Below are 57671 nucleotides of genomic sequence, written 5' to 3'. Positions count from 1 at the left end.
ATAAGGGCGAAAGTGATTTTTCTACACTTGCCCTGTTGTATTCCGAGGACCGCGGTTCTGCCATCAAAGGTGGTGAAACCGGTTTTATGGGTAAAGGCCAGATGGTGCCCGAATACGCTAATGTCGCTTTCAACTTGCAGGACACTAAGAAGATATCTAAGATCGTAGAGTCCGAGTATGGTTTCCATATCATCCAGTTGATCGAGAAACGTGGCGACCGTATCAATACCCGTCATATCCTGTTGAAGCCCAAAGTATCGGATAAGGAGTTGAATGAAGCCAATGCACGTCTTGATTCCATAGCCAACGATATTCGTAGCGATAAGTTTACATTCGATCAGGCAGCCGCTGCTTTGTCTCAGGATAAAGACACACGCAACAATCACGGTCTGATGCAGAATCCGATGAATCAGACTGCTAAATTCGAGATGCAGGATTTGCCGCAGGAGATAGCTAAAGTGGTAGATAAGATGAATATCGGTGAGATCTCCAAAGCCTTCACTATGGTCAACCCCAAAGATGGTAAGGAAGTTTGTGCTATTGTTAAGCTGAAGGCACGCATCAATGGACACAAAGCCACTATCACCGATGACTACCAGAACCTGAAAGAAATTGTGCTCGACAAACGTCGTGAAGAGGCGTTGCAAAAATGGATTGTTGAAAAACAAAAACATACGTATGTGCGTATTAATCCGGCATGGCAGCGTTGTGACTTTAAATATCCGGGCTGGATTAAAAAAGACTGATCCTGATTTGATATGTTTAGATTAAACAAAGAACATAAATTCCACGGCAGGCATAGATTTCTCTTAGCGGGTATTCTATGCCTGCTTGCCGTATGTTTTCTGGTGGCCCAGGACAAGAAACCGCAGCATGACAAGAAGCCACAACAGGAGAAGAAGGCTGAACCGGAAAAGCCAACGGGAAATAAAAAGACCCGTGTCGATTTGCTCCATGCCGATCGGGGGCAAGCCGATAAACTGGCGCGTCCTGATGTTCAGGTGCTGATTGGTTCGGTTAAGTTGCGTCACGACAGCATGTATATGTATTGTGACAGTGCCCTGATTTACGAAAAAACGAATTCATTCGAAGCATTCAGCAATGTGCGTATGGAGCAGGGAGATACTCTTTTCATCTATGGTGACTATTTGTTTTATGACGGCATGACTCAGATAGCGCAACTGCGCGAGAATGTGAAAATGATCAACCGGAATACTACCTTGTTGACAGACAGCCTGAATTATGACCGTTTGTACAATTTGGGTTACTATTTTGATGGGGGTACGTTGATGGATGAAGAAAATGTGTTGACTTCCGACTGGGGTGAGTACAGTCCTGCCACTAAACTTTCTGTTTTCAACCATGATGTCAAGCTCGTGAATCCCCGTTTCGTGCTTACTTCCGACACCCTGAAGTATAGTACGAATACTAAGATTGCTACCATTCTGGGACCCTCCAATATTGTCAGCGATCAGAACCATATCTATTCCGAGTGGGGCATTTACAATACCGTTTCCGGACAAGCCGAACTGCTCGACCGTTCGGTTTTGACCAATGAAGGTAAGAAGTTGACCGGTGACAGCCTTTTCTATGACCGTAAAGCGGGTTATGGTGAGGCGTTCGATAATGTCCAGATGAACGACACTGTCAATAAGAACATGCTTACCGGTGATTATTGTTATTATGACGAGTTGAAGCAGAATGCTCTTGCCACCAAGCGAGCTGTTGCCGTGGATTATTCACGGGGTGACAGCCTCTTTATGCATGCCGATACGTTACTGATGAATAGCTATAATCTCGACACCGACTCCCTTTTCCGTGAGATGCGCGCTTTTCATAAGGTACGTATGTACAGCGCTGATCTGCAAGGCGTTTGTGATTCTTTGGTCTTTAATACGAAAGACTCTTGCCTCACTATGTATCGCGATCCTATTATTTGGAACGAAGGGCAACAACTGCTGGGAGAAGAGGTTAAGGTATATATGAACGACAGTACGATTGATTGGGCTCATATCATCAATCAGGCGCTCACGGTGGAACAGAAAGACTCCATTCATTTTAATCAGATCTCAGGAAAAGAGATCAAGGCATACTTTGCCGAGGGTGAGGCACGCAAAATAGATGTGATAGGGAATGTCCTTGTAGTATATTATCCTCAGGAGCAAGATAGCACTATGATTGGTATGAATACCTCCGAAACCAGTCTGTTGAATATGTATCTCAAAGACCGGAAAATGCAGAAAATGGTCATGAGTCCCAAATCGAATGGAACACTTTATCCAATGGATCAGATTCCACCCGACAAAATGAAATTGCCCACTTTCAGTTGGTTTGATTATGTCCGTCCCTTGAATAAGGAAGACATTTTCAACTGGAGAGGGAAAAAGGCAGGTGAGGCTTTACGTAAAACAGAGCGCAAGGTCATCAGTGGTCCTAAACGTGAAATAATTAATATGAAATAGCTATGGGAATATTCAATGTACGAAAGCCGCGTGGATTCAATCATCAATATATCTATGTGGACGAGCGGAAAGAAAAATTGACGAAAATGGAAGAAGATGCCAAGCGTGATTTGGGAATGTTACCCGAAAAAGAATTTTCTCCGGAAGATATTCGCGGAAAGTTCATCGAAGGCACCACACATCTGAAGCGTCGTAAGGAGAGTGGGCGTAAGCCTGCTCATTTGGGTGTCATTCTGGCTATCATTGCCTTGCTTATTTTTCTATGGCATTATTTGCAGACCGGTAGCTGGTCTTTTTAAGTCCTATAAATTAATCAGTCAAAGCTAAATCTATTATGAGCGATATCATTCATTTATTACCCGATTCGGTTGCCAACCAGATAGCTGCCGGAGAGGTGATACAACGTCCGGCATCTGTCATCAAAGAGTTAGTCGAGAATGCCATCGATGCTGAGGCACAAAATATTCATGTATTGGTTACCGATGCAGGTAAGACCTGTATACAGGTGATTGATGATGGTAAGGGAATGTCCGAAACCGATGCACGCCTCTCTTTCGAGCGGCATGCCACCTCAAAGATCCGCGAGGCATCCGATCTGTTTGCCCTTCGCACGATGGGCTTTCGTGGTGAAGCGCTGGCTTCCATTGCCGCCGTTGCTCAGGTAGAGCTGAAGACTCGTCCCGAATCCGAAGAGTTAGGGACCAGGATTATCATTGCGGGCTCCAAAGTGGAGAGTCAGGAAGCAGTGTCTTGTCCCAAAGGAAGCAACTTTTCCATTAAGAACCTTTTTTTCAATATTCCTGCCCGGCGTAAGTTCCTGAAGGCCAACTCTACCGAGTTGAGTAATATTCTGGCCGAATTTGAACGTATTGCCCTGGTACATCCTGAGGTTGCTTTCTCACTGTATAGCAATGACTCCGAACTGTTCAATCTTCCCGCCTGCCATTTGCGGCAACGTATTCTTTCTATTTTTGGTAAGAAGCTCAATCAGCAATTGCTCAGTGTGGAAGTGAACACTACGATGGTGAAGGTTTCAGGTTATGTGGCCAAGCCCGAAACAGCCCGTAAGAAAGGTGCCCATCAGTATTTCTTTGTGAATGGCCGTTACATGCGTCATCCTTACTTCCATAAAGCGGTGATGGATGCTTACGAACAGTTGATTCCCGCAGGCGAACAGATTTCTTATTTCATCTATTTTGAAGTCGATCCTGCCAACATCGATGTCAATATCCATCCTACCAAAACAGAGATCAAATTTGAGAACGAACAGGCTATCTGGCAGATTCTTTCTGCCTCGGTAAAAGAGTCATTGGGCAAGTTCAATGCCGTCCCTTCTATCGATTTCGATACGGAAGACATGCCCGATATCCCTGCATTTGAACAGAACTTGCCTCCTGAGCCTCCTAAGGTGCATTTCAACTCCGATTTCAATCCATTCAAACCTTCGGTGCCCTCTTCCGGCGGTGGCAATTACTCCCGTCCGAAAGTGGACTGGGAAGATTTGTACGGTGGTCTTGAGAAAGCCAGTAAGATGAATCAGCCTTTCGCCGAACCCGATCCCGAACCGGAAGAATTTGCGGTAATTGAAGAGGAAAGTATTGTTACAGCCGCTCCTGCAACTCTTTATGCCGATGAGTCGGCCATAATGGAGAAGGGAACCCAGCACTTGCAGTTTAAGGGACGTTTCATTCTTACTTCTGTAAAGTCCGGATTGATGCTGATCGATCAGCACCGGGCCCATGTTCGGGTGCTCTTTGACCGTTATCGTGCCCAGATTCAGCAGAAGCAGGGATTCTCACAAGGCGTTCTCTTCCCCGAAATTCTGCAACTTCCGGCTTCTGAGGCAGCCGTATTGCAAGACATTATGGACGATTTATCTGCGGTAGGTTTCGATCTCAGCGATCTTGGTGGAGGCAGTTATGCCATTAACGGAGTACCTTCAGGCATCGACGGACTGAATCCGGTCGATTTGGTGCGCAGCATGTTGCATACCGCTATGGAGAAAGGCAACGATGTCAAAGAAGAAATTCAGGATATCCTTGCGTTGACCCTTGCCCGCGCGGCTGCCATTGTCTATGGGCAGGTGCTGAGTAATGAAGAGATGGTCAGTTTGGTCGATAATCTGTTTGCCTGTCCTTCGCCTAACTATACGCCGGATGGTCGTGTGGTATTGACTACCATAAAAGAAGAAGAGATCGATAAACTTTTCCGGTGATCATCATTCTTCTGTACTTATCAGAGTAAGTATTACGTCAGTTCCATTCTATCTCACACGATCGACAGATTTTATCTGTTTATTGCATCTCCTTTCTAATAGGTTAATAACCAGTAGAATACTCTATTAGTATCCTCCCTGTACGAGCAAATAAAGTTAACTCGTGCAGGAAGGATATTAACTACACGTACATATAAGAAATTAATAACCTCGTACCCCATTCATCACCTGAAAATCTTGTTAATAGTGCTGATAAACATATCCCTAAAAGAATGACATTCTACGAATAATTCGTATATTGCGATATGCTTCTTGAACAGTATGCATTTTGCTTTAAACTAAAATCTATTTTATATGAAGATAAGATATAGTTTTATTTTCTATTTTTTTCTTCTACTTTCCTGTTCTTCTCCTAAAAGACAAGAAATTGTTTTTAATGAAGAAATAACTTCCTCTGAAGAAGTAGACTATCCGCTTACTATTGATCTGGAGGCCTGTATGCGTAACCAGTCATTAAGCATAAAATTGAGTTCCTTTGTGGAAGATGTTTTCTATATTCCTATAAAAAATCAAAGCGAAGATATCTATATACGCTATTTAAGTGGCTTGGAGTACGATGAACAAAGTTGCTTATTTATTCTGAATGATCCCTTTTATGCGTTTACAGTAGATACGTTAGGCCATTTTGTGAATCAGATCGGACGAATAGGGCAGGGTCCCGGAGAGTACAAACAGATTGCCAATATTAGTGTAAACAGCGAGGATAAGCTGATTTATATTAAGACAGTTTATAAACACAATGTAATTACGTATGATTACAATGGACATGTGATTCGTGAATCTTCTCCTATGGGTATCGATTTGTTTACCGAGACTATTTTTTATTATGATCATGCTCTTTGGGGGATAGGGATACCATATACATCCCGTGCATTGCGAGTGAGAAAGGAAAAGCGTTTATTCTATGGATATGTACTTTTAGACAGCCTTTGTCGACGTACTTCCTTGCAAACAGCTAACCCGATAGAACCGTATGGAGATTTGGAAGGACTTGAATCCGGTATTTCACAACCCGGTATAAGTATCTATAAGGATGTAGTTTTATTAACTCACAGTGGAGGTGCCCCCTCGGATACAGTTTATACTATCCGGAATAAGCAATTCGTTCCACGTTATTTCTTGAATTATGGCTCTCATCGTCCTGATATAAGTAAAATTTGGTCGCAAGGTGGTGGAAGTAGTTTTGATCATTCATATGTTTCTATGAACCAGGCTTTTGAGACAGAACGTTTCTTTTTTATTGAAATTCGTTTCCAGGGAAAGTGTTACATTATTTGCTATGACAAGTACATAGGTAAGGGGTTTTCAATACCAATGACTATCTGTTTGAATGAAAGAGGGACTCCGTTAGCCCAAGGTTTTGAGAATGATATTGATGGGGGACTTCCTTTTTATCCCCAATCTGTGAGTAGTAGCGGAACTTATTGGCTTGCATACATGAATCCTTCCGATATGAAAGAGATTCTGACAGAAGAATATTTTGCTGCCCACCCTGATATTCAGAACAAAAAAAAGCAAGATAAGCTGAGAGCAATTGTAGCAAATGCTGATGAAGAAGATAATCCCATATTAGTATTACTTAAATTGAGAAAATAATATTGGTGATGAAAAAAACATTTTAAAGGTAGAATCATAGTTTTAGTCAATGAATGGACGCGAAGTTTTTCTGAATATGCAACTATGCCCTACAGATGAATCCACGAACGATAACTGTGGGTAATTCCACTTCAGGGGCAGATGGGAATATTTCACTTTTTACATTTCCCGGAGAAGTCAGGACAATCTATTCTGGAATAGGAATCTATTATCTTGATTTTACTTCTACCCAACGAGTAGGGGTGCGTGTAGATTATACCGTGGAACCTAAAATTAATGATATAAAGAAAAAAATAGATACCGCATATGAGGAGGCAATTATCATTGCGAAACAAGAAAAGTAGATTTCGTTGTATTGATGACTGGTACATTTATAACGTGAACATATTTATTACTTTTGAGTGATTCTTATGAAAGTGAGAAATAGTTTAGTATTGTGTTTGTATTTTCTATAAATATAGGTGATAGATAGAATCTCTTATATATGGAAATAAGATATTCTTGATAATGCTGATTGAAAAGATTCCTGAATGTAAGCATTATAATTGATTACTAATACTTCTGAAGAACCATTTGCTTTTTGGTAATTTTGTTAATAGTGCTAATAAACATATCCCTGAAAGAATGATATTCTACGAATAATTCGTATCTTGCAGTATGCTTTATGAAAAGTAGTTTTTTATTTTCAGCCAAAATCTATTTTTATATGAAGACAAGATACCTTTTATATCCGCTTCTCTTTCTTTTATCGGTTGTGATGTCTGCTTCCTGCTTTTCATCTGTACCCAAAGAGGGGGATATAATAGAAGATCCCGCCTTTCGTTCTGTTGATTTGCGTATAATAGAGAAGACAAAAGGGACAGTGATGTCTTTGGGTGATTTAATGGAGACATACGAAATTATTAAGTTGGAGAATAAGGATGAGGCACTTATTAAAACCTATTCATTTGGTATCTTTGTGACGGACAATTATATTTTGTTAAAGCCTGATGCTATATCCCCTGTTAAATTATTTACGCGTAAAGGTCAATACGTGGCGGATATTGGTGGTATAGGACAGGGTCCTGGAGAGTACAAAACGATACATTCCTGTATGATAGATGAAAAGCAAAAACGTATTTACTTAGGTTCAGGAAGAGCAAATAAAATACTTACCTATGACCTGAAGGGGAATTATCTGTCAGATGAAGCTATCCATTTTAAGGAAATAGTACATAAGCCTTGTATTTGGATGGACCATGATAAAAAGCATGTAACTGTAGTGGGTTTGCCATTTTCTGAGAATGAGAACTCCAATTTTGCAATTAGTAACAATGTGTGCTGGGTGCAAAATAGGGAGGGTGATATCGTGCATCGGATTCCTGTAAATCATTACGGTTTAATTGGAGATTACAGTAATGGCTTAGTGGCATGTCGGAATGTGGATGCGATTTCTTTTTCTATTTTTGAAGACCCCATGTTGCGTACTCGTCCTGATACTTTGTATCACTATGATGCAGTAAAGAATATAATAACTCCATGCTTTACAATAGATCATGTTGTTTCTGAAAATCAAAGTGCTTGCACTGTTTTATATGAAACTTCAAGGAGTTATTGGGCGCAAGTCACTTTATATCCTAATAATCTTTCCTCAAGTGTTTATTCTGTTCGTTTACCAGCCTTTAATGTTTGCGTTTCGAAAAAAGATGGCAATGTACGGCGCATTGATCGCTTTACTGATCCTCTTTTAGGTTTATCTTATCCTTATTTGGTAATGCAGAACGGTTATGTCTGTATCTCTTACGAACCTCTTGGACTGATGGATGCTTTAGATAAAGTTCTTGCCCAAACAGATTGGGAGCCTGACGTACGTAAACGGGCCACCGATTTACGAAATAGTCTGCACGAAAATGATAATGACATTCTTATCATTGGAAAACTGAAACAATAACTATTAGTGACCTATAAATTATCATCATCTGAAGTTTGATTCTATCGTATAGTCTTTCACGATGTTATCTTTTTGAATGAAAATACTGAGCGGAAATAAATATTTCGTATATTGCAAAATACTTTCTTATTATAAAAATACTGAATGTAGTATCTTATAATAATCGGTTAGTTAAAACTAAATCTATTGGTATGATGATTAAAATCGTGTTCATATTGGGCTTTTTCATTCTATTCGGGTGTTCCTCAAAAACCTCAGGAGATTTGCGTTCTCTCAAAGAAGGTTCAGATAGTGTAGCAAAAGAAATCCCAACGGTCTTTTATATTGATAAAAATCAGTCTTACGAAAAGAAGAGTATTGATGTGCATACTCTTGCTGAAGTTGTAGATTACATTCCTTTAGAGACACCGGACGATGGTCTGATACCCAAATCAGATACTCGTGTAGAGTCCATCCTTGCAACTGCCACTGAGGTTTTCATAGTTTCATTAAACAAGATATTTCGTTTTGGACGAAATGGAAAATTTCTAAATACTATCGGACGGATTGGTGAGGGACCGCAAGAGTATGTGACATTGATAGATATGGTTCTGAATCGTACAAAGAAAGAAGTTATAATTTATGATGGTGGTAAACAGTCGTTGATGATTTATGCTTATGATGGTAGCTTTTTGCGTAGTATACCTTTGAATCCTAATTGGGCTGTGCGGATCGGATTATTGGACGAGAAGACAATTTGTGCAGTTAATGTGCCGAATAAGAATGTTCCTGGCTTCTTCTTGATTTCTTTGGAGAATGGGAAAATGATAGAAGCCCTTTCCAAGCCCTATCCGGCACGTAGTGGAATCAGTAGTCTGATATTAGGAATTATGTCCACTCCCAGATCGGATGGAAGTTCTGTTTTTTTTAACTCTATGTTGACTGATACACTTTTTGCTATTAATACTCATTCACGTGACCCCCGTTATATTCAGTTGCCGCCTAACAATGTTGTAGGTTCTGGCAAGTGCGGAGACTGTTCGAGTCCACATTTAATATTCGAAACAGATGCCTATGCTAATGTTGTAATTTTCGAGAATACTCCCCCCGCCAAGTCTTATTTTATTGATAAGAAAAAGCAAAAGATATATAGAGGAGTTATGTGTGACGGACAGTCAGGCGGAAAGCTTATACAATTGATAAATACCGGTGGAAAGAATGAAATTGCCACTTTATATCAACCTTTTTGGTTGAAAGAGCAATTAGGGGCCGGACTACTTTCCGGAAGATTAAAAGAAATAGCACAAAATGTCCACGAGGATGATAATCCGATTATTGCCATTTACAAATTGAAAGACTGAAAAATTTTGAATGAGATGCTTTTTAACATATCCTTAATAGAATAACATTCTACGAATAATTCGTATCTTGCAGTATGCTTTATGAAAAGTAGTTTTTTTACTTTCAGCCAAAATCTATTTTTATATGAAGACAAGATACCTTTTATATCCGCTTTTCTTTCTTTTATTGGTTGCAATGTCTGCTTCCTCATGTTCTTTGTTTGTACCCCAAGAGAGGGATATAAAAGAAGGTTCCGCCTTTTACGCTGTCGATTTACTGGAGATAGAGAAAATAAAGGGTGAGGAAATGTTGTTTTCTGATTTGATAGAATCATTGGAAATTATTAAGTTGGATGGCAGAGAAGAGGCATTGGTTGCCACTTATCCTTTTGGTATCGATGTTTCAAGCAATTATATCTTAATAGAGCCGGATGGCGTTTCTGCTTTAAAATTATTTACTCGTAAGGGACGATATGTGGCTGATATAGGTGGAGTTGGTCAAGGCCCCGGAGAGTACAAATATGCTGTGAATAGATTTCTTGATGAAAAGCAGGGACGTATAGCTATTGCCGAGAATCAAAAAATGTTATTTTTTGATCTTAAAGGCCGATTTTTATCGAAAGAGAGTATTTCATTGCCGGAAACGATAACGAAGAGTTCCATTTGGATAGATTTGGAAAATGAAAAAGCTGTAGTGGTCGTTCTTCCCTTTGCTGATATAGGAAATTCAAAAGCACCGATCAGTAAGAATCTATGTTGGGTACAAGATTTTAAGGGGAATATCTTGCAAAAAATATTTGCTGTAAATTATGCGATTGTGCCGGATTATAGCAATGAAGTATTGGCTCCCCGGAATGTTGATGGCTATTCTTTTTCCCTTTGTCAGGTTGTCGGGCGTACACGCCCTGATACTCTATATCACTATGATATTGCTAATAATGTATTGAAACCTTGTTTTACTTTGGATAATGTAATGCAGGAGGATAAATATATTGTAACGTCATTGTATGAGACTCCGGAATATTATTGGAGTAGAGTAACTATTGGACCGGCTAAAGTGCCATCAGATGGTTCTCCCGTTCGTATGACTGTATTTAATATTCGTGTTTCTAAAAAAGATGGTAGTGTGAAGCGCATTGATCGTTTTACAAATGACTTTTTGGGACTTTCTTATCCTTTCTTGACTATGCGCAACGGTTATGTCTGTATCTCTTACGAACCTCTTGAACTGATGGATGCTTTAGATAAAGTTCTTGCCCAAACTGATTTAAAGCCTGAAATACGTAAGCGAGCCACTGGTTTGAGAAATAGTTTGCACGAAAATGATAATGACATTCTTATGATTGGGAAACTTAAATCCAACTATTAGTAACCTATAAATTATCGTCCTATGAAGTTAGATTATATCGCATTGTTTTTGGTATTGTTTTTTCTTGCTGCTTGTGGCAGCAAGCCTTCTTCTCCGGATATGGTGGATGATAACGCTTTATCGGCTGAGGAAACCTTTAAAGACATTGATCTTGCTAACAATCTGAAAGATTGTGGCAAGCCTTTACTGCTGAGTGACATCGTAAAAGATGTGGAGTATGTGAAGCTGGAAACGCAGGATAATATATTAGTTGGTAGTATAAATCAGCTAAAGCGGACAGAGAAGTTTGTCTTTATTTATTCAAGAAATCAGAACCATGTCATGATGTTTGATACTTCGGGAAAGTTTATCCGTAAAATCGGTCGTGTAGGTCAGGGTCCTGGAGAGATAGCTAATATTGACTTTTTCACAGTCAGTGACAATTTGGTATTTATTTATCCGTTCAGCCGTAATGGCAGCCTGACAGTCTATGATATGCGGGATAACAGCTTCGTCAAGGAAATTCCTTTAAAATGGCCTGTTTTTTTTAGTAGGGCCATCGATGTGATGGGAGATTGTTTGGTTTATTATCCCGGTACTGTTTATTCGCCTGATAATAGCAAGACATTCATAAGCGCTTGTGTTGCGAATGGAGAAGGAGAGACATTGATGGAGCAAATCCCTTACTTATCTTCTGGTGGTAAGAAAATATTACAATTATCTTCTGATCCTTCTTGGCTCTATCGTGGAAGAAGTAACGTTTATTCGTTTATTAATGATACGATCTACGGCATTACTTGTGATTCTATTTTTCCCCGTTACCATCTTTCTCTTGGAAAATATAAATTGCCTTCCGGAAGATATGATCCTACTCATGATTATGGTTGGGGAGATTTTGTTCTGATGCAAAGTGTTTATGAAACTAAAGAGTTTCTTTTTTTTAAATTTTGGTTTGATAAAAAGTTGTGGTTCAGCCGATATGATAAAAAAACGGAGAGGATCGACTCTTGGGAGCAAACTCCTTTTAAAGCTCATCATTGGGTGATACTCGATGCACTGGGTATAACGAATGATATTGACGGCTCTCAATCGTTCAAAGACTTCTATAATGTAGGCGAAAACTGTTTTCACTTCGCAATCACTCCGGATAATTTGGATCAGATAAAGCGCAACGTCGCTGAAGCTAAGGTCAAGTTTCCTGAGAAACAGGCCGAACTGCTGGAGCTTCTTGATGAAATGGGAGAGGATGACAATCCGATTATTGCTTTCTATAAATTGAAAGACTAAAGTTACTTACGGGAAAAAACTCTTATAAGAATACTGAATGTACTGTTTATGTTTTGAAGGATTAGATTACGATGTTAATTAGTGATTTTTCATAAACGATATGAATTAATGATATGTATAAGTCTTTGAGTTGTATATTAGGTCTGTTTTGTATCTTTATTGCTTGCCAGAGCAGGAAGAACAATGATCAATCATCTGTTGCCAGTGATACGCAGTTCCACGTAGAGGCCTTTCGTGAAATCAATTTAGCTGATCATCTTTCCGACTGTGGTGAAGAGCTGTTGATGAGTCTGTTTATAGAGGATGTGGAATATATTAAACCTGAAACAACCGATCAGTCGTTGATAGGCTATATTTCTAAGATACAATTAACTCCTCACTTCCTTTTTGTAAAGAGTGATGGAGAGAATTCTTTAATAAAAATGTTTAGTAGAGATGGAACTTATATTCGTTCACTCGGAAAGTTGGGACAAGGGCCGGGAGAAACAAATACAATACTTGGTTTTTCAGCTACGGATAGTCTTGTATATGTAAAAGCTGCTTATCGTAGTGGTTTTTTTGTATATCGGGTACATGATAATCAATTTATTCAAAAGATAGTTCCGTCCAAAGATTTTGAAGCATTGATGAGTGCATCTGCTGATTTTGATCTTTTGAATAATAACATTGTTTGTTATCCTGGTTTTATACCGGAAGGTCAACTCTTTCCTCAATATGTTTCTACTGTTTGTATTGTAGGAGCTGACGGTACTGTTGTGACAAATCAAAGCCCTTATCTCGGATCCAGTTTTTATGCGAATTGTCCTCAGTTTGTGATGATTGATAGACCACGGCATTGGTTTTATGATAATTCCTATAATGCTTATTCTGTAATTAACGATACAATCTATGGAGTAAGTCTGGACTCCATCTTTCCCCGTTATCATTTAAATCTGGGACGGTATAAGTTACCTGTTTCCGAGTATCAAATAAGTCGGCAAAGCAGGCGAGAAAACTATATCTTAATGATGGTTATCGCAGAGACCAAAGATTTTTTGTTGCTTACTTATGTTTATGGAAAAAGGTGGTGGTATAGTTTCTTCAATAAGCAAACGGGAGATGTGAAGAGTTGGAGCCAATCTTCTGATAAGATAGGTGGTTGGTTTGCATTAGATACTCCCGGGATAACAAATGACATAGACGGTGGTGTTAATATAGGCGGATTCCGCTATATTGATGATCGACATGTTTATTCGATTATTGATGTAGTTCAGGCAGATAAACTGAAGGCAACGATAAAAGATGCCAAAGTTAAATTCCCGGAGAAGAAAGCCGAATTAATGCGTCTTCTTGATGAAATGGGAGAAGATGACAATCCGATTATTGCCATTTACAAGTTAAAAAATTGAAGGGGAGCTATGATGGGATGGGCTGGCAAAAGACTACTTAATTATGAGATAGCAGTAAATAGGCATGTATTGTGGATAGATACATCAGATTAAGCACCTTTCTTAGTTGCTAAATTGGCGAGTATCTCTTTTATGTCCTGTTTGCGAATTTATTAGAATATAGAGTTTTTTAAAATTCTATTATATTAGAAATCAGTTAGTTTGCTCTATTTGTTTTGGGCGATTAGAAGGGCTGTTTTAACACACTGTTAAAGCAAGTCTTTTGATGATAAGGAACAGCTCTTTTAAATGCAAAAGACTTGTTCTTTGCATCCAAGAATAGAATGCTCTAAAAAATAGCATTAACAATGTTAATTGGGATGACAGTCTGGGACTATATGAAATCTGTTTATTTGATTATTACTGATGGCTGTTTTCTATTCTTTTCTGGAAAGCGTTTAAATATGCCTTATTGTGCTATTTTAATTTTTGGCTTTGCTTTTAATGATATGTATGATATTAATGACTTTTATTTGGTCGATAATTGTAATATATCTTTGAGAACGAAAATATATACATTAGATTTTTGAATAACTATACTATTTTGTGTTAAAACATAGAATTAAATATTATCTTTACGAGTATTGAAAGGGTCTATTATGATATGAAACGATATAGAAGCGGAATCTGAAAAGCTAAAAGAGTAAGAGTAATTTTGTATTGTTTACTTATGAAAAACATAAAAAAAAGATATGTATTTATTCTGATATTGGTAGGTTTACTTGCTATTCCTATTTATAAATATGTTCGATGGTTAAATTTTTATTATAGGTTTAGCTCGGAAATAAATTTATATACTGATTTTATATTTAAAGAAAAAAAAAGAATAGATAGCTTTGTGCCAACAGTCTTTGATGCTAATGCCCGCTTGTTTTATTTGTGTAAAGTTTGGGGATTTATAAAGTATTACCGTGAAGATGCCCGTCTTTCTGTTAGTCAAATGGATAGCCTGTTACTTGCTAATAGTCCCAGGGTGAAAAGGGCGGATTCTAAGGATAAATATTGTGCAATATTGGATAGTCTGATTGAATACCCAGCGATTTCTCAATCGAAAAATAAAAATCCATATCCTGATTTAAATGATTATGTCTTAATAAATAACGAATGGATGGATGATACTATATGTCTCGATTATAGAATTAAGAAAAAACTTGAAGCCATGTTTTATTCTCACTCCGGACGTAGAAATCGCTTTGTTTTTAATAAATCTATCGGTAACATTGCCCTAATTGATGAATTGGAATATGCCTCTTTCCCTAAAAGAGATATGCGTTTGGTTGGACTCTTTCAATATTGGAATTTGATAAACTATTTTTATGTTTATAAAAATAGTATTGAGGGTGACTGGGACCGAATCTTATATGAGTCTATACCACTTTTCGAAAAAGCGGATTTGCCCAAGAAATATCATTTGGAAATATATCGATTAACCAATCGGCTACGTGACACCCATGCTTCTTATCCGGCAACAATTGATGGACTTGTATTTGGCCCATATCGACCTAATTTCAGAATGAGTTTGATTAATGATACATTTGTAATCAATCAAATCCGGATTCCGGCTTACGATAAAGGTGCTTTTGAAATCGGTGATATTGTTTTGAAAGTTGACGGACGGGATATTCATCAGTTAGCTGATAGCCTAAAGGAATTTGTTTGTGGAGGAAACTATTGGTCTGACCAAATGTTTATTTGTAATGCTATTTTGTCTCAATATGATTCTGCTACTGTATTCACGTTGCTTAGAGATGGGGAGACTTTAAGAACTAAATCAGACAACTATTCTGCATACGATTTATTTCAAAAAGAAAGACTAATTGATAGGAATAATGAAAAGCTTCCATTGTATCATTGGGTAAATGATAGTATTGCATATTTGAATTTACGTTCCGCTTCTGTTGATAATATTTATGATAATTATGATGCCATTAAAACTGCATCTGCCATTATTCTAGATTTGAGATCTTATCCTTATACCGATATAATTTCGCCATTAACTAAAATGTTTGTTCCTCCCAACTCATTTTTTGCTTATTCAACATATTCGGATACTCGTTTTCCAGGTATGTTGAGGTATCACCGATCTTCTTCCAGCAAAATAGGTAGTGAGAACTATTATAAAGGTCGAATTATAATTTTAGTCAATGAATGGACACGAAGTTTCTCTGAATATTTAACGATGGCTTTACAAGTTAATCCGCGTTCAATAACGGTTGGCAATTCAACTTCGGGGTCTGATGGCAATGTTTCACTTTTTACATTTCCTGGAAAGGTGCTAACTGCTTATTCTGGGATAGGGATTTATTATCCGGATTTTTCTCCAACTCAACGAGTTGGAGTACGTATTGATTGTATTGCAGAACCTAGTATTCAAAGTATTAAAGATAGAATTGATGTTGCGTATGAAAGGGCTGTTATTATCGCAAAAGGTGGAACTTACTAGACTTTTGCAATTAAAACTTGATTTGAATAAAGATTTTGATATATTTTTTGAATTTCACCAACAGGAATTATTCGACTTATTGTTGATTTTTAAAAATATAATTGTATTTTTGAGGATGGGTTCATGGTGCTGATACAGTTAAACCATTTGTTAGATTGCCTGCTTCTAATTTACGGGGGTCTGACATGTGATACTATTTAATTCTTATAAATTAGTATAAATGAAATCAAGTTATCTGTTTGTTGGGATATTTTGGGGCTCATGTACAAATCTGCCGCAAGTCGGAGTGAAGGTGGAGAAGGAGGAAAAAGCTGTTCATGCAGATTCTATCTGAGAAATACTTTATACATTTTTTAATAGATTTATAATGAAAAACCTATATTTGATTTTAGTGCTTAGTGCGTTGGTGGCCTGTACCGGTAGTTCTCAAAAAGAGAAGCCGGCATGTGTAAATACTCCTGTCGAGCCGTTCACCGGATTGCCTGTTTTTGATTTGCAGGGGCAATACCCCAAGAAAGAAATCATTCTTCAGGATCTCGCCGATGTAAGATATGCCGTGCTGGAAATCGGCGACAGCTCATTGGTCGGTACCCGTCCCATCCTTATGACGGACAGCTTTCTTGTTACCGTAAACAAGAAAAGTGATGTTATCTTCTTTGACAAGTCAGGAAAATACCTTCATTCTTTTAACCGTACAGGCATGAGCGGGGAAGAATATGGGGATATTGTCAGCGGTTATTGCATCGATGAAAAAGCCCGGGAGATATTCATCTATGACGGGTTACAAAGCAGGATTCAGGTGTATGGTTATGGCGGCGCATACAGGCGCACGCTTAAACTGCCGAAAAACCGCATGTTTGTTTTTTCGATATTTGAGTATGATGAAAATTTCCTGTTTGGCGAAGATTATCGCTTTGTCGACTCTCAGGATGAGAGGTATCCTGTCAATAAAACGCCTTATTACAAGATTTCCAAGAAAGACGGGAAATTAACGTCGGTTTCCATCACGGTCAAGGAGAGAATAAGGGATGGACTTTATACGGTAGGGGACGGTGAGTCTGGCGGCTATGTAGGTTTATTCATGTCTCCCGTAGCCCGTTTGGGTTCGGATATTCTGATTGCCGATTATTCTTTGGATACGGCGTATGTATATCGTGATGACCATTTGATTCCATTGACTGTCCGGCGGAACCATACAAGCGAAAACAATATTCCGATTTTAGCGACGGTTGATGTGATGACCGGCCGTTATCTGCTTTGGTACACGATAGTAAAGGATATAGATGTGAAAAATAATCATGTGTCTGATCCGGTAACTTATTTGTATGACAGGTTCACTAATGAATATTGCCGGGTCGATCTGGTAAACAGGGATGTAGTGTCCGCTACCAATATTCCGGCATTCCAAATGCGATTGTCCGCCAATTATCATGTAGTGCCTGAAAACTATGCCATACAATATTATCCGGCTGAGGAGCTCATCGAACTTAACGGGCAAGGAAAGTTGAAAGGAGAGTTGAAAGAGATTGCTTCAAAATTGAATGACGAAGATAATCCGGTGTTGCTTATCGCTAAGTTTAAGGAATAATATTTATAGTATAGCCTTTGGTAGAACCACTGAAAAACTAATGCTTTTTCTAAATTAAAGAATATGAAATCAATTATAGGCAATGGATTGATAAAGTGTATTGCTTTTCTTCTTTTGCAAGCTACTGCCTTAGGCAGTTGTACGGAAATATCCAAAAAGAATGAAGAGTGTGCGAGAGCTCATTTCACAATTGATCCTTTAGATAGAAAGATAGTGCTTCCCGTGTTATTTAATGATAGCATTATTGCAAATTTGGTATTTGATAGTGGGGCTTCTTTGGGAGCTTTTATTGTTGACTCTACTTTTTGTTCAGTTCACCCTTCTATCTTATCGAATTTGTCTCCTGACACTATTGCTCCATATGGGTGTGCATGGTCTGTATCACGTATGCCCGCATCTATGTATACAATTGTTCCGACTATAAAAGTAGGGAATGCCAATTTGATATATGATAAAATGTTAGTTTATAATTTGAGAGATTATATGGGAGGTACTCAATTGGATGGTGTGTTTAATATTCCACAAAATGATACTGTTAATATATGGGAGTTTAACTTTGAACATCATTATATGGCTATCCATTCATTTCAAGATTTTATTATGCCTGAGAATTGTATTCTGATTCCTTTTGTGAGAGGGAATGATAAAAGCTCACTTTTTTATGTTAATCTGCCTTTAAATATTAGATGTGCTGATGGAGACACACTGATGCTTACTCATACTTATCTTGTAGATACAGGTATGCCACAAGACATAGCTCTGATGGCCCAAGCTTCTGAATTGCCTTTTTTTTCTAAGAAAAAGAATGCCGTTTGGACGCAGGCACCATCTGGATATTATAGTCATCATAATGTAAATGCTACTTTGTTTGGTGGCATACAACTCGATTCCTTGCGGATTTATATATTTGATCAACCTAATCAAGTACCTTGTGATTATCTTATTGGTCTGAATTTTCTTAAAAGATTTAATGTCTTTTTCGACATGAAATCACAAAGATTAGGTTTGCAGCCAATAAAGAACTACGAACGAGTGGTCAACCCTCGGAAGAAACGATTCCACATGTCATCCCGTATAAATAGCCATGGAAAAATTATTATTACTAAAATTGCCGATTATGAGGGGAATTATGTTAAAGAATCTGGTTTGTTAGAAGGTGATGAAATTATTGCTATAAATGAAATTCCTATTAAAATGATCTCTTTGGAAGAGGATGCGGAGCTAAGCCGGCAAGACACATTGATATACGATATTGTCCGTAAAGGTAAATCTTATAAAATACCGGTGGTGATTGATAGAAATGAGCTTCAAGGTGATTGAATGAAATGATAATATTAACGTGAGCTCGATACAATCTCAGAATAATCTTAACTGCCCGTCATTGACAAAGTCTACATCAATGGCGGGTTTCTTATTAAAGAAACAATATGCTGTAATAACCGACAAGGTATTTGCGATAAAATTATTAAATGATCCACCGGATAGATATATACTTTTCCGGAAAAAGAATAGGTCTGTTCTATTCTTTATTTTACTTATTGTTGATATTTAAAAATATAATTGTACTTTTGAGGAATGGGTTCATAGAACTTATTTTATTCTTTATTTTGGATTATATTTGAAGACAGATGAAATCATCTTATATCTGCTGCGTATTGTTATTTGTTTTGTTTTTGGTAAGTTGCACCGATGGGCGTTCTGAGGGGCAAGTAGCCCGTTTGTTACGTCAGGCCGAAATGTGTATGGAGGAATGTCCCGATAGTGCTTTAGTGTATCTTCATCAAATACCGGATCCGGAAAAGTTGACGGGAGAAAACCAAGCTGATTATTGCCTACTGTTGACCCAGGCAATGGATAAGAATGATTTACCGTTGAGCTCGGATTCGTTGATACAAATAGCTGTTGGCTATTATTCAAATAAAGGTGATGCGGAGTGTAAAGCTAAAGCTTTATTTTATAAGGGTAGGGTGTTTCAGCAACAAGGGAACTTAGAGGGTGCTACACTCCTGTATAAAAAAGCGGAATCTATGATTCCGGATTTGACTGATTATTATTTAGTAGGATTGATTTACAGCTATCTGGGACATTTGAATAGGGATGAAGAGCATTATAAGAAGGCATTATTATATTATGAAAAGGCTTTGCCTTGCTATCGAACCATACAAAATCCAACTTTGACGGCTTCCGGATTACAGGATATGGCTAAGATATCTGTCTATTTAGGAGAGACGCATCGGGCAGACTCTCTTTTTAGTGAGGTTTTGTCTTATGTGCCGGATATTGATGCTGCCTGGCAAGCTAATATTTATCATAATGTGGGTGTCTTTTATATGCTCACCAATCAATTTGGTAAAGCGGAACAAGTAGTGAACGCTTCTTTGAAATTACCAAGTACTCCGGAGGACAAACTCCGTTCATATGCCGTATTGGCTACAATCTATACAAGACAAAATCGTGGAGATTTAGTTGATTCTTTATGGCATAAAGCCCTGAATTCAGAGAATATTTATACCCGAAAGGCAGTATATGCCTCCTTGCTGAACGAAGCTGTCAGTAAACAGAATCTTCAAGATATAGAACACTATGTGCCTCTTTATATCCAGTCTGCGGATTCTGTTTATCGACTTTCACAAGCAAAGCGCATCGTAGAGGTTCAGGCTAAATACGATCAGGAGATATTAATTAAGAAAAATAAAATTAGCCGATTGTTATTATATTGCTTTATTCTCTGCTTACTTTTACTTGCGATATCTTTGGCTTACGTTTTTCATATATACAAACGTTATAAAAGGGCGAAGGAGCGCGAACTTATTACTCAGAGAGCAGAGTTGGATGAAGGGAAGCAGGTTATAAAAGAGATGAATGATCAGATTGAACGAATCCGTAAAGAGGCATCTACAATGAAAGAGGATTATAATAAAAGTCTGATTGATTTGACTGATGAAAAAAAGAGCATTGAGCAGCAATTCGCTCTAATTAAACAAAGAGCTGATGATGTGAGTCAAACTAATAACAAAATGGAACAAGACTTACTTGTTTTACAAAAACAGTTGCGGAAGGTTGATGACGCTCGTTCAGAACTATTGGCAGAATTGGACGTTTACCGTTACTTTGATGCTGAGGGAGTGATTTCGGAGGATTGTTATAAAGCTGTGGTTACTATCTATAAACTTTACAATGCTCCATTAGTTGCTTTCCTGCGTGATCCCCATTTGAAGCTTACCCCTTATGAATCGCTTCTTTGTGTACTCTCTTATGAACATCTTTCCACCCAACAAATGGAACAAAAATTAGGGAAAAGCAAGAATACCCTAAATAAAGCAATTTTCCGAATAAGAGAGAAATTGGACGCAAAAATGGATTTAAAAAAGAATATAAATTCTTTGGGAGATTTTTTGCGGACGAAGTTCTGACTTAAAATATTAATACCTTTTTTTATGTTAATTATACGTCTTCGTGGAAAGATGTATTTCTGCTTTATGGCATATTATATAGGCGATTTATATGTCTTATCGTGGTCTGGTAACCTCCAAAATAAGTCCTGAACTGTTTGTTTTTATGAAAACAAAAACTTATGTTTGCGATATTAACCAATCTCTAGTGATTATGAAAAGTATGCTATTTACATTATTACTTGTAGTCTTGTCGCTTCAAATGATGGCAAAGACAAACGGAAGCACGAGTCCAGTTGATTTAAAAGGTTTGTTTAATGATAAGCTCCAGAAATCGATCGTTGAAGATATTCCCATTAGAGCTGAAATTTCAGGCTCTGAATTCTTGGTTCTTAGTTTTGAAGCTCCTATAATGGATATGACCATTACACTCTATAAAGATGGAGTGATGGTGATACAGAAGTCATTGTCGGTATCTTCTGGAGATACAGAGACTTTTGATCTGACGCTTTGGGGCATGGGTGAGTATTCCTTAAAGTTTACTACTCCGCGTGGAACTGATGTTTATGGAGATTTCCGGTTGGAATAATAGAGTAGTTCATTATGTACAACTCTTTGGTTAGGGAGTTAGTTCAGGCAGGACGTAGAACGTCCTGCCTCGGACTCACCAACGGAAAAATGGGTATTGTCATTGCCCTTTTCCACTATGGCCGCCTTTACGGTGAGCAATCCTGTGAAGAGATAGCCGGAGAGCTGCTCGATGAAGTTTGTGAACATCTGGATTATTCGATGCCGATTTCTTTCGGTGACGGATTGTGTGGCATTGGTTGGGGAATTGAATATCTGGTGCAGCACCGTTATGTAGAAGGAGATACTGATGAGACCCTGAAGGAAATAGACTTATGCGTGGCCAGGTGTATCCATGTTTATGGCATCTCGGGGCTTTCTTTACAGAACGGGATAGTCGGACTTGGTCGCTATATGCTTATTCGGATTCTTCCTACGTTTGTATCGGGAGATACTTCTTCAAGTGCATTGTTGAAAGAGTATCTCATTTATTTGATTGATTGGTTGGAAGAGGAATTGAAACATTTTGATGAATCGGTTGAAGATTTACTTGACTTTTTATTTGAATTGTATCCTACAGGGTTCTATCGTACAAAAGTATCTGCTTTGATAGACTGCTGTATGAGTAAATAAAAAAGTTTATGGAGTATGTCGCCTATGTTACCATTGGGATTCCTGTCCGGATAGATAGTCCGGAACGGAAACGAAATCTTGACATTTTGCTTCGGCATGTCACTTCATCCGGGGTGAACGTGCACGTACTCGAAGCGGGAGAAAGAAGGGGCTACTTCCCGGTAAGAGAGGATAACGGGGTGACTTATTCGTATGTGTATGATGAAAGTGCGGTCTATCATAAAACGGTTTATGTCAATTCTTTGCTAAAACAGGCCACCACTCCCGTTGTAGCAATTTGGGACGCTGATATAATATTCCCTTTGTCTCAATTGGAGCTTTCGGCACAAGCTATTATGGAACAGGACTATGCATTGAGCATTCCATATAATGGAGTTGTGAAAATGCTGTCGGATAAGCAAAGTAAAGCATTTGAGCAGTCGGGGCAAGGATGTGAGTATTTGGCAATGCAAGGATATACCCATCTGATGAAACGTCCTTCATGCGGTGGGGTATTTGTGGTGAACCGTGAAACTTATTTACGTTGTGGAGGCGATAATGAACGTTTCATCAGTTGGGGACCCGAAGACGCTGAGCGTATCCGGCGTATGGAAATATTGGGGTATCCTGTACATTGGGTAAAGGATGGACCTTTGTATCATCTATGGCATCCGAGAGGTGAAAACTCGGGATACGCTACTGAAGAACTGGCCTTTAAGAACCGGATGGAGTTTGTGAAAGTATGTAGCATGGAGCGGAGTGAATTGAGTGAATATATAAAATCTTGGAAAGAGAATGAACGAAACGGATGAAATATTATTGAAAAGAATAGCCAATCATCAGATGCTGCATGGCAGTTTCTGTGGAGATCTGGGAATATTGAACGGCAAAATGGGAGTCGTAATCTTTTTTTTTCATTATGCCCGCCATACAGGGAATACGTTGTATGAAGACTTTGCCGGAGAAATGCTGGATGAGGTGCTTGAAGATCTCCATGACGAAGTACCTATCCGTTTTTCTAATGGTCTATCCGGTATAGGTTGGGGCATAGAGTATCTGGCGCAACATCAATTTGTTGAACTGTCGGCAGACGAGGCACTGCAAGAGATTGATAACAAAGTGATGGAGCGTGATCTTTTAAGAATGAAAGATGTTTCGTGGGAAACCGGAGCGCAAGGGATAGCTGTTTATGTGGATATGCGGTTGTGCCACTCAGCCAATGAACTGTCATCTTTTGATGGTGCTTATTTGCAGGTCTTGCGTAAAGTCTGTCCCGAAGTACAATCGTGGAAATCGATTTGGGAAAAGGTTTTGCAAACCGATTTTAAAGAAGAGGAGTTATCGTGGAAACACGGTTTGCGGATATTAACGAGGACTATGGATAGAGGCTGAAATGAGACATATCTATTTAATAAATAAGGGAGAAAATCGTTCCTCGCAATACGGGATTGGTACCTATATTCGGGAGATAGTGAGATGTGTCAGTGATTGCGAGGGACTGCGTTTGACATGGGTGTGGCTGGAAACCAAGGTGAATGAATTTACAGTCGAACAGGCAGAATCCGGGAGGGTGAGAATCTTGAAGTTTCCGGTTGCCGGCACAGGACGCTTTCAGGAGGAAAAACGGTTAAGCCGGAACATAGCCTATATGCTGACGTTGCATACGGATGCCCGTGAATGCAATATCTTTCACTTTAATCATCAGAATAATATGTATCTGGTTGATGAAATAAGAAGATTATTGCCTGCGTGCAAGATGGTGACCACTATCCATTATTTGGACTGGTGTTTTGGGTTGAAAGGGAATACGGAACGATTTCATTCTATTCTAAACAGGAAAGGGGAAAGTTCGTCGTTTGAGAAGAATGTATATACTATTTTTAAGTTCGAGCAAAAGTTCTTTGAAAAAATGGATGTTGTGTTCTGCCTTTCTCGGTATATCAGAAAGGTGCTGGTTGAGGATTATAGGTTGCCTGTGGATAAGTTGATACTGGTCTACAACGGTATCCGCGATGAATATAGACAATTGAATGAGCGGGAGTGGCTTGACAAAAGGCTGTTCTATGGCTTTACCCGGTCACAAAAGATTCTGCTTTTCGTGGGACGTTTAGATGAAGGAAAAGGAGTTGAGTTTTTGATTGAAGCTTTTCGTCGTATCCTGAATAGAATGCCTGAAGCGCATTTGTTAATAGCTGGGGATGGAGATTATGATACTTGCTTGAAAGCAAGCGCTGATATCTGGTCACGAATAACCTATACGGGAAAAGTCGGCAAAGAGACATTGTATGATTTTTATCGGATTGCGGATATAGGGGTGATGCCTTCGTTTTTGGAACAATGCAGCTACGTTGCTATTGAAATGATGATGCACGGACTACCGATTGTCGGGACAGATTCAACGGGGCTTTCGGAGATGCTATTGCCGGAGTGTCGTGTTGGGTTTATAAAAGATTGGGGAGAGGAGTATGTGATAGATACGGAAGCTTTGTCCAACAAGATATTGGAACTGCTGAATGACCAAGTCAAAAGGCAGCTGGTCGGTAAAATATACAGGGATAGGTTTCATGAAAAATACATATATGCTACTATGATGGATCGGATAAAAAAATGTTATGAAAACTTATGAATATATTTATAGCTATAATATATTTGTAGAGAGGATAACTTTAAAAGGTTTTTCTTTCTATTGGTCTTAGATAAATTGAAAAAAGAGTGATCTTAAAAGAAGTGCACGTCTTTAAGAACATTCCATCCGGATTTTTTTCTCTTTATCCTTCTTGATACATATCTAAAAATAGTTTTAGCTCTTTAGGGAGTTTATAATTAAAAACAGAAGATTTTATGAAAAAATTATCTAAAATCAAGCTGAATCATTTGAATGATGACGGGCTTAAAGAACGGGAAATGAACACCCTTCGGGGTGGGCGTCTTTGCGGTTGTGGCTGCAATTATGCTGATAGTGGTGGCTCTACTGAAGTATATAATGGTGGAGCGAATTATAAGCTTGGTGATAATGGCGGACATTCACCCGGTGGTAGTAAGGCTTGCTATGTAGAGATGGGTGGAATTCAGACCAGTACTAGTCAAGTTGAATATTGGTAATAATCTTAACACTTAAATGAATGAGGAGGGTGTTGCTGAAGATACTGTGGGTTATGATAAAAACAGAATCAGTTAGTTATTCCATTAATAATATCTATTTCTGTGTATCTTATATGATCCATATTAAAGGAAATTTTGGCAACATCTTCTTCATGAATTTTTATTTAGGATAATGCGTATGAACAAAAATATCGTTTTATTATTCTGTGCACTGTTTTTTTTAAGTGCGTGCACGAATAAGCCTTCGTCTTCTGTTCCTATAGAAGATGATACTTTATCGACTGAGGAAACCTTTAAAGATATTGATCTTGCTAACAACTTGAAAGATTGCGGCAAGCCTTTATTGCTGAGTGACATCGTAAAAGATGTGGAGTATGTGAAGCTGGAAACGCAGGATAATATATTAGTCGGTAGTATAAATCAGCTAAAGCGGACGAAGAAGTTTGTCTTTATTTATTCATGGCATCAGAACCATGTCATGATGTTTGATACTTCGGGAAAGTTTATCCGTAAAATCGGTCGTGTAGGTCAGGGTCCTGGAGAAATAGCTAATATTCACTGTTTCACAGTCAGTGATAGTTTAGTGTTTATTTATCCATTCGGCCACAATGGCAGCCTAATTGGTTATGATATGCGTGATAATCGTTTCGTCAGGAGAATTTCCCTGAAACGGCCTGCTTTTCATAGTAATATGATCGATGTGATGGGGGATTGCTTGGTTTATTATCCCGGCACTGTTCCTAATGGGAATGAACGAATCTTTATAACCGCTTGTGTTGTGAATGGAAAAGGGGAGACATTGATGGAGCAAATTCCTTACTTGCCTGCTGGAGGTGATAAGTCGGAGATGAATCTTTCCTCTGATGCTTCGTGGATCTATCAAGGGAGGAGTAATGTCTATTCTCAAATCAACGATACGATCTACGGCATTACCTGTGACTCCATTTATCCTCGTTATCATTTATCTCTTGGTAAATATGGTTTGCCTTTGGGAAGATATGACGTTAAAGATCTCGGTCTGAAAGATTTTATAATGATGCAGAGTGTTTGTGAAAATAAAGAGTGTCTGCTCTTTAAATTTTCCTATAATAAAAAGATGTGGTTCAGTCGGTACGATAAAAAGACAGAAAAGATAGATTCCTGGGAACAGACTCCTTTAAAAGGTATCGGTTGGATGGCGATCGAAAGTCCGGGTATAACGAATGATATTGACGGTTCTCAATCGTTCGATGGAATCAGGTATGCAGGTGAAAATAGTTTTTACTTCGCAATAACGCTGGATAATTTGGATCAGGTAAGGCGCAACGTCGCTGAAGCTAAGGTCAAGTTCCCTGAGAAGCAGGCCGAACTACTGAAGCTTCTTGATGAAATGGGAGAGGATGATAATCCGATTATTGCTTTCTATAAATTGAAAGACTAAATACGATAAAATGATGGAAGATACATTCAGTTGCACAACCTCCGGGCGCAATATTTATACGATTAATAGAGAAAAGAAGCATCTGTTCTTAACGCATCCATCGCTGATTCCACATCTGCACCCAAAGTATACAGGGCAAGTGGATACTGCTGATTACTATGCGCGGAAAGCGTCTTATTTAAAGGAGCATGGTTATTTAGATGGGCTTGGACACCAATACGATGGTGTGATCACTGCGGATATGGTCAAAGAAGAATTGGCGAATCTGAAGCAATTGGTTTTTGAGGTGACGGATGCCTGCAACTTGCGCTGTAAGTATTGCGGTTATGGAGAGTTGTATAGTGACTTTGACGAACGGCGTAAGAAAATGATGGGCTTTGAGTCTGCCAAACGCATCATTGATTTTCTTCAGGAGATATGGGCGGAATCCAGGCAGCGGTTTACCAATAAAGTGTTGTTTATTAGTTTTTATGGGGGGGAGCCTTTGATGAATATGCCGTTCATACGCCAGGTGGTTGATTATATTGAATCTTTGGATATAAAAAATAGAAAGATTCAATATTCAATGACTACCAATGCGATGCTGCTGGATCGATGTATGGATTACCTGGCAGAGAAGAAGTTTAATCTATTGATCAGCTTGGATGGAAATGAATGGAATAACAGCTATCGGGTGACACCGGGAGGAGAGAATTCTTTCCGGAAGAACGTTGCGCATGTAGACTTGCTGAGAGAGAAATATCCTGAGTATTTCGATACTTACGTGAACTTCAATGCCGTGTTGCACAACAGAAATACGGTGGATGAAATCTTCCATTTTATAAAGGATCGCTATGGTAAAAAGCCACATGTAGCTCCATTGAATACGACAGGTATTCGGGAGGATAAGAAGGAAGAGTTTGAAAAGATGTACCGGAATAAAGTGGCGGATCTGGAGCAAAGTGAAGATTATGAGGTGTTGGTAGATGAGATGTTTATGGATGTACCGGCTTACAGCGAAGCTTGTATATTTATCCATCAATACAATGGAAATGTGTATCAGTCCTACAATGATTTATTCGGTAAACAGATCTCCCATAATTTTATTCCGACAGGTGGCTGTATACCTTTTGCCCGTAAGATGTTTGTGACTGTCAATGGTAAAATATTGGCGTGTGAGCGTATCGGTCAGCAATATGGCTTAGGGACTATAGAGGCTGATCATTCCATCCGTTTGTCGTGTGAGGAAATAGCGAGACTGTACAATCAATATTATGATAAGTTGCGTGCGCAGTGTCGCGTTTGTTACCGTTCGCAATCGTGCACACGGTGTATATTTACGATTGACCGTCTGTATGCGTTGGAAAAGGTACGTTGTCCGAGCTTTGAGGGTAAGGAAGCTTTTGCGGCTTACGTGAGCCGTAATCTTTCGTTTCTGGAAGAGCATCCCAAAGCGTATGAAAGAATAATGGAAGTAGTATTGGCTTAAGAATAACAATTATGATACATTCTACAAAGGAATATTGGTTTGCATTTGAACCTTATATTCACATCGCGTTAAAACAAGACGAAGCATTGCTATATAACACACTCGATCGTGAGTGTATCAGGGTGACTGACGGTGAATTGCTTGATTTACTGACGGCAATCGTTGATAAACAGAATTGCGGAGTTATCAAGATAACGAAGGAGGATTTGGAGCGTCCGGTTACATTCAATTTTCTTAAAACAGTGAGAGATAAATTTTTCGGTGACCTTTATGATTGCGAGTTGTCCGACAGAAAACCTATACAATTGTATCCGGTACTGAACTTGCAGGAAGAAGTGACTCGCTTGCAGCGCTTTGACTCGGGGTTCGTAGGTACGAACATGTTCACGTATTTATATCAGGTTAAGGTGGATTTTAATCATTTGGATGAACATGAATCCTGCAGGCTGGCTGATAAAGTATGGAGTGAAGTTGTGTGTAGTGAAGTAAAACGACTTCTGTTTGTGGTTCATACGACTGGACAACAGCAGGCTTTGCAAGCGTGGAGCCTTGAAAAGGAAAGGGTGCAGGATGTCATGGAGTGGATGGGTTGTTTAGGTACAGACAACTCAGCGTTATCTTTGGCAGTCGATTCAGGGTATATGACTACCATACGGGTAACTGAGTCTGAAAAATGGAAAGAAACGGTAGGGGAACTTACGAAAAGACAGGAAGGTCATGTGTATTGGATTTTCAATGTCGGTTCGGAGAAAGAGCTGGAACAGGCCAATGAAATTGTAGAAAAGTATGCTATTCAGGAATATAAGATAGAACCCGAGTATAGAGGCGATAATTTGCCTTTTTTTGAAGAGAATGTTTTCCTGTATGAAGAGGACATTCTTTCCAAGCATTTATCTATGCAGGATTTAATGAGAAACCAGATACTCAATTCTAATGATTTTGGAAAGCTGTCGGTATGCTCGAATGGAGATATGTATACAAATGAACTCTCACCTACAGTGGGGAATATCTGGACGAATGATGTTCGGAAACTGATATATAAAGAGATGACCGAAGGTCATTCCTGGCTTCGCATCCGCGATCAAAAACCTTGCTGTGACTGCATTTACCAATGGCTGTGTCCTTCGCCCTCTAATTATGAATTGGCTATTGGAAAACCGAACCTCTGTCATGTGAAACCATAAATGATAATAGCTTATGAATCGTACTTTCTGTTTTGTTCCGGTTCGCAAAGGGAGTAGAGGTATTCCCGGTAAGAACCTGCGTCTGCTGGGGGATAAACCTCTGGTATGTTGGATTATCGATACTGTCCTTGCTTCCGGCATAGCGGACGAGGTATGCGTAGCGACCAATTGTGATGAAATGGAAAGTCTGATACGAGGCCGTTACGAAGAAGTTGTACAGATATTCAGGCGCAGTGAGTGGAGTGCAAGGGATGAGGCTCCCAGTCTGGAAGTTGTACAGGAATATCTTAATTATCGTAAGCCGGCCCGGAATGATGATTTTATTTTGTTACAGGCTACTTCTCCTTTTACGACTGCACAAGAACTAAGGGGGCTTGCAGAAGAGATGAAAAGGGGGGAAGCGGATTCCTATGTTGCCTGTTGCCGTTTGAAGAAGTTTCGTTGGAGTGATGAGGGGAGACCTTTGGACTATTCATTCGAAACCAAACCTCGCCGGCAGGAGTACAAAGGTTTTCTGATAGAGTCGGGAGCTTTCTATGCTTCTACGGTGGGGAGAATACTGGACTCCGGGCAGCTTCTTTCGGGAGTTGTGAAGGTGGTGGAGGTCGGTCCTGCAGGGATGATAGATATCGATGAAGAAGCGGATTGGGGGCTGGCTGAACATTATATTGAAACCGGGCTTTAATAAAAAAGATATGGATAGACGGGACTATTACGTGGAGTATTATGAGGTGCTGGATAGGGTGCTGTCTGACTACGTGAATCAGTTGCGGGAAAAGAGGGAACATTGGCTGAAAATGGGGAGGCATGATGTGGGCGTGCCTTTGATCAATTTACTATTCTGGCAGTTCACATGGCATAGAGAGGAGTACGACCGGTTACGTAAAGAAGGAAAGAGCTGTGGGGAAGCATTGGGTAGCGTAAAGGAGATACTGGCCGATAAGCAGGTGGAAGAATGGGAGCGACAGGAAGAGGAATACAAAATCTACGACCATGAATGGTATGAGGCACTGGCACCTTATGGCGGGCAGTTGGTGATCTATATTTATAATGCCCGTCAATTGGCTTATCTGACTCCGTTGATTGAACGTCTGGAAGAACCGGTGTTGCTCTTGTCGGAATATGAGATTCCGGATGAAACGGAGTTGCCGGACTTTGTAACGGCCATTACTCTTGAATTTACCAAAACAGCTCCATTGGTTAATCCATTCCTGAAAGAGTGGTTTCCCTTGATTTTTCAATATGCGAATACATTTGATATATTGATGAGGATCTTGCAACCTAAAGGATTGATTTTTCTGGAAGGCTGCCATTACCAGCAGTTATTGCTTGCCACCATAGGGCGTGATTATGGAATACCGGCCTTGTGTATCCAGCAGGGATGGCCGTCATTGATGCACACTGCTTTCAGGAGGATGCCTTACCGGTACTATCTGATGTGGGGGGAAGGTTTCCGGACTTTGTGGGAGAAGCATAATCCGTTGCCGGACTTTGTCCCGACGGGTTATATGTATCAGGTGGAACCACGTAATGAGACGAAAAAGGAGTGTGTTACTTTTTTCTTGCAGGGACCTTTTTTTCTGAGTGACAAAAGGTATCTTCAAGAGATGATTCACCTGATAGGGACGGTTGCCGCGGAATTTCCCGCCCGGCGGTTTCTGGTGCGTGAACATCCCGAGTTCAAGATAGGTGAGGAGGTACGCATGGAATGGGAGCAGATTCCCAATATAGAAATGGTAACGGATGGAAAGCTGGCAGAGGTATTTGCCCGCACACGGGTAGGGGTGGCACACTATTCTTCTTCTTTGATGGAGGGAGTGGCACACGGTGCTGTCCCGTTGGTGTACGATCCGACCGAGGGATCGCGGTATTCTCCGGAGGTGGAAGCCGAGGGGCTGGGGATGATAGCGAAAACGAAAGAGGAGTTGACCGGCGGTTTGTCCCGGATTTTGGGGAATTATGAAGATTTTAAACAGAGGATAGAGAAGGAACAACCTCTGTGGTTTCAGGTAACAGGAGAAGAAACTCTCCGGAATATGGTAGGGTTTATTAAAGAAAAAATGCCTCCTGTTACGTTGAAGGAGATTTATGTGGTTGATGCGGATACGTTGACACGCGAACGGCCCGTCGGGGTGTCGGGGGTATTGCGCTGTAAGAATTGTGAGGATTTTTTGGAGATGTGCATTGATTCGTGTATCGATGGATTGGATGAGTTGATAGCTGTCTATCATGATTGTACGGATCGTACGCCGGAGATTCTCAGGCAGAAGGCAGCACAATATCCGGATAAAATCAGGGTCTTTGAGTATCGGCCGTCTGTATATCCGATCGATCTGGATGAGGAGGAGTTGGAGAAGGCAAAGCTGTTGCCGCCCGACTCTATCCATACGTTGGCAGGCTATTGCAACTATGCATTGTCGAAAGCAAGCTATCGGTACGCAGTGAAGATCGATGCCGATCAGGTTTATTTTACGGATCGGCTGAAACATATCTGTGATGCTTACCGTTCTGATAAAAAAGTGCGGTTCAACGTGGCGGAATGTATCTCTTACAACCTGTATCGGGCTTATGTGGACTCTTTCAACCGTATAGAGATGCGACCGTTCAGGTGGCTGGAACGAATTGCGTTGTGGACACATGCGTCGTATGCTTCTTATCTGGAGAAGATGATCATCCGGTATAAAGTGCCTGTCTCGATGTCGGGCATTAACTTGTTCCGGAAAGACCGGGAGTGGATGGTAGGGTTGGGGCAGGAACATCCGGAGCCTGATAGCAAAGAGATACTCCCTCCGTTTAATGGCGTGCGTGATACTTTCTTTTTTGAGGTGTCTGCGGACCGGATATTCAGGTATATGACGGAAACGAAGCCGGATGGCCGTCATCGGGGACTGGAAGTGATGCGCTGTCCGAATGAAATATTGGATGCCGGCTTTTGTTGGTTTCATTTGCGTGCCCTGATGAAGGAGCATGAAGAGGGCTATCGGCAGTCTTACCGGAAACATCCGGAGCGGTTTATACCTTTGGGGACCTTTGTGAAGCTGTCGTACAGGAGTTTACAACAGAGATATAAACCTTTTGTTGCCGTACGTTGGGCGGAACCGGTATTCGCTTATTTCTTTATGGCGGGTAAAGGAAGGATTCCGTGGAGGATGTTGAAAGGGGGAGGACGAGTAGTGGCAGATAAATGTGTTTCGCAGCTTGATAAAAGATAGATGGTGGATGGATATATTGATTCCCCAAAAATACACGAACTAAAATTGAGAGGGATATGAAGGAGGTAAAAAGACCGGTGGTTTCGGTGGTGGTTCCGGTCTATAATACGGAACTTTTTCTGGAGGAATGTCTGCACTCTTTGGAGAAGCAGACTTTGACAGATATTGAGATCATTCTGGTGAACGACGGATCGACGGATAATTCCGGAGAGTTGCTGCGGGAGTATGCGGGTAAGGATGCTCGTTGCGTTTATGTGGAACAGGCGAATCAAGGACTTTCTGCTGCACGGAATACCGGAATAGAACATGCATCCGGGCATTATCTGGCATTTCTGGACAGTGACGACTGGCTGGCGGAAGATGCTTTGCAGGTGCTTTGTGCTATAGCGATGAAGACCCGGACGGACATTGTTTCAGGAAATACATTGGCGGTACATCCGGATGGGCAGGTGCGAAGTTGGGAAAGGAGGAGCAGGGAGTTATTTGCAGCAGGAACCGTGGTGTCCGGAAGTACGTATTTCTCAAGAGTGATGGATTGCAGATGTTATGTCCCTATGGTGTACAACTATTTATATCGGAGAGATTTTATTGAGCAAAACGGTTTTCGCTTTGAGCCGGGGCTGATTCATGAGGATGAATTATGGACTCCGCAGGTGCTGACAACCGCTCAGAAAATGACGGTTGCCGATATTGATTTTTATTATTACCGGCAACGGGAAGGATCGATTATGACAGCGACAGCAGCGGGTAGGCGGATTGCTTCCATTCAATTGATTATTGAAAAATTACTGGAGTATAGCCGTAAACATTTGTTTGAGAAAAAACATAGAGAGGCAAAAGAAGCGCTCTATGTAAGGTTGCTGCAAATATATTCTACCGCCTGTACATTACATCCGGACGGAACTTATACTACTTTGTATGATAGGGCGGGAGAGATGCTGCGTGTTTGTGAGGAACTCAGTCGGCAAGAGTCTCTTGGAAGATGGTATAGTGAGGAGATACTGAACAGGATGAAACTGTACTATGACCGGCTCCAGACGATGGAAGGATAAGGGGCTATAGCAGGGAACTGAATCACTTTATTGTATGTATGTTGGACATCGAAAATCGTAGTATATCATGAAAGATATTGCAATGCTAAACAAAGCACCATTAGACTTCTTCGGATGTAATTTTTGTCTTGTAGAGAAGCATCGTATGGCTTTTGTCCTTATCTCGAAATGTGGACTCACTTTTTTGGAGAATATAGCTATCTATGCGTCTATAGGTATGATTCCTGATACGGAAGATCAGACTCATTTTTATATCGCCCGGGTAAAACCCGAACGTTTTTTGGTACCGGTTTCTGAGATGTCCGGTTATGAAAGGGAGCATAAATCGTATTTGAAGGTAGCGGTTTGGAGGGATCCGGTGGAAAGACTGATTTCTGCTTATAAATATTTTATACTTGAACGTACTTTTAACCGTTATATGTATATGTGTAATCTTTATCAGGATCATTCTTTTGAACGCTTTCTTTCGTTCGTCGAGTTTGAATTGGGGAAGACAAATCCGTTGTGGCAGGATGAACATATACGCAGGCAATCTGATTTTTATACTTCTGCAGAGGTGGATTGTATTGTACCACTCAGTAAATTAAACTGTTTCTTAGAAGAGAAAGGAGTTGATATACCTGAGGAGAGGTCGAATGCGACATCCGTTCAGTTTGAACTGAGAGATGAGAAACAGATAGCACGGATAAAAGAACTTTATCGCCTCGACTATGAAATACCTGTCAGTTATTAAAAAAGAAATGTTATGGATGCACAGATAGAAAAGATAGCAAAATCACTTTATTTCTCCTACAGACAAACTGACATAGGGCTGTTTTATGGAAAGATGGGATATTGTCTTTTCTTTTTTCATTATTCTCATGTTGCCGAATCGCGAATTTTTGGAGAATTTGCCGAAGAGTTGCTGGATGAAGTGATGGAGTATGTTCGCTTGGGTATGCCGGTCGGTCTGTCTTTCGGATGGGCTGGCATAGGTTGGGGGGTAGAATATCTTGTCCGGTACGGATTTGTGGAAGATGCCGGCAATGAAGAACGGAATAAGATTGATAAGAAAGTGATGGAATATGATGTCAGGCGTTTGGATGACTACTCTTTAGCTACGGGACTGGAGGGCATTGCGTGGTATGTCCTGCTTCGATTGTCTTCGGGGGATAAATGTGTACGGATCAGAGAAGAAACCTATTTGTTTGATTTGAGCAATGCTTGCGAAAGAGTTTTAAAGAAAAGGCAGTATAAGGGCATGCTTTTGCTGCTGAATTTTCTGAACGGGAAACAGATAAATTATCCTTTCAGGGAATTTTTTTCACAAATTCCGGGAGAAGCGCATTATATTCCGGATATGTGATGTATTTTTGCTACGTAGACTAATATTATGAATAAATGAAGCTAAGTTCTTTTCCTCATTACCTCCAGTTGGACGCTATGGATTGCGGCCCTTCCTGCCTTCGCATGATTGCGAAGTACTATGGTAAGAGCTATTCCCTGCAGACCCTCCGTGCACGTTCTTTTATTACCCGTGAAGGAGTTTCCATGTTGGGCATCAGTGATGCGGCGGAATCCATCGGTTTCCGTACTTCGGGGGTCCGTATCTCTTTGGAGCAATTGAAAGAGGACGTACCGTTGCCTTGCATCCTGCATTGGAACCAGAACCACTTTGTGGTCTGTTATGATATAAAGAAGAAGCGCAGTGGCTACCGTTTCTATATCGCTGATCCGGCACGTCAGTTGATTTCGTACAGTGAGGAAGAATTTAAAAAGTGTTGGTTGTCTACCAAGGTGAATGGAGAAGAGAAAGGAGCTGCACTTGCGCTTGAACCGGGCCCGGAATTCCAAGGGCAGGGGGACGAGGAAGAGTCCGGCAGTCGCAGTCTTCGTTTTTTTCTTAAGTATTTGTCTCCTTACCGTAAACAGTTGATACAGCTCGTTCTGGGAATGCTGACAGCGAGCTTGCTGCAACTTATCTTCCCATTTCTGACACAGTCGTTGGTGGATGTGGGTATCCGTGACGGTAACCTGAACTTTATCACTCTGATCCTGATTGCACAGCTGGTGATCTCCGTTTCGCAACTTTCGGTCGAGTTTATCCGTAGCTGGATCATGCTTCACATGAACACACGTATCAACATCTCGCTGATCTCTGACTTCCTGGCAAAGTTGATGAAACTACCGCTCCATTATTTCGATACGAAGATGATCGGTGACATTATGCAGCGTATCGGTGACCACGGACGTATCGAGAGCTTTCTGACAGGCTCGTCCATCAGTACGCTTTTCTCTTTCGTAAACTTCTTTATTTTTGCTTTTGTGCTGGCTTATTATAATCTGGGTATTCTTGCCATCTTTCTGGTAGGCAATTCACTCTATATCTGCTGGATTCTTGTGTTCATGAAGTACCGGCGCGAACTGGATATCCGGCGTTTTGCCCAGGCGGCGGGCGAACAGAGCAGTTTGATTCAGCTGGTGACTGCCATGCAGGAAATCAAGCTGAACAACTGCGAGAAGCAAAAGCGCTGGCAGTGGGAACGCATTCAAGTGAAGCTTTTCAAGATCAGCGTGAAGGGACTGGCATTGGGGCAGGTTCAGCAAGTGGGTTCTGTGTTTTTTAATCAGACAACGAATATCGTAATTTCATTTATTGCTGCCAAATCGGTTGTGGAAGGGGATATGACTCTGGGTATGATGATGTCTTTGACGTATATCATCGGTCAGCTGAGTGGCCCCATCGGCTCTTTTATCGGCTTTGCCCAACAACTTCAGGATGCAAAGATCAGTCTGGAACGCTTGAACGAGATTCACGGTCAGAAAGATGAAGAACAGGATATCACTTCAAAACTGACGGTTCTTCCGGATCGGCGTGATATTCGTATTGAAAATCTGTCGTTTAGCTATGACGGGGCGGACCGTGACTATGTGCTGAAGGATGTGAATCTGGATATACCCGAACATAAAGTGACAGCGATCGTGGGGGCGAGTGGTAGTGGTAAGACTACACTGATTAAGTTGATGCTCGGTTTTTATACTCCGAATAAGGGGGATATCAAAATAGGTGAGACTCCTCTGGATGTGGTGAATCCGCATCTCTGGCGTGCGAAGAGTGGTTCGGTGATGCAGGATGGCTTTATTTTCTCTGATACGATTGCGAACAACATTGCTGTTGGTGAGGAGCAGGTGGATGTGGAACGTTTGCGCCATGCTGTGACGGTTGCCAATATCCGTGATTTTATCGATTCTCTTCCTTTGGGCTATAATACGAAGATCGGAATGGAGGGGAACGGCATCAGTCAGGGACAGCGACAGCGCCTGCTGATAGCCCGTGCGGTTTATAAGAATCCGGAGTTCCTGTTTTTCGATGAGGCGACGAATGCACTGGATGCCAATAACGAGCGTGAGATTATGGAACACCTCCATACATTCTATCGGGGTAAGACGGTTGTAGTGGTAGCACATCGTTTGAGTACGGTTCGTGATGCGGATAAGATCGTGGTGCTGGATAAAGGTGCTGTGGCTGAAGAGGGCACTCACCGGGAACTGACGGAGAAGAAAGGATTGTATTATCAGTTGGTAAAGAATCAGCTGGAGTTAGGAAGTTAGGTATGGAAAAGGAGCACACACATAAAGAAATCGAGCTTCGCAGTGAAGAGGTACAGGAGGTGATGAACCGTGTTCCGGCGTGGATTCTGCGTAGTGGCATTACGGTATTGTTTATCATCGTAGTGGTGTTGGTGGCAGGCAGCTATTGGTTTAAATATCCGGATGTGATAACTGCAGAGGTGACGGTGAGTACACAGGAGCCTCCATCTTATGTAATGGCACGTTCGGCCGGTAGATTGGCGGACCTGTATGTACAGAACGGCCAGGAGGTGAAGCCGGATATGAATTTGGGTGTAATAGAGAATACGGCTCGTGCGGTGGATGTGTTTTCTTTGAAGGGGAAGATGCAGAAGTGGAAGCAGGAAGGATATACACCGGAATCGGGGAAAAGCCTTTTTCTGCTTTCGGAGACCGACCGCTGGCGGCTGGGTGAGATACAGTCGGCTTATGCAGGATTTGTGAGTACCCTCTCCGAGGTGGTTCGTATGAAAGAGTTAGGATATTATGCAAAGAAGTTGCAGTCACAGAAAGAATTGCTGGCTACACAGAAGAAATATTATGATCAGGTTCGGAGGCAATATTTTCTGATAGAGAAAGAATATGCTTTAGCTCATGCCTCATATGCAAGAGATTCGATTCTTTATCATCGTAAGGCGATGATTATTACGGAGTTTGAACAGTCCGGCAGTCGCTACTTGCAAAGCCTTCAGTCAAAGGAATCGGCCCGTATGCAGTTAACTCAGGTAGATATGCAGATAGAGCAATCGGAAGAGGCATTGCTTGATCTGGAAAAACAGGCGTTTGAAGAGCAGCAGACGCAGGAGGTGAATCTGAGAAATGCTACGGATCAGTTGTTGGGTCAGCTTGCGGCATGGGAACAACATTACCTGCTTCGAAGTCCGGTCGGAGGAAAAGTTACTTTTCTGAATGTGTGGAGCGTGAATCAGTATGTGGAGTCGGGGGCTACCGTTTTTGTGGTTGCCCCGAAAGAGGAATCCTTACCTGTAGGGACGGCATTGCTGCCTTTACAGGGATCGGGTAAAGTAAAGGCCGGACAGCGTGTGAATTTGCGTCTGAATAATTATCCGGACCAGGAGTTTGGTTATGTAAGGGGGGAGGTGAGAAGTGTTTCGCCTCTGCCGACGGCGGAAGGCATGTATGTGGTCGATATTGCTTTGCCGGATGGGTTGACAACCAACTATGGAAAGATGCTGCCGTTGACTCGTGAGATGAAGGGAAGTGCGGAAATCATCACGGACGATCTTCGCCTGCTGGAAAGATTGATTATGCCGCTACGAAAAATTTTCATGGAACAAAAATAGGTCAAAGTAGCTTTGGAGCTATATATAATAAGGTGTATCTCCGGATCTTTGTAGAAAATGCTTCGGAAATTTTCATTTATCCAAAACCTTTTAGTTTCGTTGGTGTTATTTAAATAGTTTCAATAATAAATAGGAAGATTTGTAATAACCACTTTAACTATTAAGGTATATGAAAAAGATTCTAATGCTGCTGGCTTTAGCCGGCGTTACATCTGTTGCTTCAGCGCAACAAACTACGATTACGGGATACGAAGTTATCCAGGTACAAGACAAATATCAAGTGATCACTAACTCCTTCTGGGATAACTGGTTCTTTTCTATCGGTGGCGGTGCCGAAGCCATGTTTGGTGACAACGACCATGCCGGAAAGTTCAGAGACCGTATCAGTCCGACATTGAATGTGGCTGTCGGTAAATGGTTTACTCCCGGGTTGGGATTGCGATTGCAGTACAGTGGCTTGCAGGGGCGCGGCTTTGCCCATTCGGAAACAGCCGATTTTGTGAAGAGTGGTAAACTGGCCAATGGGTATTATAAACAGAAATTCAACTATATGAATCTTCACGGTGACGTGATGTTCAATTTGAATGCTCTGTTTGGCGGATACAACTCTCACCGTGTATATGAAATTATCCCTTATTTGGGAGCCGGTTTTACTCATTCATACTCTAAACCTCATCGTGAGGCATTTGCTATGAACGCAGGTATTATCAACCGTTTCCGCGTATCGAGTGCGGTAGATATCAATATCGAAATCGGTGGTATGCTGGCTGAAGATAAGTTTGACGGAGAAATTGGTGGAAAACATGGGTATGATGGCGTTGCCAGCCTGACTGCAGGTCTGACTTACCGCTTCCCGGCCCGTGGATTTGCCCGTCCGATGCCACAGATTATCTCTGAAATAGAATTGGCCAATATGCGTCGCCAGATGAATGAAATGGCTGCTGCCAACCAGTCACTGCAACAGCAGTTGGTTGATGCACAGAACCAGCCGGTGGCAGAAGTTGCCGAACAAGTAGTTGTAACGGATGCTAATATTGCTCCGCGTACTGTATTCTTCACAATCGGTTCTTCTGAACTGTCTCCGCGTGAAGAGATGAACTTGTCTTATCTGGCTGCTAAGATGAAAGAATTCCCGGATACACAATATACCGTATACGGATATGCTGACTCGGCAACCGGTACTCCTGCATTCAATAAGGAGTTGAGCCAGAAACGTGCTCAGGCTGTTGTCAATGCATTGGTTAAGAAATACGGAGTAGATTCCAGCCGCTTGAAAGTTGATGCCGGAGGTGGTGTGGATAAATTCGGTAAACCTATTTACCTAAACCGCGTTGTATTAGTAGAGTCTGCTAAATAAATTCAGACTCAACCTTCTTTAAAAGAAAGCGCCCTGTTGCCGGACTGGTAACAGGGCGTTTCTTTTTTTATTTATTGAATCGCTTTACTTGTTCGTTAATCAGTTCGGCATCATCGAAATAGTTTATCTTCATGGCCTTACGAACATCGGATAACGTATCAGCAGCGGCAGCTCTTGCCACTTCACAGCCTTTTCTCAACATTTCGTAGATGGCAGGAATGTCTTTCTCAAATTCTTTCCGGCGATTACGGATAGGTTCCAGTTCTTCTTGCATAATAGCGTTGAGGAAGCGTTTCACCTTTACATCTCCCAGGCCGCCGCGTTGATAATGAGCTTTCAGTTCATCGAGGCTCGGATAGTCGGGCAGATAACGTTCGAAATGTTCGGGACGGCAGAAGGCATCCAAATATGTAAATACGGTATTACCTTCGATTTTGCCTGGGTCTTGCACCCGTAAGTGATCGGGGTCGGTGAACATGCTCATTACTTTCTTCTGTACCTCGTCCGCTTCTTCGGAAAGGTAAATGCAGTTGCCTAACGATTTACTCATTTTGGCTTTTCCATCGGTACCCGGCAGGCGCAGGCAGGCTGCGTTGTCCGGTAGAAGGATTTCCGGCTCGACTAATGTTTCTCCGTAGATATAATTGAAACGGCGGACAATTTCTCTGGCCTGCTCGATCATGGGCTCCTGATCTTCACCTACCGGTACTGTAGTGGCACGGAAGGCAGTGATATCGGCAGCTTGGCTGATGGGATAAGTGAAGAAACCTACAGGAATGCTGGTTTCGAAGTTGCGCATCTGTATTTCCGTCTTCACGGTAGGGTTACGTTGCAGGCGTGATACGGTGACGAGATCCATATAATAGAATGTCAATTCGCACAGTTCCGGAATCTGGGACTGGATGAAGATTGTCGACTTTTCCGGATCGAGTCCGCAAGCCAGATAATCGAGGGCTACTTCAATTACGTTTTGGCGTACTTTTTCGGGGTTATCGATGTTATCGGTCAATGCCTGCGCATCGGCGATGAAGATGAAAGTTTTGTCAAACAAGCCGGAATTCTGTAGTTCGACTCTTCGTTTCAGTGAACCTACGTAGTGTCCGATATGGAGTTTTCCGGTAGGACGGTCACCTGTCAATATGATTTTTTCTTTTCCCATTATTTTTATTTTTAATCGAAGGACAAAGATAGTCAGAATCAGCTGAAGTAACAAATAAAACGAATATTCTTACCAGATTCCTTTGTAATTATAGAAATAAGTCGTTACTTTGCACAAACTTTGAAATAGCAATGAATCAACAGGAAATCAGAAGTAAGTATTATCTCCGTTCGAGTGTATTTCACCCGGAATCAGCCTACTTCTTCTCTTTTCTCCAAAAACGATATTTAGTTCTTTGGTAATGCGTTAGTCCTTTATTGAGGGTAACGCATTTTTTTTGTGCGGATACGTAGAAATAACAACTTATAATGACAATAAAAGAAATGGAAAAGGAAATGAAAAAAGTCCTTGTTTTGGGTTCAGGCGCACTCAAAATCGGACAAGCCGGAGAGTTTGATTATTCCGGTTCACAGGCACTGAAGGCCTTGAAAGAAGAAGGCATCAATTCGGTATTGGTCAATCCGAACATCGCAACCATTCAGACTTCCGAGGGAATTGCTGATAAGGTGTATTTCCTTCCCGTGACTACTTATTTTGTAGAGGAGATTATTAAGAAAGAACGTCCCGACGGCATTCTTCTCGCATTCGGCGGACAGACTGCCTTGAACTGCGGTGCAGAGCTTTATACACAAGGTATTCTGGATAAATATGGTGTGAAAGTATTGGGTACTTCGGTTGAGGCTATCATGTATACGGAAGACCGTGACCTGTTTGTGAAGAAGCTCAACGAGATTGATATGAAAACTCCGGTCAGCCAGGCTGTAGAAAGCATGGAAGATGCTATTGCTGCTGCACGTCGCATTGGTTATCCGGTGATGGTTCGTTCGGCTTACGCGCTGGGAGGACTCGGAAGTGGTATTTGTGCCAATGAAGAGGAATTCCTCAAATTGGCTGAGAGCTCATTTGCTTTCTCTAAACAGATTCTGGTGGAAGAGTCGTTGAAAGGATGGAAAGAAATTGAGTTTGAGGTGATCCGTGATGCGAATGACCACTGTTTTACGGTAGCAAGCATGGAAAACTTTGACCCGCTGGGTATTCATACCGGCGAATCGATCGTGGTAGCTCCGACTTGCTCATTGGATGACAAGGAACTGAAAATGTTGCAGGAACTTTCAACTAAATGTATCCGCCATCTGGGTATTGTAGGTGAATGTAACATTCAGTATGCATTCAATTCGGATACGGATGATTATCGTGTGATTGAGGTGAATGCACGTTTGAGCCGTTCTTCGGCTTTGGCCTCGAAGGCAACCGGCTATCCGCTGGCATTTGTGGCCGCTAAGGTGGCATTAGGCTACACACTCGATCAGATAGGTGAGATGGGCACTCCCAACTCGGCATATGTGGCTCCGCAACTTGATTACTATATTTGTAAAATTCCTCGTTGGGACTTGACTAAATTTGCCGGTGTATCTCGTGAGATCGGTTCAAGCATGAAATCGGTTGGTGAAATCATGTCGATAGGCCGTTCGTTTGAAGAGATTATCCAGAAAGGTCTTCGCATGATCGGTCAAGGTATGCATGGGTTTGTCGGTAACGACGATGTGCATTTTGAGGATCTGGATAAGGAGCTTTCTCACCCGACGGATTTACGTGTTTTCGCTCTGGCTCAGGCCATGGAAGATGGCTATACGATAGAGCGTATCCATGAACTGACAAAGATTGACCCGTGGTTCTTGGGCAAACTGAAAAATATCGTTGACTATAAAGCGAAGTTGTCTGCTTATGATAAGGTAGAGGATATTCCTGCAGACGTATTGAGGGAGGCCAAAGTGCTGGGCTTTTCTGACTTCCAGATTGCGCGCTTTGTGTTGAATCCGGCAGGAAATATGGAGAAAGAGAACCTGATGGTACGTGCCCGTCGTAAAGAACTGGGTATCCTTCCGGCCGTGAAACGCATCAATACCATTGCTTCCGAACATCCGGAACTGACAAACTACCTTTATATGACTTATGCGGTTCAGGGTTATGATGTGAACTATTATAAAAATGAAAAGTCAGTAGTTGTGTTAGGATCGGGTGCTTATCGCATTGGTAGCTCGGTTGAGTTCGACTGGTGTTCGGTAAATGCTGTGCAGACTGCCCGCAAACTGGGATATAAATCGATTATGATCAATTATAATCCTGAAACGGTGTCTACTGATTATGATATGTGTGATCGTCTGTACTTCGACGAACTTTCGTTCGAACGTGTGCTCGACGTGATCGATCTGGAACAACCTCGCGGTGTGATTGTATCCGTAGGTGGACAGATTCCGAATAACCTTGCCATGAAACTGTATCGTCAGTCTGTTCCGGTATTGGGTACTTCTCCTGTTTCTATCGACCGGGCAGAAAACCGTAATAAGTTCTCTGCAATGCTTGATCAGTTGGGTATCGACCAGCCGGCATGGCAGGAGCTGACCAGTCTGGAAGATGTGAAAGGGTTTGTGGAGAAAGTAGGTTATCCGGTACTGGTTCGTCCGTCTTATGTACTTTCGGGAGCTGCGATGAATGTTTGCTATGATGACGAGGAGTTGGAGAACTTCCTGAAGATGGCTGCTGAGGTATCGAAAGAGTATCCGGTAGTTGTTTCTCAGTTCCTTGAAAATACCAAGGAAATTGAATTCGACGCAGTGGCACAGAATGGAGAAGTGGTAGAATATGCTATCTCAGAACATATCGAGTTTGCCGGAGTGCACTCGGGTGATGCTACGCTGGTATTCCCGGCACAGAAAATCTATTTTGCAACAGCGCGCCGCATTAAGAAAATCAGCCGCCAGATTGCGAAAGAGCTTAATATTTCGGGACCGTTCAATATTCAATTCCTGGCTCGCAACAACGAAGTTAAAGTTATCGAATGTAACTTACGTGCTTCACGTAGTTTCCCGTTCGTTTCTAAGGTGTTGAAACGTAACTTTATTGAGACTGCTACCCGCATTATGCTCGACGCTCCATACAGCCGTCCCGATAAGTCGGCATTTGATATCGACTGGATTGGAGTGAAAGCTTCTCAATTCTCTTTCTCACGTTTGCACAAAGCCGATCCGGTTTTAGGTGTAGATATGTCGTCTACCGGTGAGGTGGGCTGCATTGGTGACGACTTTTCTGAAGCACTGCTGAATGCAATGATTGCTACCGGCTTTAAAATTCCTGAAAAGGGAGTGATGTTCTCTTCAGGTGCAATGAAGTCGAAAGTCGATTTGCTGGAAGCAAGCCGCATGTTGTTCAACCAGGGATATAAGATTTATGCAACAGCCGGAACTGCTGCTTTTCTGAATGCACATGGTGTAGATACTACTCCGGTTTACTGGCCGGATGAAAAACCGGGGGCCGAGAACAATGTGATGAAGATGATTGCTGACCATAAGTTCGACTTGATTGTGAATATTCCCAAGAATCATTCGAAACGTGAGCTGACAAATGGTTATCGTATCCGTCGTGGCGCGATCGATCATAATATTCCATTGATAACCAACGCGCGTCTGGCGAGTGCATTTATCGAAGCATTCTGTGATTTGAAGCTTGAAGATATTCAGATAAAGAGCTGGCAGGAATATAAATAGTACTGTCCGTAGCGATAAATAATAAGGGAGAGGGGGGAAACTTGGAAACAGTTTCTCCCCTTTTTATAGTGACCTGTTGTCTTTTTCTCGTCTTTTTCTTCTGCCTGTCTTATAATTAACTTATATTTGTAATCTACTTAATATTTGGTATCAGAAGAATGTTCGTCCTTTTTTAATTTACATAATTCAGATTTTAATATGTTTGGAAAGAAAAAGAATGAAGATTATTCTGTAAAGACTGTGAAAGTCGGTATTGATAAACTGACTACAATAGCATTGGGAACAATGGTGAAAGGAGCAATCACGGTAGAAGGGGATTTGCGTTTAGATGGAATAATAGAAGGAAATGTTTCCTGTAAAGGGAAAGTAGTGATTGGTCCTCAGGGAAGAATCAAAGGAAATGTGACGTGTACCGGTGCTGTGTTACACGGGATGTTACAGGGAGATATTCAGGTGGCAGAAGATTTGGTTATGAAATCGGGATGTACAATGAATGGCGATGTTTATACATGTAAACTTGAAATAGAATCGAAAGCCAGATTTAACGGTACTTGTAATACTACTGAGAAAAATACACTTGTGACAAGTCAGGTTGCGAAGCCTGAGACTGTGAATACTGAGAAATGATTGAAACGGCTTCTTGAGAAGAACCGGTTTTGTCTATTCCAATTGTGGTTAAAAGTTTTTCGAAGGCTGCAAAGTTATCTAAAAAAAAGAGATAATTATGCAGTTGGTTTGTTATGGCACTACGCTTTTTGCAATTTGTTGAAATATCAGTCTGATATATGAAATGGATAAGCAAAAGCTTGCAATAATCTAATTTGTAATCTTAACAGACTTAAAATGAAAAAAGAACTTTTGACTCGATTTATGGAGAAGCGAATAGTCGAACTGAAAAAAGAGCAACGTAATGGTACTGCCCATGTATATCAGAGCACTTTAAATCGACTGAAAAAATTTATGAATGGACGTGAAATCACCTTTAGCCAACTGACTCCCGAATGGTTAGCTTTGTTTGAACAGAAACTGCTGGCTGATCAACTTAAATGGAACACTATTTCTACTTACATGCGTATGCTGAGATCTGTGTATAATCAGGCGCTGGAGCGGGGAGTGGCAACTTATGTGCCACGTCTTTTCAATAAAGTGCATACCGGAATTGACTGTCCCGTAAAAAGGGCTGTTTCGCCGGAGGTGATATGTAAACTGATGACGGACCAGAAACCATTGCCGGAAAAATTAGCTTTCAGCCGGGATTTGTTTGTTCTTTTGTTTCTGCTTCGCGGGATGCCGTTTGTAGATCTTGCTTTTTTGCGCAGATGCGATTTACAGGGAAATGTAATTACGTATCACCGGCGCAAAACCAGTCGTAAACTGACTGTGGTGGTGGGCAAAGAGGCAATGGAAATTATACGGAGGTATATGTATGCGATTCCGGATTCACCTTATCTTTTTCCTATTATCCAAAATCCCGGTGAGAATGAATATGGGCAATATACCCGTATGTTGCGTCTTCTGAACCATCGCCTGACACAGGTGGCAAATACCTTGGGAATCAGGGAACGGCTAAGTACTTATGTGGCACGTCATACCTGGGCGACTACGGCACTCCGGCAGAATTATAATTCAAGTTTGATTTGTAATGCTATGGGGCATTCTTCGGTGAAAGTGACTGAGACTTATTTTCAACCTTACAGGGATGATGAGGTAAACCGGATGAATCGTTCTCTTATTACATATATTTTATCGAAGAAGAAAAGAGGAATAGATAAAAATATTAGAAGCTAATCAGTTGATTATTAGTTGAAATATTATCCGTTACTTCGTAGGTAACGGAAGGTGATATCGGCGGCAAATTTAAATATATTTTTTGAAATACGCATAATAAAACAATTATTTTTGCAATAGATATTAAATAACTGAACATTTTTATTGGGTTGTTCTTCGAAAAAGACAACAAAAGATTCTTCCATTTTTCAGGTTGAAAGATGGGAAAGGATTTTATTGTCTTTTTTGAGACCGTAAAGATTCATTTTAGTAAAAACAACTCCTTGAAAGACGCCTCTTTGTCTTGGAATTTGTGTAGACCCGTTACCTACGAAGTAACGGGCAGATCGATTGAGATAAGAAACCAACATTCTGTCTGAATCAAATATTAAGTAGAAACTAAAGTGAATTATTTATGAAAAAGAAATCTGTGTTTTTATGGTCTTTGCTCGCTGCAATGGCCATGAGTGCTTGTTCAGAGCACAATGAACTTCCTTCAGGAGAAGTTCCTGGTGGGAACTCGAAGACTAACTTTATAGTTAAGTTGAACTTTGAAGGAACAAGTATGGAACAAGGAGGTAAGACGAGAGCTGCGCAATCTACTGCAGTGCCGGAAACATCGTGGAGTAAAATCCGTCAGGTGCAGATTTTGCTGTATGACGCAAGCAATATCGTGCGGTTTTCAGATGTAGTTAATCCAACAGACGGGAATACTACTTTTACTTATACAGATGTGCCTGCTGGTACATATACGATGGTTGCTATAGCAAATGCGAAAAGTTCAGCGGATGCTATCAATACCTATTTGGATGGGGGCACAACTCCTGTAGAATGGGGAATGTGGAATGTACGTCAGAAACAGGTGCAGAACATGGTGATGAAATATAAGCCAGGTGCATTCCCTACTTTTTGTTCTGCTGCCTTGGCAGGCAATACGGCCTATACGGAACCTGCCGAGATTTTTATGGGAGCTGTTTCAGGTGTAGTCATTTCTTCGGATGCTACTGCAACTCCATCTCCGATTGCTTTGAAACGTGAAGTCTCTTTGATGCGTGTCCGTCTGAACGTAAAGGATAAAGAAGGAAATACGAATAATGAGAATACCGCCAAAGGGGTTGACTTTACACAAGACGCTTCTATTATGATTTATCGCTTGCCGGATTATCTGAAAGTGATGGCAGGGAATGACGGAGGAGTAAGTGCTACCTCGACTGCTACTAACATATTGTCTATTTCGGATGGTGAAGTCTTTAAAACGGCTGAGCCCGGATCCGGTTATAACCCTGGAGGAACGATTTTAAACGGAAACTTTACGATGTGGAGAGATGTGGTTGTATTCCCCAATAATGGTGGACGCGTTAATGATTCTGCAACTACCGGTACGGCTGACAGACAGCGTCAGTATTTTATAGTGGTATCAGGACGTGGTAAAGCCGGACATATTTTGGGAGATGGTACTGCACTTTCCGATGAAGCTACCGTTTATTGGTCCGGAGTGGTTAAAGAGAATTTTGTACCGAATGTGATTCGTGAAGTAAACCTGACTTTACGTACCGGCGGAAGTACGACTGTACCTGTAACTCCTACGGAATATGGTGGCCTGACAATTACTGTAGGAGCTCCTACACCTTGGGATAGCAATATTGTAAATTCAGATATTATAATGTAAAAACTTTCTTTTTACTCCCCTTGGAATCATGGTCCGGGAGCAGAGAATAGGCAGAAACGCTTGCTGCTCCCGAGAGCCTCGGGGGGAGGATAATGAAATAAACTATAGAACATGAGAAAAAACAGACTTCTCATAGTATTATTTACTGGTGTAGCAGTCTTACTTTCGCTTGCGTCGTGTACATATGATTATTTTGAAGATGAAACGAATTATCAGGTTTTTGTACCCGAGGTTCTGAACAAGACTGTCAGTGATTGTCGAGTGCTGGTCTATAACGATGCCGGAACATTGGTCGGCGCACGTTATGCAACCTCTCCATGGGATAAAGATCCGCGCATGGAGGCGGGCTTGTTTAGTTTTAGGTTAACTCCCGGCGAATATAAAGTATACTGTTATACCAATACGGACAGTCTTACGTTTGTGGACGGGCAACATCTGGATGCTTCTGCTTTTATTCTGAAAAGCAGTTCTACCGGACCGAACAGATATGTACAGCCTTCGGATATATTATTCCAGAAGTTCGTACCCGCAATTGTACATCCGGGCATTTTACAGACCGATACCACAGCATTGGAACGCTATACCGGACGTATAACGGTTCGGTTTAAGAAATTTCCCGGTGATGTATCGCATATAAAGAAGGTACAATTGCTTGCGGAAGGAGCACCTGTGATGCAATACCTCAAAAATGATACTCTGACCGGCCGATTGACTCCCGAGGATAAAATGTTTCATTTCGGAACATTACCCGTACAGGAGAAAGCCGATGTATTAGAGGTAGATCATCGTTTTATTCCTTCTGTGGAGAATGAACCGATGAGGTTGAATTATACATTTCTCGATGAAAATGGAGCAGTTGTCAACCATTTGCCCGTGGAAGTTACGGAAAGGGAGACAGGATTGCCGTTACGGCTATTGCATGGTAAACGTATAATTATTGAAATCGAATCTTATACCGTTATTAAGATATCGGTTGTAGGATGGAACGAAGATATCGAGAGTGGAGATACGGACATGGAATGATACATATATACATATAAAAGAGAATTAGAATGAAATCAGTTATACGACATATTTTGAGTGTCGCCGTTTTATTTTGCTTAATCAGCGGAGTACAGGCACAAAGTGTCAAAGTGAATATTCCTTTTTGGCTGACCGGTTCGCCTAACGTTGGCTTTGAGTATACATTGACGAGGCAACTCACGGTGAACGGTGAAGTGCTATGGATGCCGTATTTATTCAAGAAACATGAAGAAGTGTTTCGGGCACTCCAAAGCAGTGTTGAATTGCGCTATTATGTGAATCCGCGTAACTTCTATACTAATGATTCGTGGGATGGATTTTACATAGGTCCTTATGCCATGTACGGTAACTTTAATATTGGTTTGTTGAAGCATAATGATCCGTTACAGAGTTATCGTCGTAAAGGCTGGGGAGTGTCAGGTGGTATCTCAACCGGATATAAATTTGCTTTCAACTCCCGTTGGGGGCTGGATCTGAATATTGGGCTGGGATATGCGCACCTCCAATATAATAAATATTATTTGGGCGGAGAGTATGTAAATTTCCCTTTGGAACGTAAGAAAACCAAGAGATGGATTGGGCCGACTAAGTTTGGTGTAAATCTTACTTATAATATATTCCGCTAATGTTACTGATAAAAAGTTGCTGAAATGAGAAAGAAGAAGATACAGATTCTCCTGTCGGCTGCCGCATTCCTTTTTTTAATGGGAGGAACTATGCCTTCCGTTGCGCAGGAGCGGAAGATAGGGCGGATAGAACGGCGGGCAGACCGTAATTTTATCAGGCAGAAATTTGATAAAGCGATGGCCCAGTACGAAACGGCTATCAGGCGTGAAAAAGATGAGGACAGTCAGGCTGCGCTTCATCTCAAAACAGCACGTTTGTATTTTATGGTGAGGGAATACGGTCGCGCCTCAGAACATTATGATAAAGCAATGGGGTTGCGTCCGGATCTGCTCGGGGTAGATGATGTCTGTGACTATATAGATGCCTTGCGCTTTCAGGGACAGGCCCGCAAAGCAGAAGCTATCTGCCTGGATAATGCCTATAAGGATATATATAGTCGCTATCAGCGTTATCAGAATACGTTAGAGGCACTTGCCATGCGCCATTCGGTTCAGGAAGACCCCGGATTTTCGGCAAAACGTTTATCACTGAATACACCGAATGCTGAATTTTGGGTTGGAAATTATGGTGAGCAGCCGTTTTATGCCATTAGCTACAGTAAATTCAATGATCCGGGAAAGTTGTTCTTTCATCGTACTCACTATTATGCACTTGACGAAACCGGTGCCGAGGCTCAGAAACCTCCGAGATATTATGGATATTTTCGGAAGATACCTGCTGACTTGCAGAATGGTCCGGTGACCTTTTCGCCGGATATGAAGTCAATGGTAGCTACAGTCATTGAGTACGATAAAGAGAAGACAACAGTGGAGATGGCAGACCGGAAACTACGCCCTTTCCGTACAAAGTTGTTCTATTCTGTGCTAAAGAATAAAAAGAAACGGTTTACGAAGTATGTTCCGGCTTTTCCACAGGAGGAGATGTCTTCGTATGCCCATCCTTACTTATTCAATGAAGGTAAATCATTATTGTTCACTTCCGACATGCCGGGAGGATACGGAGGGTTCGACTTGTATGTTGTTCATTGGGATGACGAGGCCCGGACATGGGGAACCCCTGTAAATCTGGGACCGGATGTCAACACGGAAGGTGATGAGATCTTTCCTGTAATCTATAAAGGACGTCTCATCTTTTCGTCTAACGGGCTGCCGGGATTCGGTGGTTATGACCTGTTCAGTGCTTATTATGATAAGGATGGGGTAGTGCCGGGCAGTATCAGTCATTTTCCCCATCCGGTAAATTCCGTCTTCAACGATTATTATATGTGTCCGCTCGATTTACGAACTGCTTATTTTGTATCCGATCGTGAGATGGCTTCAAGAGATGATATTTATTACCTCCGTACGGTAGAAGATTTAGGTACTCAGCAGGGGATGCCCTTTTACGGGATGAGTGAGGAGAATGCGATTTTGGGTGGCGCTTTGTTGTTGAACGGAGCTACGGAAACAGTTTCTCCGGAGTCTGTTGCATTGAAGCAATATGCACCTGAAGGTTTGCTGATGACTCTTTATTTTGATTTCGATTCGGATGAACTGACCGATGAATCTGTACGGAGGCTTGAGCAGTTTATCAATGAAATGGGTACCTACCAGTTTTCGGAACTGAGGTTCGATGGTTTTGCCGATGAGATAGGAAGTGACAGTTATAACTATTCATTGTCAGAACGAAGGGCAGAGAGTGTTGCAGAGTTCCTGCGCAATCATGGTTTAAATGTACGTTTCGGTATACAGGCCCATGGTAGGATAAAACTTTCTCCGGAAGAGGTGAAAGAGGAAATTGAGTATCATCGCTGGCCGGAGGGAGGTATCGACTGGATACAAGTGAACCGTCGGGCAAGGCGTGTCGAAATATATAATAAGAGGTAGAAATATAAAAAAGTAAACGATATATGAAGAAGACAAGAATTCATAGAGTGTGGATACTGTTCCTGCTGAGCGTCATAGCCTGTCTGCAGGTGAGAGCCCAATATATGCCGGTAGTTTTCGATAAGAAATATGGCGATAAGAACCAGATACAACTGGTATGCCCGTTGGCCGGTGACGAAGTGGCTATGGTAGGCAAAGAGGGACAGAAGTACAATCTGACCTGGATAGGAAGAGAAGGTGAGGTACTCTTTTCGTTACCGTTGGCCGGGTTTACTGCTGTTAATGAGCTGACAGAGTTGGAGGACAATCGTATCCTGCTTGTCGGACAATCTGCTGTGATGAATACAAAAGGCAGAAAGGATAATGTGACGCTGAGCGGACGGGCGGTCATATTAGACCGTAGTGGTCATATTGTTACCAATATTTATGCGGGAGGACAAGGAAGCGAGCTTCTGAAGGGTGCCTTGCTACGAAGCGGATCATTGATACTTTCCGGTATGGAGCCGAAAGGAGGAAGCGGTCGGCAAGGTATTCTCTTGAAAGTAGATAAATCGGGTAGAGTGATTTATCAGTATAAGAACACCGGAAGTGGCTATTGTGACCAGTTTGAGGTGTTGGGCAACACGACTGAATATATCTGTGCGGCTTTCTCCGGAGACAGAGAAAAAGAACAGACGGTGGTGGTCCGGTTAGATGATAAAGGGAAACCTTATTATGTGACTGCCATTCCGGCTAAACGATTTATAGTGACAGGCCTGAACGCCAATATCAATGACGGTTCGGTGATTGTTACCGGTAATTCATCGACAGATGGAGGTATTATTTATAAGATTCGTCCGGAAGGTGATATTGTTTTTGCTAAAACACTGATACCTGCCAACCAGGGATCGGCAACGCTCAACCATTTACGGGTGGCCCGCAATGGTAATATATTAGTAGGAGGCAGTGGTAATAAAGGATATTACGCTTTATTGCGAAATGACGGAACAGCTTTGTACTCGGGTACCTCGAACGGAAGTGTGAGAGGTGTGGGTATGAACCGGACTACCGGCGAATCAGTGGTAACCACTTATGACGTCAACGCACGCAGAGGAACATTTGTCCGTATATTGCCGACAGGAAAAGCTGAGTTTGACCGAACGATTGATGGTAACTTTGATAAGATTAAGGTGACTAACAACGGTGAAGTGTTGCTGCTGTCTTCGGATGAGGGCCGGGTTTGTATGTATTCTGCTACAGGTGAGAAAGAGTTTGACCGTTATGTGACGGATAATAAACCTACCATTTACCGTCAGGCCTTGACTGCATCATCCGGGGAGTTGCTTTTTCTGGGTAGTGGTAGCCGTCTTGTCAAGCTCGGACATGGACTCTATGTCTCGGACGTGAAAATAACCAAGCCGGTAAACGGAACAGCCACCGCTGTGTTTACTGTGACACTGACCGGATATGCCACCACGAAAGAGGGAGCGCCTGTTCCTGTGAGTGTAGGTTATGCCACTCGCGAAGCATCGGCTACAACGGCCAATAACTTTACTCCGGTGAAGGGAAAGCTCTCTTTCACTCCCTCACGCGGAACGGCTGACCGCTATCTGGTGAAACAGGATATTGAGGTTCCGGTAAAGGCGAATGATCTGATCGAAGGTGTGAAGGACTTTGAATTGCTATTGTCGGATGTTCAGCAGAGTTATCTGGTGAAGCCTGTAGGAAAAGCGGTTATCGAAGATCAGCAGGCGGTTGTAAAGTTGGTACGTACGGAGCGCGGAGAAGAGGGATCCAAAGATATTTTATATGAACTGGGATTATTTAAGACCGACGGAACTCCTTTGACTAATGCAACGGGAGCCAATATTATAGTGGATGGCATTTATGGGGAAGGCACAGCCGATGCGCTTGATTTCGATATGGGATTGACGCCGAGAGTGATATTTGCCAATGGTTCGCAAAAGTCATCTTTTAATGTCAGAACATTGGAGGATACCCGCTATGAACTTCCTAAAACCGTGGTGGTGAATTTCAATAAAGTACATAGCCTGAGTGGTTCCAATGTCGCTTTTGATGGTGAATTGTTGAGTTGCAGCGGAATTGTTGTTGATCAGCCGGCACGCCTGGCCATAACTTCACTTGGCGACCACAGAGTAAATAATAATGTGGTGTCAGGCTTCTTCACCGTTTCGCTGTTGCGTGCTTCAGACGGAGCCTTACTGACTAATGCCACAGGTAGTGATATTATCGTTAACTGTGTGACATTGCCCGATGCTACGGCAAAAGAAGGAAAAGACTTTGTCTTTACCAACCTGCATGACCTACGCATCAGTGGAGACGGCAACCATAGTTCGGCCAATGTGAATGGAGTAGTATTGTTCAGTACGGATGCTTTGGAAAAACAGGTGAAACTGAAAATCAAATCTGTAAACCAGCCTACGGGTGCACAGCCGATCAGTGTGTCTGACGCAGAACGTATGGCAGAGTTTACGATCCGGAAATAAAATGATTCTTAGGGATAAGAGTGCCTTGCATTTCAAATGCAAGGTCTTCTTGTCTGCTCAGAAGAAAATGGATGAAAAAAGAACTATGACAGGAAAAAGAATATATACAGGGTTGATGGGCTTGCTGCTTTTTCTGGCGTTTGCTTGTACGGATGACAGGGAATCGCCAGGGGGAACCAATGGTAATCCTTCATTGGTTTTCAGGATGACGAGAGCTTCTGCTGATATTATCAATAATACGCAAGTCTATCTGTTTGATGGAGATGGGGCTGCTGCCGGACAGTTCAGGCAGAAAGTGCCGGATGTGACTTACGCTGCAGACCGTCTTACCATGCCGGTTGCGGCAGGTACGTGGGATATTACGTTGGTCAGTGCCGACAGGGATATAAACAGTGAATTGGTTCAGCCTGTCCGTGGCCAGGGGCGTTCATCACTGAAAATGTGGGAAACCCGTTCCTCCGGTGGAAATTTGCCGTCTATGCCTGAGTTGCGTACGGCTTATATTACCGGACAGCAGGTTATTGCCGGTCAGGATAATGTCGCTTCCGAAACAGCATTACTTTCACGGAACGTTGCATTGGTCAAAGTCGTGATAGCTGATGCCGGAGGACTGGATATCAATGGTACCCACACCATGAAATTGAGCAACGTGCCTACGACTCTTAATTGGGAAGGAGGGTTATACCCCAATAAAAACAACCCTACTGTGAGTGCGGAACCTATGACCGGTACCTTTACTATACATAATAATACTGCAATGGCGGGTCATCAGTATAGTGATACGCTTCGGTTTATTGTGCCGGCCCATAAAGGAACTGATTATCTGAATGCGCTTCCGACAGACACGACTACCAGCCATCTTAAACTGAGTGTCGATCTGGCCAGTGAAGGAGGTACACGTTTCGAGAAGACGGATGTGGTAATTCCTCGGGTTCCACGAGTAAACGGAATTTTGTTGGTACGCATTTTCCTTGGTGGAAAGCTCGATGTCTCTACTGAGATATTGAACTGGCAAGATACACAGTTGGAAGCCGATTTGTCACAGACCCAGCTTTATACGGATAAAGCTTCCGTTGGGCTGGCATTCAAAGACACGATACATGTAAATACCAATGCCCGGGAATATACAGTGGAGAAGGCACCTGAGGCCACGTGGATTACTTCGGTGAAAAAGTTGGATGGGAATGCGGTGGAAATTACTGCTGACCTGGATAGCTATGTGGATAATCATCCGCGTACTTCGTATATTACCATTAAAGCAAATAATGTGACCAAGAAAATACCGGTTACACAAAGACCGGATAGAGGTACTATCAAAGTTAGTGAACATAAACTTATATTTTGTCCTAAAGCACATGAAAATCGCTCGGTGGAGGTTAAGAGTATTGGAGGTGACTGGATATTCTTAGGTAGTAGTCCCAAAGCGACTTCAGACATACAGAGTGGGGTGAAAGGAAATACCACAGTCAACTTTACACGTACTTCGACGATTAAGCCGGATGATTTTGATACTTGTTATGGAGATGGTCAGATTGTTGTGAAGAATAAAACAACGCTTGATACGGATACGATTTCGTTAATGAACTGCTATATCCATGTGGATGATGGGGTAATAAATGCACTTGCTCCAACAGGTTCAGCGCAGACTGCAGTCACTAATTCACAAGATGTGACTGTGTTGGGTGGTAGTAGAAATATTATTTTCGATTCATGGGAGTCCTGGATTCATAGTGATTTGAGATGGAATCCGTTAACGCAAGTGCTGACTATGACAACCGACCGTGAACCTTCCGATGAGGCTCGTGACGGATCATTAACTTTCCATCATGCCGATTGCCCGGATTATCAGGTTACGGTTAAAGTACACCAGGATATTATAGTGACAATTCCTCCTTTCGACTATTTTGTTGTTAAATTTATGTGGGATAGGTCTGATGTGGATATTGCGGTTGAATTCCAAGGTAATAATGTATCTGGTGATGGAAGTAATAATTCTTCTTATGATAAAAAGCCTGTTGGATGGAGCAAGAATCAGACTGTTAATTATAATAGCAAACTGCTGCTACAGTGGGGTGGTGATGCACGTCAAGGACAGGGAGAAACTGCATTTTTTAATGCCCCTGTATTGGAAGGCGATGTAAACTCTCCCCGAAAAATAAAATTGGATGTTTATGCAACATGGTATAGTTCAGGGATAGCACCTGCTCCTATGACTTTTGAAATGACTGCCTATAAAGGAGGAACAATGTCTAAAGGAACTGCTGAAACCGGGGATTATAATAAATATAATTATTATAATGAAGGTGGTGAAAGGTTGTATAATGATACTTATCGGGTACTTATTACTACTACCGGAGGTAATGGAACGTATGATCAAGGAGGTTATACAAAAGTTGCAACAATTGTATATGACCGTATTAAACATTCGGCATCTGTAACAGTACTTGCTGCTGCCCCTGCCAATACTCGCTCATCTCATTCGGTAAAGGTGCCGTTCCGACCGGAAGAAAAGCCCTTCTGGACTCCCGTAATCGTGAATACCTATTCCGATAATTATCAGGGGGAGAGGAAATAGATTTTAGTGTAAACAATGAAAATGCGCTATAGTATGAAAATACAATATATAATAGGTATACTGGTTGCCCTTCTGTTTGTCTCGTGTAGTCATGAGGAAGAGGAACAGAAACCCGCTTATGGGAAGATAGATGTTGCTGTTTCGGTAACCTTGCCGCAACCGGAGTCAGTGAATACGCTTACTCGTGCCGGTGGCCCGTATACGGATACCGATATTAAGAACGTAGACTTGCTGATATTCGACAAAGACGCAAAGTTTATGGAGCGTGTCAAAGTAGAGAATGACAGGTTGGTTGTTACCGGAACGGGGATTAATTTCACAGTCCGTTTGGATGCCACTTCGGAACGGCGTATCATTCATCTGGTTGCAAACGGGCGGAGTGCTGATGGCACTTCGGATCGCTTGAACTTTGGTGATATAACTCCGGGTATGGCAGAAAATGCGGCTATCTCTTCTTTGCAGACAGCCTCGCTCGAACATGTGGATGAAGGAGAGAGCACATTGCTAAACCATGTGATGCCTTTGGTCATGTGGGGACGTTTTGCTCTCAACGGAATCAATATCGTGACGAAAGCAGAGGGTGTGAAACTGTTGCGTTCCACTGCCTGTATACAAGTGAAGAAGGGTAGTGGGGGTGTAAATACCGGACTGGATGATTTTTTCATCGAAGGAATTACCGTACATCAGGGAGCCTGTCATGGCTTCCTGGCTCCGACCGATTGCACAGGAGAAGTTAACACTCCCGTTACCGCAAATCCGGTTACCGGTGGAACCTATCTGGATTATCGTAAGGGGTGGGTCAATAGTGCTGAACCTTCTTTATACATATACGAGCGTAACTGTCCGGCTTCCGACTATATGGGAGTAGTGATTGCAGCCCGGTATAAGGGAAAAAAGGGCTATTATAAGGTAGTAATGACCGGTAACAACGGAGCTCCTCTGAACATTGTACGTAACCACCGTTATATTGTTATGGTGGTGGGCGTCAATGGTCCGGGATA

General features: G+C 41.6%; 43 protein-coding genes and 1 pseudogene (2 of these 44 cut by a window edge). 42 read left to right on the top strand and 2 right to left on the bottom strand.

Translation table 11 applies throughout. From position 1 onward, the window contains the following. From DBK98_RS01720 to DBK98_RS23085, 14 genes are all read left to right on the top strand, one after another. Positions 1-746 carry the 3' portion of a peptidylprolyl isomerase gene (locus tag DBK98_RS01720; protein ID WP_005811273.1) on the top strand. It extends 625 nt beyond the left edge of the window, so only the last 746 of its 1371 coding nucleotides appear in the window; its start codon lies off the left edge, out of view; it ends in the stop codon at positions 744-746. A 12-nt stretch (positions 747-758) separates the two neighbouring features. Beyond that, a complete protein-coding gene (locus tag DBK98_RS01715; protein ID WP_005811272.1) occupies positions 759-2462 on the top strand; it encodes an OstA-like protein in 1704 nt (567 codons plus the stop codon). A gap of 2 nt (positions 2463-2464) precedes the next feature. Then, positions 2465-2761 (top strand): membrane protein, encoded by a 297-nt coding sequence (locus tag DBK98_RS01710; protein WP_005811271.1) that lies wholly within the window; start codon positions 2465-2467, stop codon positions 2759-2761. A gap of 35 nt (positions 2762-2796) precedes the next feature. Next, the gene (gene mutL, locus DBK98_RS01705) at positions 2797-4677 is read left to right on the top strand and encodes a DNA mismatch repair endonuclease MutL (protein ID WP_032536227.1); all 1881 of its coding nucleotides are present in this window, start codon (positions 2797-2799) and stop codon (positions 4675-4677) included. Positions 4678-5031: 354 nt separating this feature from the next. Continuing rightward, positions 5032-6333 (top strand): 6-bladed beta-propeller, encoded by a 1302-nt coding sequence (locus DBK98_RS01700; protein WP_005811269.1) that lies wholly within the window; start codon positions 5032-5034, stop codon positions 6331-6333. Positions 6334-6428: 95 nt separating this feature from the next. Next, complete coding sequence (locus DBK98_RS01695) at positions 6429-6677, top strand: hypothetical protein (protein ID WP_005811268.1); 249 nt, start codon at positions 6429-6431, stop codon at positions 6675-6677. A gap of 362 nt (positions 6678-7039) precedes the next feature. Then, entirely contained in the window at positions 7040-8263 is a 1224-nt protein-coding gene (locus DBK98_RS01690) for a 6-bladed beta-propeller (protein ID WP_005811267.1), read from the top strand. Between the two features lie 191 nt (positions 8264-8454). After that, positions 8455-9603 (top strand): 6-bladed beta-propeller, encoded by a 1149-nt coding sequence (locus tag DBK98_RS01685; RefSeq protein ID WP_032529767.1) that lies wholly within the window; start codon positions 8455-8457, stop codon positions 9601-9603. A gap of 124 nt (positions 9604-9727) precedes the next feature. After that, positions 9728-10951, top strand: a complete 1224-nt coding sequence (locus DBK98_RS01680; protein ID WP_005811265.1) for a 6-bladed beta-propeller — start codon at positions 9728-9730, stop codon at positions 10949-10951. Between the two features lie 21 nt (positions 10952-10972). Beyond that, entirely contained in the window at positions 10973-12217 is a 1245-nt protein-coding gene (locus tag DBK98_RS01675; RefSeq protein WP_032536226.1) for a 6-bladed beta-propeller, read from the top strand. A gap of 113 nt (positions 12218-12330) precedes the next feature. Next, positions 12331-13605: a 6-bladed beta-propeller gene (locus DBK98_RS01670; protein ID WP_005811262.1), complete on the top strand. Its 1275-nt coding sequence runs from the start codon at positions 12331-12333 to the stop codon at positions 13603-13605. Positions 13606-14314: 709 nt separating this feature from the next. Beyond that, positions 14315-16087, top strand: a complete 1773-nt coding sequence (locus DBK98_RS01665; RefSeq protein WP_033572502.1) for a S41 family peptidase — start codon at positions 14315-14317, stop codon at positions 16085-16087. Between the two features lie 367 nt (positions 16088-16454). Then, positions 16455-17675 carry a 6-bladed beta-propeller gene (locus tag DBK98_RS01660; protein WP_005811255.1) on the top strand — a complete coding sequence of 407 codons (1221 nt, stop codon included), beginning with the start codon at positions 16455-16457 and terminating at the stop codon, positions 17673-17675. A 63-nt stretch (positions 17676-17738) separates the two neighbouring features. Further along, positions 17739-18995, top strand: a complete 1257-nt coding sequence (locus tag DBK98_RS23085; protein ID WP_005782342.1) for a PDZ domain-containing protein — start codon at positions 17739-17741, stop codon at positions 18993-18995. Between the two features lie 36 nt (positions 18996-19031). On the opposite strand, the pseudogene DBK98_RS23535 reads toward DBK98_RS23085, so the two are convergent. Continuing rightward, a pseudogene (locus DBK98_RS23535) lies at positions 19032-19148 on the bottom strand (IS982 family transposase); the annotation flags it as partial. Between the two features lie 155 nt (positions 19149-19303). Here DBK98_RS23535 and DBK98_RS01650 point away from each other — a divergent pair. The 18 genes from DBK98_RS01650 to DBK98_RS01565 all read left to right on the top strand — a co-directional run bounded on the left by DBK98_RS01650 (position 19304) and on the right by DBK98_RS01565 (position 39954). Then, a complete protein-coding gene (locus tag DBK98_RS01650) occupies positions 19304-21088 on the top strand; it encodes a hypothetical protein (RefSeq protein ID WP_032536224.1) in 1785 nt (594 codons plus the stop codon). A gap of 91 nt (positions 21089-21179) precedes the next feature. Further along, the gene (locus DBK98_RS01645) at positions 21180-21656 is read left to right on the top strand and encodes a DUF3244 domain-containing protein (protein ID WP_011203569.1); all 477 of its coding nucleotides are present in this window, start codon (positions 21180-21182) and stop codon (positions 21654-21656) included. A gap of 14 nt (positions 21657-21670) precedes the next feature. After that, positions 21671-22267, top strand: a complete 597-nt coding sequence (locus tag DBK98_RS01640; RefSeq protein ID WP_032536223.1) for a lanthionine synthetase LanC family protein — start codon at positions 21671-21673, stop codon at positions 22265-22267. An 8-nt stretch (positions 22268-22275) separates the two neighbouring features. Then, positions 22276-23058: a galactosyltransferase-related protein gene (locus DBK98_RS01635; protein WP_009293292.1), complete on the top strand. Its 783-nt coding sequence runs from the start codon at positions 22276-22278 to the stop codon at positions 23056-23058. Next, positions 23042-23638: a lanthionine synthetase LanC family protein gene (locus DBK98_RS01630; RefSeq protein ID WP_032536222.1), complete on the top strand. Its 597-nt coding sequence runs from the start codon at positions 23042-23044 to the stop codon at positions 23636-23638. Before DBK98_RS01635 ends, DBK98_RS01630 begins: the two co-directional genes overlap by 17 nt. A 1-nt stretch (position 23639) precedes the next feature. Then, positions 23640-24872, top strand: a complete 1233-nt coding sequence (locus DBK98_RS01625) for a TIGR04157 family glycosyltransferase (protein ID WP_032536221.1) — start codon at positions 23640-23642, stop codon at positions 24870-24872. 215 nt (positions 24873-25087) lie between these two features. Beyond that, positions 25088-25348, top strand: a complete 261-nt coding sequence (locus tag DBK98_RS01620; protein WP_032536220.1) for a TIGR04149 family rSAM-modified RiPP — start codon at positions 25088-25090, stop codon at positions 25346-25348. Positions 25349-25526: 178 nt separating this feature from the next. Then, positions 25527-26768, top strand: coding sequence for a 6-bladed beta-propeller (locus tag DBK98_RS01615; protein WP_032536237.1), 1242 nt, complete (start codon positions 25527-25529; stop codon positions 26766-26768). 10 nt (positions 26769-26778) lie between these two features. Next, positions 26779-28236 (top strand): radical SAM peptide maturase, encoded by a 1458-nt coding sequence (locus DBK98_RS01610; RefSeq protein WP_234059394.1) that lies wholly within the window; start codon positions 26779-26781, stop codon positions 28234-28236. Positions 28237-28247: 11 nt separating this feature from the next. Then, positions 28248-29420 carry a hypothetical protein gene (locus DBK98_RS01605; RefSeq protein ID WP_032536219.1) on the top strand — a complete coding sequence of 391 codons (1173 nt, stop codon included), beginning with the start codon at positions 28248-28250 and terminating at the stop codon, positions 29418-29420. Between the two features lie 13 nt (positions 29421-29433). Then, positions 29434-30105 carry an acylneuraminate cytidylyltransferase family protein gene (locus DBK98_RS01600; RefSeq protein WP_032536218.1) on the top strand — a complete coding sequence of 224 codons (672 nt, stop codon included), beginning with the start codon at positions 29434-29436 and terminating at the stop codon, positions 30103-30105. Between the two features lie 10 nt (positions 30106-30115). Then, positions 30116-32632 carry a hypothetical protein gene (locus tag DBK98_RS01595; RefSeq protein ID WP_032536235.1) on the top strand — a complete coding sequence of 839 codons (2517 nt, stop codon included), beginning with the start codon at positions 30116-30118 and terminating at the stop codon, positions 32630-32632. A 56-nt stretch (positions 32633-32688) separates the two neighbouring features. Next, a complete protein-coding gene (locus DBK98_RS01590) occupies positions 32689-33684 on the top strand; it encodes a glycosyltransferase (protein WP_032536217.1) in 996 nt (331 codons plus the stop codon). Between the two features lie 67 nt (positions 33685-33751). Continuing rightward, the gene (locus DBK98_RS01585; RefSeq protein ID WP_032536216.1) at positions 33752-34417 is read left to right on the top strand and encodes a sulfotransferase family 2 domain-containing protein; all 666 of its coding nucleotides are present in this window, start codon (positions 33752-33754) and stop codon (positions 34415-34417) included. 12 nt (positions 34418-34429) lie between these two features. Continuing rightward, a complete protein-coding gene (locus DBK98_RS01580) occupies positions 34430-35029 on the top strand; it encodes a hypothetical protein (protein WP_032536215.1) in 600 nt (199 codons plus the stop codon). Positions 35030-35064: 35 nt separating this feature from the next. Further along, positions 35065-37275 carry a peptidase domain-containing ABC transporter gene (locus DBK98_RS01575; RefSeq protein WP_022011532.1) on the top strand — a complete coding sequence of 737 codons (2211 nt, stop codon included), beginning with the start codon at positions 35065-35067 and terminating at the stop codon, positions 37273-37275. Positions 37276-37277: 2 nt separating this feature from the next. Then, complete coding sequence (locus DBK98_RS01570; protein WP_032536214.1) at positions 37278-38597, top strand: HlyD family secretion protein; 1320 nt, start codon at positions 37278-37280, stop codon at positions 38595-38597. Positions 38598-38766: 169 nt separating this feature from the next. Next, entirely contained in the window at positions 38767-39954 is a 1188-nt protein-coding gene (locus DBK98_RS01565) for an OmpA family protein (RefSeq protein WP_005811214.1), read from the top strand. A 67-nt stretch (positions 39955-40021) separates the two neighbouring features. Here the strand turns inward: DBK98_RS01565 and trpS are convergent, their stop codons facing one another. Next, complete coding sequence (trpS, locus tag DBK98_RS01560) at positions 40022-41113, bottom strand: tryptophan--tRNA ligase (RefSeq protein WP_005782386.1); 1092 nt, start codon at positions 41111-41113, stop codon at positions 40022-40024. A gap of 323 nt (positions 41114-41436) precedes the next feature. Between trpS and carB the strand changes: the two genes are divergently transcribed. The 10 genes from carB to DBK98_RS01510 all read left to right on the top strand — a co-directional run. Then, positions 41437-44658: a carbamoyl-phosphate synthase (glutamine-hydrolyzing) large subunit gene (gene carB, locus DBK98_RS01555; protein ID WP_005811211.1), complete on the top strand. Its 3222-nt coding sequence runs from the start codon at positions 41437-41439 to the stop codon at positions 44656-44658. A 198-nt stretch (positions 44659-44856) separates the two neighbouring features. Further along, the gene (locus DBK98_RS01550; RefSeq protein ID WP_005811209.1) at positions 44857-45285 is read left to right on the top strand and encodes a polymer-forming cytoskeletal protein; all 429 of its coding nucleotides are present in this window, start codon (positions 44857-44859) and stop codon (positions 45283-45285) included. A 216-nt stretch (positions 45286-45501) separates the two neighbouring features. Beyond that, positions 45502-46446: a Tsr15 family tyrosine-type DNA invertase gene (locus DBK98_RS01545; RefSeq protein ID WP_005811206.1), complete on the top strand. Its 945-nt coding sequence runs from the start codon at positions 45502-45504 to the stop codon at positions 46444-46446. A gap of 394 nt (positions 46447-46840) precedes the next feature. Beyond that, positions 46841-48094, top strand: coding sequence for a FimB/Mfa2 family fimbrial subunit (locus DBK98_RS01540; RefSeq protein WP_032536213.1), 1254 nt, complete (start codon positions 46841-46843; stop codon positions 48092-48094). Between the two features lie 111 nt (positions 48095-48205). Continuing rightward, a complete protein-coding gene (locus DBK98_RS01535) occupies positions 48206-49117 on the top strand; it encodes a FimB/Mfa2 family fimbrial subunit (protein WP_032536212.1) in 912 nt (303 codons plus the stop codon). A gap of 29 nt (positions 49118-49146) precedes the next feature. Next, entirely contained in the window at positions 49147-49743 is a 597-nt protein-coding gene (locus DBK98_RS01530) for a DUF3575 domain-containing protein (protein ID WP_005811199.1), read from the top strand. 24 nt (positions 49744-49767) lie between these two features. Then, positions 49768-51609, top strand: a complete 1842-nt coding sequence (locus DBK98_RS01525) for an OmpA family protein (protein WP_032536211.1) — start codon at positions 49768-49770, stop codon at positions 51607-51609. 23 nt (positions 51610-51632) lie between these two features. Then, the gene (locus DBK98_RS01520) at positions 51633-54095 is read left to right on the top strand and encodes a Calx-beta domain-containing protein (protein WP_022011537.1); all 2463 of its coding nucleotides are present in this window, start codon (positions 51633-51635) and stop codon (positions 54093-54095) included. After that, the gene (locus tag DBK98_RS01515; RefSeq protein WP_032536210.1) at positions 54034-56670 is read left to right on the top strand and encodes a BACON domain-containing protein; all 2637 of its coding nucleotides are present in this window, start codon (positions 54034-54036) and stop codon (positions 56668-56670) included. The genes DBK98_RS01520 and DBK98_RS01515 overlap by 62 nt, the downstream gene beginning before the upstream one ends. Positions 56671-56703: 33 nt before the next feature. After that, a protein-coding gene (locus tag DBK98_RS01510; RefSeq protein ID WP_033572506.1) for a FimB/Mfa2 family fimbrial subunit crosses the window boundary here: on the top strand, positions 56704-57671 show its 5' portion. 691 nt of this gene lie beyond the right edge of the window; the window shows 968 of its 1659 coding nt (coding positions 1-968); it begins with the start codon at positions 56704-56706; its stop codon lies off the right edge, out of view.

The sequence above is a fragment of the Bacteroides sp. PHL 2737 genome (genome assembly GCF_004115325.2).
GTDB lineage: Bacteria > Bacteroidota > Bacteroidia > Bacteroidales > Bacteroidaceae > Bacteroides > Bacteroides hominis.
Note: the sequence above shows the minus strand (reverse complement) of the source record. Positions and strands in the feature narration are given on the sequence as shown.

Excerpts from the sequence above, each read along its gene's own strand:
- DBK98_RS01715 (WP_005811272.1), top strand. The coding sequence starts at position 759 with ATGTTTAGATTAAACAAAGAACATAAATTCCACGGCAGGCATAGATTT.
- DBK98_RS01710 (WP_005811271.1), top strand. The coding sequence starts at position 2,465 with ATGGGAATATTCAATGTACGAAAGCCGCGTGGATTCAATCATCAATAT.
- mutL (WP_032536227.1), top strand. The coding sequence starts at position 2,797 with ATGAGCGATATCATTCATTTATTACCCGATTCGGTTGCCAACCAGATA.
- DBK98_RS01700 (WP_005811269.1), top strand. The coding sequence starts at position 5,032 with ATGAAGATAAGATATAGTTTTATTTTCTATTTTTTTCTTCTACTTTCC.
- DBK98_RS01695 (WP_005811268.1), top strand. The coding sequence starts at position 6,429 with ATGAATCCACGAACGATAACTGTGGGTAATTCCACTTCAGGGGCAGAT.
- DBK98_RS01690 (WP_005811267.1), top strand. The coding sequence starts at position 7,040 with ATGAAGACAAGATACCTTTTATATCCGCTTCTCTTTCTTTTATCGGTT.
- DBK98_RS01685 (WP_032529767.1), top strand. The coding sequence starts at position 8,455 with ATGATGATTAAAATCGTGTTCATATTGGGCTTTTTCATTCTATTCGGG.
- DBK98_RS01680 (WP_005811265.1), top strand. The coding sequence starts at position 9,728 with ATGAAGACAAGATACCTTTTATATCCGCTTTTCTTTCTTTTATTGGTT.
- DBK98_RS01675 (WP_032536226.1), top strand. The coding sequence starts at position 10,973 with ATGAAGTTAGATTATATCGCATTGTTTTTGGTATTGTTTTTTCTTGCT.
- DBK98_RS01670 (WP_005811262.1), top strand. The coding sequence starts at position 12,331 with ATGTATAAGTCTTTGAGTTGTATATTAGGTCTGTTTTGTATCTTTATT.
- DBK98_RS01665 (WP_033572502.1), top strand. The coding sequence starts at position 14,315 with ATGAAAAACATAAAAAAAAGATATGTATTTATTCTGATATTGGTAGGT.
- DBK98_RS01660 (WP_005811255.1), top strand. The coding sequence starts at position 16,455 with ATGAAAAACCTATATTTGATTTTAGTGCTTAGTGCGTTGGTGGCCTGT.
- DBK98_RS23085 (WP_005782342.1), top strand. The coding sequence starts at position 17,739 with ATGAAATCAATTATAGGCAATGGATTGATAAAGTGTATTGCTTTTCTT.
- DBK98_RS01650 (WP_032536224.1), top strand. The coding sequence starts at position 19,304 with ATGAAATCATCTTATATCTGCTGCGTATTGTTATTTGTTTTGTTTTTG.
- DBK98_RS01645 (WP_011203569.1), top strand. The coding sequence starts at position 21,180 with ATGTCTTATCGTGGTCTGGTAACCTCCAAAATAAGTCCTGAACTGTTT.
- DBK98_RS01640 (WP_032536223.1), top strand. The coding sequence starts at position 21,671 with ATGTACAACTCTTTGGTTAGGGAGTTAGTTCAGGCAGGACGTAGAACG.
- DBK98_RS01635 (WP_009293292.1), top strand. The coding sequence starts at position 22,276 with ATGGAGTATGTCGCCTATGTTACCATTGGGATTCCTGTCCGGATAGAT.
- DBK98_RS01630 (WP_032536222.1), top strand. The coding sequence starts at position 23,042 with ATGAACGAAACGGATGAAATATTATTGAAAAGAATAGCCAATCATCAG.
- DBK98_RS01625 (WP_032536221.1), top strand. The coding sequence starts at position 23,640 with ATGAGACATATCTATTTAATAAATAAGGGAGAAAATCGTTCCTCGCAA.
- DBK98_RS01620 (WP_032536220.1), top strand. The coding sequence starts at position 25,088 with ATGAAAAAATTATCTAAAATCAAGCTGAATCATTTGAATGATGACGGG.
- DBK98_RS01615 (WP_032536237.1), top strand. The coding sequence starts at position 25,527 with ATGAACAAAAATATCGTTTTATTATTCTGTGCACTGTTTTTTTTAAGT.
- DBK98_RS01610 (WP_234059394.1), top strand. The coding sequence starts at position 26,779 with ATGATGGAAGATACATTCAGTTGCACAACCTCCGGGCGCAATATTTAT.
- DBK98_RS01605 (WP_032536219.1), top strand. The coding sequence starts at position 28,248 with ATGATACATTCTACAAAGGAATATTGGTTTGCATTTGAACCTTATATT.
- DBK98_RS01600 (WP_032536218.1), top strand. The coding sequence starts at position 29,434 with ATGAATCGTACTTTCTGTTTTGTTCCGGTTCGCAAAGGGAGTAGAGGT.
- DBK98_RS01595 (WP_032536235.1), top strand. The coding sequence starts at position 30,116 with ATGGATAGACGGGACTATTACGTGGAGTATTATGAGGTGCTGGATAGG.
- DBK98_RS01590 (WP_032536217.1), top strand. The coding sequence starts at position 32,689 with ATGAAGGAGGTAAAAAGACCGGTGGTTTCGGTGGTGGTTCCGGTCTAT.
- DBK98_RS01585 (WP_032536216.1), top strand. The coding sequence starts at position 33,752 with ATGAAAGATATTGCAATGCTAAACAAAGCACCATTAGACTTCTTCGGA.
- DBK98_RS01580 (WP_032536215.1), top strand. The coding sequence starts at position 34,430 with ATGGATGCACAGATAGAAAAGATAGCAAAATCACTTTATTTCTCCTAC.
- DBK98_RS01575 (WP_022011532.1), top strand. The coding sequence starts at position 35,065 with ATGAAGCTAAGTTCTTTTCCTCATTACCTCCAGTTGGACGCTATGGAT.
- DBK98_RS01570 (WP_032536214.1), top strand. The coding sequence starts at position 37,278 with ATGGAAAAGGAGCACACACATAAAGAAATCGAGCTTCGCAGTGAAGAG.
- DBK98_RS01565 (WP_005811214.1), top strand. The coding sequence starts at position 38,767 with ATGAAAAAGATTCTAATGCTGCTGGCTTTAGCCGGCGTTACATCTGTT.
- trpS (WP_005782386.1), bottom strand. The coding sequence starts at position 41,113 with ATGGGAAAAGAAAAAATCATATTGACAGGTGACCGTCCTACCGGAAAA.
- carB (WP_005811211.1), top strand. The coding sequence starts at position 41,437 with ATGGAAAAGGAAATGAAAAAAGTCCTTGTTTTGGGTTCAGGCGCACTC.
- DBK98_RS01550 (WP_005811209.1), top strand. The coding sequence starts at position 44,857 with ATGTTTGGAAAGAAAAAGAATGAAGATTATTCTGTAAAGACTGTGAAA.
- DBK98_RS01545 (WP_005811206.1), top strand. The coding sequence starts at position 45,502 with ATGAAAAAAGAACTTTTGACTCGATTTATGGAGAAGCGAATAGTCGAA.
- DBK98_RS01540 (WP_032536213.1), top strand. The coding sequence starts at position 46,841 with ATGAAAAAGAAATCTGTGTTTTTATGGTCTTTGCTCGCTGCAATGGCC.
- DBK98_RS01535 (WP_032536212.1), top strand. The coding sequence starts at position 48,206 with ATGAGAAAAAACAGACTTCTCATAGTATTATTTACTGGTGTAGCAGTC.
- DBK98_RS01530 (WP_005811199.1), top strand. The coding sequence starts at position 49,147 with ATGAAATCAGTTATACGACATATTTTGAGTGTCGCCGTTTTATTTTGC.
- DBK98_RS01525 (WP_032536211.1), top strand. The coding sequence starts at position 49,768 with ATGAGAAAGAAGAAGATACAGATTCTCCTGTCGGCTGCCGCATTCCTT.
- DBK98_RS01520 (WP_022011537.1), top strand. The coding sequence starts at position 51,633 with ATGAAGAAGACAAGAATTCATAGAGTGTGGATACTGTTCCTGCTGAGC.